Below are 41,380 nucleotides of genomic sequence, written 5' to 3' on the forward strand. Positions count from 1 at the left end.
TTCTTTCACTCTCGAGAAAAAATAAACACCCAAAGAGGCTATGGCTCTCGCCGCTCCCCCCTGTCCAAAGCGGTCATTCTCTTTTACTCCCGAGCAAGCGCAGGAGGAGAAAGGCCACTATGACCGTCAGCAAACAAGAGAATATGCTTTATATTGCTACCGCCCTCATCATGAATGACGAAGGGCATGTTCTTCTTGTGAGAAAAAGGGGAACCACAGCATTTATGCAGGCTGGCGGCAAAATTTCGGCAGGCGAAACGCCAATAGCCGCACTCTGCCGTGAACTGAACGAGGAGTTGGGGCTCAGCCTAGACGCAAGTGAGCCACAATTTCTGGAAAGCTTCATGGCACCGGCAGCGCATGAGCCCGGCTTTTTCCTGGAAGCACAGTGTTACCTTGTCCGCTTATCTCAGCACGTTACACCGCAAGCCGAGATAGAAGAAGTGATATGGCTTGACCCTCACTCCCCTTCACCGGTCATTCTGGCCCCCCTCACCCGGGATTCAGTTTTGCCGCTGGCTCGGCAACTACGGCCTTCTTTATCCAAGGCAGCAGATTAACCAAGCCCTAGCCAGTGCGGTTTACGGCGCTCCACCCACTCTAACATACGGTTGGTTTGTTTGCGTAGGTAAGGCACGTCTTGGGACAAGAGGATAAACCCCAGAGGAAGCATCCATAGTCCAAAGACAGGAAGAATGGCCAAGAGACCGCCGCACATTAACAAAACGCCAGCAGGAAGCCTGAGCCATTTTGCGTCCGGCTTTCTGAGCCAATGTACGGGCGGACGCATTTTCTGCGGTAATCTGAGGATTAGAAGCTCAATTCTCCGCTCGTAGTCATCTTCTATAAGCAGTATTTCTTCGATGCTGCGCTCAGCCATTCTTTCCCTCGCACTCTTTCAAAAAACCAACATCCCCCACCCGTGCCTGATTTCACATACTTTGCTTTCTTGTGATTACGCGACGAAGGAGAGACCATTCACATGCTTATACAAGAGTTATTGCAACAGCCTGTTTTCGGGCTGGTTGGGCGAAGTGGCTCAGGCAAGACCCATTTGGTAGCCCGGCTTCTGCCTGTGCTGAAAGACATGGGGCTAAGTGTCTCAACTATCAAGCATACTCATCATCACATTGATATTGATAAACCGGGGAAAGATTCCTTCATCCATCGTCAGGCTGGAGCACAGGAAGTTATGCTCGCAACACCGGATAGGTGGGTTTTGCAGCATAGTCAGGTGACCAGCCCGCCGACCCTGCCTGACTTATTACTCCGTATGGCACCCGCTGATGTTATTTTGGTTGAGGGATTTCATGCATCCGTCCCAACTACCCTCGAGGTTTATAGACCTGAGATAGGGAAAAACCCTCTTTTTTTGATCCAGAAGACCATTACGGCCATTGCATCGCCCGATTTTTCCTCTGCTCCGCCAACCTTAAAACACTTCGATCTGAACGACACCCGCGCTATAGCCGAATATATCCGCAGTTCAGCAAGCCCCCTGCCCGCTCTTAAAGCGGAGTAGCCCAGCAGATTTGCCCTTTGCGGATAGGGTGCTGGGGCGATACCTCCAGAAAGGCTACGGCCTGCGTGAGAACCCTGATATCCGAGGCCCCAACAGTCGGCAAAAGGGTGAAGCACCAGCCTTCACTCGTTTTGTGTCCTGAGACAGGGATAAAATGCGTTGTGTCCGCAAGAGGTTCAAATGAGAAATCAGCGATGCCCGAAATCAGATCCGGCTGATCAGCCCCCATGACTGCATGCAGATAAGGCATGAGGAAAATTTTTGCACATAAGGCGGAAGCGCCCGGATTACCGGGCAAGCAGAAAGCCAGTTTGTTCCCGTGCTTCAGGACAGAAATTGGTTTACCCGGCCTTATCTTCACCCCACGGAAAAGGGGCTCTGCGCCTAAAGCCTTGAACGCATCCAACACATTGTCTGTATCCCCAACGGAAATGCCACCCGTTGTCACAATACAATCAGTATCTTGCCATGCCTCCTCCAGAACACTCATCAAATGCGCTTGGTCGTCTGAGGCCGCGAGGTATGTTTTTGGTGTTACGCCGAAAGTTTTCAGCATAGCGGCAAGCATGGGCGTATTGGAATCAGCGCGCTTATCTTGCGCCTGCATGGAGAGTTCTCCGCCATTAGCGACAAGGGCTACACGCACAGGGCAGACAACTTTTACAGAGTCTATATTCTGAGATGCCAGAACTGCGATGTGGGACCACTCCAGTATCTGACCTTTACGGACCAAGAGAGTTCCGCGCGTAAACTCCTCCCCTACCCGGCGAATATTGCCCCCTTTTTTTGCCAACGCCTGTGCGGGCATGACGTAGCCTGTTTCCGGGTTATAGTGCATCCGCTCTCCGGCCATAACGCAATTGGCACCTTGGGGAATGCGCGCACCTGTCAGAATGGCTTGGGCTGTACCCTGTTGAAGTGGCAAGGGATATGCTCCCGCCACTGTTTTGCTCACAACAGGCAAACCATGTGCCGCCGTCTGCATGTCTGCATGGCAGAATGCATAACCATCCATTGCAGAAATATCAGCTTCTGGACGGTCACACGTGGCGTAAATGTCTTGTGCCACAGTACGGTGGCAAGCCTGCGCCAGCGCTTTTTTCTCAATTTTGAGTGGAAAGAGCTTTGCTTGCTCCATGATCATCTGAACCGCTGCGGGGAAAGCGAGCATTTTTGAAAAACTATTCCGCATGACAACCCGATGACTATGGTGAAACGGGAGAGGCTATATGTAGGCCCCTCCTTTCAGTTCACCGTGCGAAGGCACGACAAACTTATTAGAAAATTACGCCGGAAAGGAGAATGGATTAATGCCGCTTCTTACGAAACCCTGCTCTTCAAGAAGTTCATCGAGCCCCTGAGACATAAGATCATCTGCCAAGACGTCTAAATGAGGATCACGGTCCTGACGGAAAATCTTGAGATAGCTGTGACAGTCTCCACAGGTTTCTATCTGAATTGGGGAGTCAGTTTTTTCAAAGGTCCAGTAGTCAATGTTTTGTGTGCCATGGCAGGTGGTGCAGGTAGCGCGCACTTTATGCCACCGTGTTTCACACAGGCTACATTGCAGATAACGCAGGCCCTCTCTATCACCCGTCAAAACCAGTCCGCCTGCGGCAGGCGCACCGCAACAAGGGCAATTTGCGCCATGACTTTCGGCGCTTCCTGCTTTCAGGTCCTGACCAATAGCCAGTGCAACAGCCTGAGCCCAGCAAGATGAGAGGGCCGCCCACAGCACAACTGAGACACCAGCATCAACAGCACTATAATTGCGTGCCAGAAGCTGGCTGGCCTGTTCAGCCAAAACTGAGGGTTCTGCCTGCGCTAAGTCCCGCAGTTTTTCCGAACTATTCTCAGGCAGCAGAGGGCTGAGGGTCTGCACGAAGAACTTAAAGGCTTCCTGCCAGTAAGCTATGGTCTGCAAAACGGCCATGCTAGGCCGTTCCGGCTTGGTAGCACCATCACCCAACAGGGCGCTGACAGGAATGGCCTGCTGGGCCGTAAGCGGGTTATTAGCCAGCAACGCTGCTTGCGCATCGACCAGATGAGCAAGAAACTCAAGGTAACCAACTTCCCCATGAGCCTGAGCATTCAACCCGCGTAACCGCTCGGCCCGCTTGGCATACAGTATGGACAACCGAGGCAAGATAAGAGCCTCGATTGCCTGAACACCCGGAACACTCTTGTCCAGAGGTGTTATGTCAGAGAAAGGCAGCTTCATGAATGTGGCTTGGACGGGGTTTCAGAAGATGATGCGATTTTTTCTTCATACCAGCGGTCATGGTGTTGCTTGGCCCAAGCGCGGGACACGTACCCCGTTAGCATGCCCGTGATAGACCCCTTAACCCATAGGCCCATATAAATGTGCCCTATGACCAAAAGAATAAGCGCAAGACCAGCCAGGGAGTGGGCCAGCAACGCCACGCGAATGACCGGGATGGGGAAATAGGCAGCAAAATAAGCACGCCACGCCACAATACCTGTCATGAACAGAACTGAGATTAAGGACATGATGCCCCAGAACAGAATTTTCTGGCCTGCGTTGTATTTACCAATACGCAGGTTATCCCCGTGCCGGTTCATGAGCACGCCAATAACATTCCGAAACCAGATGATATCCGTGCGTACAGGCAAGTTGTGGTGCACGAAACGGAAAAACATGATGACCAGGAGCCCAAACACGACCGTGCCCAAAAATGGGTGTAGTACGCGCGCCGTTTGCGGAGTGCCGAGCACACTGCCCAGCCAGTTCAGGCTGGGAAAGAACCAGGACAAGCCAGACATGGCCACAAGGAAGAAGCACGCCACCATGGTCCAATGACACATACGGTCAAAAAACTTGGTCCGCAGAAAAGCTTTTTTGGTATCCATGCTCATACCCTCTCTTCTGAGGTGGTTTCATCAGATGGCGGAAGCACGGGTTCTTCGTGCTCAATTTCTTCCGTTGTATTCGGGCCGACACCAACGTAGTGGGCAAATGCCCCGGCCAGCGTTGCAACAAACCCAAGCGCACCTACAGGCTTCAGCCATTCTTTCCAGCCGCGAACAATCGGGCTGATATAAGGGTCTGCTGGCAGGCGATGATACATCTGCGGTTTATCCGCATGTGTCAGCACATACATGACATGGGTGCCACCAACGCCAGCGGGGTCGTAAAGCCCTGCCCCCTCGTGGCCCCGCCCCTTGAGCTCTTCCACACGGTTAGCGGCAAGCTGTTTCATGTCCGCTTTGGAACCGAAAGAGATAGCCCCCGTTGGGCAGGTTTTCACGCAGGCTGGCTCCTGCCCAACCGCAACACGGTCGGCACAGAGCGTGCATTTATAGGCACGATTATCTTTTTTGCTGATACGAGGCACATCAAACGGGCACCCCGCAACGCAATAGCCACACCCAATGCATTGGTCAGACTGAAAATCGACAATACCATTGGCAAACTGCACAATAGCGCCAGGGCTTGGGCAAGCCTTCAGGCACCCAGGGTCTGCACAATGCATGCAGCCTTCCTTGCGCAGAAGCCATTCCAGCTTGCCGCTTTCATCTTCCACTTCGTCAAAGCGAATAACGGTCCATGTTTCAGGGGTGAGATCCGCCGGGTTGTCATATACGCCGACGTTTTCACCAACCTCATCTCTGAGGTCGTTCCATTCTGAACACGCGACCTGACACCCTTTGCACCCTGTGCAAAGGGTGACGTCAATCAGCTTGGCGACTTCTTCCGTATGGCTACGAGCCTGAGGTGACGGCGTAATACCGTTGGTTGCGGAGCGCCTGATGATATCCTGTGATTGCATGGTCATCCTGCACCTCAGACTTTTTCAACATTAACAAGAAACGCCTTGAACTCTGGCGTCTGGGAATTGGCATCCCCCACTGCCGGACTTAGCGTATTGGCAAGGAACCCTTTTTTGGTGGCCCCTCTGAAACCCCAATGACAAGGGATGCCGATCTGGTCGAGGTCATGCCCCATGACGTTCAGGGTTTTGATACGCTTGGTCACAACAGCTTTCGCTTCGATATGCCCACGCGCAGAAGACACCTTCACGCGGTCACCGGCCGCAATATTCAGCTTGCCTGCCAGTTTTTCACCAATTTCCACAAACTGTTCCGGCTGGATAATAGCATTCAGGCGGGAATGCTTGGTCCAGTGGCGGAAAAGTTCCGTAATGGAATAGGTGGTGGCAACATACGGGAAGTTTTTTACATGCCCCATACGCGCCCTGTCATCCGTCAGCACACGTGCCACCGGGTTGTAGGTCACTGCTGGATGCAAAGGATTGCTTTGCAGCGGTGATTCCGTTGGCTCGTAATGTTCTGGGAACGGCCCATCAGTCATACCACCACACCCGAACAGACGCCCAACGCCATCAGGCTGCATGATAAAGGGGCTGATGCCGCTGCCTGGAGCCGCTGTCACCGGGTAATCTGGTACATCGGCGCCACTCCAGCGCCGGCCATCCCATTCCAATATTTGGCGTTTTGGGTCCCACGGACGGCCAGACGGATCCAGAGACGCACGATTGTAGAGAATACGGCGGTTGGCGGGCCAAGCCCATGCCCAACCGGGCGTACAGCCCAAGCCGGTATCCGTATTGTCGCGCCGTGCCATCTGGTTGCCAGCCTCGGTCCACGATCCGGCAAAAATCCATGCAAAGCTGGACGTGGTGCCGTCGTCTCGCATGACCGAGAAGTCCGGCAGCAACTGACCTTTTTTAACGACCACACGCCCCTGATCGTCCTTCAGGTCAGCCAGAGCGAACCCGTTACATTCCCGCGCAACTTCTTCAGGCAGCGGCTCTTCCGCATCACGGTAGTTCCACTGCATGTTCAGCACCTGCTCCGGACAGGCCCCGCCCTCTTTACGGTAGAGATCCCGAATTTTGGTGAAAATGGTGCCCAAAATGCGAGAGTCCTGCCATGCTTCACCCGGAGGCGCTGCACCTGCAAAATGCCACTGCAACCAACGACCAGAGTTAACGATGGACCCGTTTTCTTCCGCAAAACAAGAGGAAGGCAGACGGAATACTTCTGTCTGAATGTCTTCGGTCTTGACGTCGTTATATTTACCTTCGTCCTGCCAGAAAGACCCTGTTTCAGTTGCCAACGGGTCAATAACCACCAGAAACTTGAGCTTAGCCAAAGCCTGAGCCGTTTTATTTTTATCCGGCATGGCCGCAAGAGGGTTAAAGCCCTGCGCAATGTAGCCATTCACCTTACCTTGATACATCATATCAAAGTAAGCCAGCATATCGTAGCTACGGTCCCACTTGGGCAGCCAGTCATAACCCCAGTTGTTAGCGGCCGTAGCATGTTCACCCCAAAGGGTTTTCATCAGGCTGACAAAGAACTTAGGCGTATGGTGCCAGTAGTTGACCTGATTAGCAACTTCCGTCGCAGGTGTGGTTTCCTTCAGGTAGGTTCCAATATCCTGCTGCTTGTCTGACGGCAGATTCATATAACCGGGCAAACGCAGGGATAGCAGACCAAGGTCCGTATATCCCTGAATATTGGAATGACCACGCAGGGCATTCATGCCGCCACCTGGCATACCAATGTTGCCCAGCAACATCTGCACCATTGCGCCAGCACGGATAATCTGCGCCCCACTGGTATGATGCGTCCACCCAAGAGCAAACAGGAAGGTAGCAGTCTGGTCAGGGGCGCTGGTACGCGCCAGTTCCGCGCACACATGCTCGAAGTCTTTAGCTGGTGTGCCGGTAAGCTGGGTTACCATTTCCGGCGTATACCGCTCAACATGCTTGCGTAGCAGGTTGAGAACGCAACGGGGATGCTGCAACGTGGGGTCTGACTTGGCAAACCCCTGCTCATCGCGCTCGTACGTCCAGCTTGTTTTATCGTAAATGCGCTTATCAGCATCGTAACCGCTGAAAAGGCCATCTTCAAACTGATAGTCTTCCCGCACAATCAGTGCTGCGTTGGTGTAGGCTTTGACATATTCGTGCTGGATTTTGTCATGAGTGAGTAGATAGTTCACCACACCCAGCATGAAGGCTGCGTCAGCACCAGCACGAATGGGGGTATAAAAATCTGCCACAGCAGCCGTACGGTTAAAGCGGGGGTCAACCACCATAACCTTGGCACCGTTACGGATTTTGGCTTCCATAACCCATTTGAACCCAACTGGATGTGCTTCAGCCGGGTTGCCACCCATAACCAGCACAACGTTGGCGTTTTTGATGTCTACCCAGTTGTTGGTCATTGCTCCACGCCCAAAGGACGGAGCCAATGCAGAAACAGTAGGAGCGTGACAGACGCGTGCCTGACAATCCAGCCCTAACATACCCAGCGCGCGAGCAAACTTGAAGTCAAGCAAGCCCGTCTCGTTACTGGCAGCAGAAGATGCCAGCATACCAGAACTCAACCAACGGTTGACGGTCTGACCCTTCTCGTTTTTCTCAATGAAATTTTTGTCACGATCTTCTTTAAGAAGTCGGGCAATACGGTCTGTGGCTTCTTCCCACGTAATGCGCTTCCATTCCTTGGAGCCGGGCGCACGATGCTCAGGATAAAGCAGACGCCCTTCACTATGTATGAAGTCAACTAGCCCGGCCCCTTTCGGGCAGAGCGAGCCACGGCTTACGGGATGGTCCGGGTCACCTTCAATATGGAAAATGCTCGGTTTTGCATTCTTGGCACCATCACCAAGACTGTACATTAAAATACCGCAGCCAACCGAGCAGTATGTACAGTTATTCCGAGTTTCCTTGGCACGGAGCAGCTTGTATTGCCGAGAGTCCCCCGCATACGCCTTGGGGGGCGTAAAACCCAAAGCTAACGCGCTGGCCCCTGCAACGCAGGTCCCACCGGCCTTCAAAAACTGCCGTCTTCCCAGAGTCATGTTACCCGTACCTTTTACCCAACTTACCGCATAGCCGTTATATAGAATGTTTAACTGGTTTTGAAATTGATGCAGATCACGTTCTAGTATTCGCGGCTCTAAGCACCTTTTTTTGAAGAGTTTTGTCTATTCCTTTTCAAATATAGATGTCTATAATATTAAACAACCTTTGGTTGTAAAGCAAACCCAAAACAGCTCGCTTTCATTTTTTTTGTTGCAATTGATAATTGTTCTCATTATTAAGAAAAGCGAAGCATCGGCCAGCGTTATCCCGCTCGTTTATCCCCAGTCCCTGGTTTGGTGCTTCACCCAGACCCGCTTTTTAGTCCCGCAGACACATCTTTTTCCCGACTTGTATGGGTTGATCCATGACGATGACAGAAACCAGCCATTGGCATCTTACACATTCACAACCCACTCTATTTCTTGACTATTTTAACCCTACAAACGGTTTTATCACTCAAATCAATATTTTACTGAGCCGGTTTCGTGCAGTGCAGACCCTCTGCTCTGAAGGAGAAACCGATGAAATTTTTACCCAACTCCGCAATGAACTTGCATTCCATCTGGTTAAAATGTCCCGTTGGTGGGGGTTTGATTTTTGCCCACAAGGACTAACGGGGGTACGCAACCCACTGTTTCTAACGTATGTAAAAGCCCATACAGCCCGCAATTATATAGACGATTGTTTTTTTGATCTTTTTACCATGCAACGCCATATGCACGGCGGAGATGCCGGGCATATTATGGTTTTGGGCAGCGACCCTTTCAGCACTGCTGACCACGGCCTGTTTTACGGCGTTGATGGCAAAAAATCTTTCCGCTTTGCCACGCGCACGAAAGGCCAGTCAGCGCTTGAATGGCACCGCTATAGCTACCCGGATTTTGCCAGTGCATGGCTTGCCGCATGGTCAACACAGACGGCTGGCGGAGATGTTCGTAAAAATTTAAGTGATTATATGGCCGCTGAACGAGAGCACGCTTGCGCCCGCACGTGGCACCAACGCTATTTCCACAGGCATGACCAGCAGATGACCACCCGGCTCTATGTGGATGCCACACAGCAACTCGCTATTTGCAAGTCTCCTTTTGGCAAAGCCGAATTTGAAAGCATTGTGAACAGCCTGGCGTTTAACATCGTCCATATTGCCCACGACCGCAGCATGACGATCTCTGACTTGATTACAGAAAACCAAATTCTGGATGGCAGTTTACGGACAGCAAATACTCTAAAGCACCGTGCCAGAGCCCATGTGGCCGTCACCGTAGACCCCTGCCTGAAGCCCAAACTAAACGCATTGCTGGACAGCACACTGTCTTACGTTCCCAGACGCTGTTCCGGTGCCTAAGGCCGTAAGATTTTACGAAAAAGGGCAGGTTCCCCTGCCCTAATGTAAGTTTTACTGCTTTTTACCGACAGCCGCTTTCATAATATCGGCGCTTACATCTGCTTCAAAACTCTGAGCGTTTTTAGCAAAAAGCTGAACCAGCTTGTCGGCCTGTTCCGCATAGGCGTTTTTGTCTGCCCACGCATTGACCGGGTTAAGAAGGTTTGCCGGAACGCCGTCCACTGCTTTGGGTACAGACAGGCCAAAGAAGGGCTCTTGCTCAAATTCAGCGTCATTCAACTTATCGCCCAACACTGCTGAAAGAATGGCACGGGTATGCTTGAGGGACATCCGTTGACCTTGGCCGTAAACACCCCCTGTCCAGCCTGTATTAACCAGCCAGCATGAGACATTGCCGCGTGCCAGACGCTCGCGCAGGAGACTACCATACAATGCAGGCGGCCGCGGCAGGAACGGCGCACCAAAGCAGGCTGAGAATGTTGCCTCCGGCGCGTTACCAAGTCCTTTTTCCGTTCCGGCAATACGGGCGGTATAGCCAGAAAGAAAATGATACATAGCCTGCTCAGGTGTTAGCTTGGCAACGGGTGGAAGCACCCCAAATGCATCTGCCGTCAGCATAAGCACATGCAGTGGCTTGCCACCACGACCGTTCTCCACGGCATTTGGGATAAAATGTGTGGGGTAGCAGGATCGGGTATTTTCCGTGCGGGAAGCGTCATCAAGATCCAGCTTGCCGCCGCTCTTTACGGTCACGTTTTCCAACACAACCCCAAAGCGATGGGATGCATTCCAGATGTCTGGTTCTGCGTCTTTATTCAGGCGAATAACCTTAGCGTAGCACCCGCCTTCAAAATTGAAGACCCCTTCATCTGACCACCCATGCTCATCATCGCCGATAAGAGGACGGTGACGGTCTGAAGAAAGCGTAGTTTTGCCCGTCCCTGACAACCCAAAGAACAGCGCACTATTCCCTTTGCCGTCAACATTGGCTGAACAATGCATAGGCAATACGCCTTTGGCTGGCAGAAGCCAGTTCATGACCGTGAAAATAGACTTCTTGATTTCGCCAGCGTACTGCGTTCCGGCAATGACAATAAGCTTCTGGCCGAATGAAAGCGTTACAGCCGTGGCTGACCGAATGGCAAACGTGGCGGCGTCCAGCTCCAGATCAGGAGCATGTAACACAACGTAATCTGGCTTGAAATCAGCTAGTTCTTCTACTGGCGGTCTGATGAACATATTGCGTGCAAAAAGGGCATGCCATGCGTTTGTCGTCACGACACGCACCTTAATACGGTGCGCTGGGTCAGCCCCCGCATAGAGGTCCTGTGTGAACAACTCCTGCCCTGAGAGATACCCTCGCACGGTATCTGTCAGCCGCTGAAAGTTCTGGGTGGCCATTTTCTGGTTGGTGTCAGTCCACCAGACATCCTCACGCACTTCAGGTTCATCTACAATGAACTTGTCTTTCGCTGAACGCCCCGTATGCACCCCGGTATAAACAGCCAGAGCGCCATCTTCAGAGAGAACACCCTCCTGGCGTTCAAGCGCTATCGCGGCCAACTCAGAGGCAGCAAGATTAGCATGCACGGCAAAAAACGGTGAGATGCCTGTGCCATCCAGCACGGTGGCAGGATCCTGTCCCGGCGCCTGTGCCAGAATGTTTACTTTTAAGTGCTCTTGCATGAGTGTTTATCTTCCTTTTTTTATCATGCGCGCACGGCTTCCTCTTTTTCCACCATACCTCTGGCCTTACGGCCAAATCCATGCTGGAAACCAGGCACCGCGCCAAATTCTTGCTGCCACACGTGCAGTTAATTTTCCTCAAAGTTATCAGTTTTCAACGACTGAGTCTTACAAATACAGCACGTTGAGTTTCTGACGCCTCTTCTACAGGTGTTGTTACGCTTTTTAACAACCAATGCAAGATGGGCAAAATTAAGCGAAATCAAACGGAGAAATGGTATAACGTCAACAAATACCGTAAAGCATTGCGGCCCTCGGTCCTAACCGTGCAGCAGCGCTATAGGGCCGAAGATCTCCTATGCTTTTCTTCCCCCTCGACTGAGCATACCCGTTCTCGATAGAGTGCTATTTTTCTGCTGTCTTGGGTTGCCTCTTCTATGTCCGCTTTAACGAACACCTCTTCCATTATTTCTCAGTTGCTGGAGCTTTTGGGGGCAGACAAGGTCTCAACGAACACATCCGTCTGTGATGCGCATAGCCACGGCGAAGCCTATCATGGCGCCAACATGCCGGAAGCTGTCATTTTTGCTGAGTCCACTCAAGATGTGTCTGCGGTTTTAAAACTCTGCCACGCCCACCGGGTACCTGTTGTCGCATTTGGCGCGGGCACCTCCGTTGAAGGGCATGTAACGCCTCCGGCGCACAGCATCAGCCTGGATCTGTCCCGGATGGTGGACATTCTTGAGGTCAACAGCCCTGACCTGGATTGCAGAGTACAAGCCGGCATAACACGCCAAGCCTTAAATACTTTCCTGCGGGACACCGGGCTATTTTTCCCTGTGGACCCCGGCGGCGAGGCAACGTTGGGCGGTATGTGCGCCACACGGGCATCTGGCACTGCGGCTGTACGTTATGGCACCATGAAAGAGAACGTGCTTGGCCTTACGGTTGTGATGGCTAATGGTGAGGTGATTCAGACGGGCGGGCGCGTAAGAAAATCGTCCACCGGGTATGATCTAACATCCCTGTTTATTGGGTCTGAAGGCACGCTCGGCATTATAACTGAAGTGCAACTCAGACTGCATGGTGTGCCTGAACAGATTTCGGCCGCGGTCTGCCAATTTGACAGGCTTGATGACGCTGTGACGACGGCTACAGAAATCATACAGATGGGTATTCCCATTGCACGGGTGGAGCTGCTGGATGATGTACAGATGGAAGCCTGTATTGCGTTTTCCAGCCTGACAGAGTTTCAACCACTGACAACGCTGTTTTTTGAGTTTGCAGGGGCACCTGCCGCTGTCAGCGAACAAATTGCCCTGACAGAGTCTATTGCACTCGACAATAATGGCCGCAGTTTCAGTTGGGCCGACACTCAGGATGAAAGAAACCGGCTCTGGAAGGCACGCCATAACGCTTACTGGGCAATAAAAGCCAAGAGCACCGGCAAGCAAGTTATTTCTACAGATTGTATTGTACCAATCTCGCTTTTAACGGATCTGATTACCGGAGTAAGGCAGGACATTGAACAGTCTGGCCTCTATGCGGCCATTCTTGGTCATGTCGGTGACGGCAATTTTCACACCCTGATTGTGACGGAAGACACGCAGGAAGGTTACCAGCAGGCCTTGGATCTGGACCGGAAGATTGTTGCCCGTGCCTTGGCTTTAGGTGGCTCTTGCAGTGGCGAGCACGGCGTAGGCTTGGGCAAGCTTGAGTTTCTGGAAACAGAGCACGGGTCCGGGGCGTTGAGTGTCATGCGTGCTGTAAAGGCTGCCTTTGACCCCCATAATATCCTGAACCCCGGAAAACTCCTGCCTGCTGGCCCCGTATTTGAGGGCTAAGCAGCGTTAGACAGCCAAGTCATCCAGCAACGGAATACCGGCTTTGGCAGACATGGCTTTGCGATAGGCCTCTACCTCATCAGGGTAGACCAACCCGCGGATAAGGGAGAGGCTATGCAGATGCGCAAACAAATGGATGTCGTCAGTTGACAGTGTGCCATTGACCGCTGACGTGTCTTGAATAAGCGGAGCAAGTTCAGACAACAACGTATTCAGACCAGACAAGGCCTGCGGGCCTTCATTCAATATGTCTGAAAACAGCCCGGTGGATTTCTCCTTGTTCCGCACAAAGTAAGCCCGGCCAGATGTAGTGGAAAACTCTGGAAAAGGCGCACAGGCTGCTCTTGGCAAAAACTGCCGGTAGAGCGGCCCACTGGTGCGCTGTATCCAGTCTGTCAGTTCAGGACGTGTTGGCCCTGTCAGAACCGGTGTGCCCGCTTGCTCTATATGAGCAATAATATCCATGCTTTCACCCATATAGTGCCCGTTATACTCAAGAATGGGCAGCATTTTACGGCCGATCATGGCTTTAGGCGTCGCTTCATCGTCATTTGGCAGCATGATCAGGTCAAAAGGTAGATCATGCAGGCCAAAAATCATGCGTGCCTTGATGCAGAATGGGCAATGGTCATAGACGTAAAGCTTATACATTTTTTTTCTCCGCGGTCAGGGTCTCTGCCTATCATACTCAGGCAGCAAAAAAACGGGAGAGCCTGTTCACTCTCACAAAACAACGCTCTATAAGCACTGTGTTTCCCACCTGTGAGAATGCCATTTGGCGCCCTCTCCCTGCTTTGTCTCTTGATGGTGTACTCATGGCCGATAATTCGCCCCTCATTCTTTCATTTGGCAGCGTGAACATAGACCTGACAGTCGGTGTGGAAACCCTGCCCAAAGCGGGCGAGACCCAGCATGCTGGCAGCTACACTGTAGGGCTGGGCGGAAAAGGCGCTAATCAGGCAGCCGCAGCGGCTAGGCTATGCCGTAACCACCCAATACGGGTTGCGCTGGCCGGGCGTACCGGAACGGATAGCTTTGCCACTCTAGCGCGTGACACACTAACCACCTTTGGCGTGGAGTGCTCTCCCCTGCTGGAAGACCGGGAACATGCAACCGGAATTGCGCTTATTCATGTCGATAAACGGGGGGAAAACTGCATTACTGTTGTGGGGGGTGCCAACCAGGCGGTTTCTGAAACAGATATTCGTGTAGCCAGCCCCCTCCTTAAAACTACCCACGTCCTGCTTCTACAACTGGAATGCCCTCTGCCTGCCGTATTGGCAGCCGCACAGGTGGCGCATGCTCACGGAGGGCTGGTTATCCTGGACCCTGCCCCGGCACCAGAGGGAGATCTGCCTGAGGAACTTTGGCAGAATACTGACATTGTAACCCCCAACGAGACAGAAACAGAACGCTTAACCGGCATCCGACCTGAGACACCAGAGGCTGCTGCGAGAGCTGCACATAGTCTGCGCAACAAAGGTGCAAAAGCCGCGCTCATCAAAATGGGTGGGCGTGGCACTTACTGGCAGGACGCCAAAGGAGAAGGATTTATCCCACCCTTTCCGGTAAACCCCATTGATACTGTGGCCGCAGGCGACTGTTTTAATGCTGGGTTGGCTGTTGCGTTAACGTTAAACTACTCATTAGCCCAGGCCGTCAGATTTGCCTCAGCATGTGGAGCACTCGCAACAACACGCAAAGGGGCTGCAGACGCCGCACCGACATGGGAAGAGGTGCAAAATATCCTTGCTTAAATTTTAGTGGCAATCTGAACTATAAAAACCAAAAGATAAATAATCATAGAACAGAAGTAAGATTTTTTTCAAAACTTATCTTTAATGCGATTCGGTCTTATTTAATTTAAAAATTAAAACTCAATTAGTATTTTCTTTACACAGCAGCAGCCAATGATGGCTGCTGTTTTTATTTCAAAAACATTTTAACGATTTTAAATTTCACTTATTGACTTTTTTTCACATTAAAAATTATTCATTTAAGTGCAATCTTCAATGGAGGCGCAAATGACATGCTTACTTTTGTGGTGGTGGCTTAACAGCCTTAAACGTCCAGCTACAAAGCCAGCATCACCCAAGCCCAACCCTTGCTACCTTGCAGGCACACAAATTTCCACGCCTTCCGGTCTGAAAAATGTGGAAAATTTGGCTTTCAATGATGATGTCATTATTTATGAAAATGGCAGCTATACTCACCGCCGTTTAAGTTGGGTTGGCCGCTTCCACATAAATGTAGATACGTCTTTACCGGATGATCTTGCTGGTTATCCGGTACGCGTTGTGAAAAATGCTCTTGCAGACGGCATTCCTTCAAACGACCTGCTTATTACAGCCGAACATTGCTTGTTTTTTGATGGCAAGTTTATACCGGTTCGTATGTTGGTAAATGGTCGCTCGATTTTTTACGACAAGACATTTACGTCGTATGACTATTATCACCTGGAAACGACACAACACTCAGTCTTGGTTGCAAACAATACATTATCTGAAAGTTACCTGAACACAGGTGGCCACACAGATTTTCTTCAAGATAAAAACGTTTTTTACATTAATAGAAGACTCAAAACGTGGGAAGGAGACGCCGCTGCGCCTCTTGCTACCAGCCTGGATATCGTAGAGCCTCTCTATCGCAGTCTGGAGCACCGAGCGGAAGAGTTGCAAATTGGTGTAAAACCAGAGCCTCTTGATCTGATACATGACGCAAATATTCAGCTTACAACGGGTGACGGAAAAACAATAAAACCCATCCGACATACTGGTAACAGGGTTATGTTTATGGTTCCCGGTTCTCTTGAAACTGTTCTGATTTCATCACACACAAGTCGCCCCTGTGACACAGTAGGACCTTTTGTGGACGATCGGCGCGAACTGGGCGTTCTGGTTGGCGAGATTACTCTTCTAGAGAACAAAGAGAATATTCTGTTGGCGGAACATTTTCAGGCAGAAGAACTCCAAGGGTGGAGTGTTCTTGAGCACTCAGAGATGCGCTGGACAACGGGTGCTGCTGTTTTGCACTTGGGCAAGCGCGCGCGTCATCACCTCGGTCTGCTTGTCATCACCGTGCGCGCAGGCGGCCCTTATCTACGCCGCAATCAACACGCTGAAACCTTGAGCGCTCAGTATAAAAGCTAAGCCTTTAACTGCCATCATGGCCGTTGGTTATGGGTCAAGACATAACCTGCGGCCATGACTGATGCTTTACAGAATAAGGATTTGATCATGATTTCCTGGCTTATTGCCATTTACGAAAATGCCGCCGATGAACGCCCCCACCATATGGCACTTGCCGCAGCTGAAACTGGAGAGGCCGCGCTTGTTAATGTTGCCAATGCCTACCCGGATGCTCAACTGGTTTTAGAATTTGGCAAGAGCTACGCTAGAAATATCGATTTGGGTGAGGTTAAACAGCTTTGGTAAGGGCCCTGTAGCGCCAACACATATTAGGGTTTTAGGTAACAATGCCGCTTATGGTTACTTACAGCGTAACATTACACGTCTTATAGCAGTATCATACCCAATCGACTGTTTAATTTTCATAGAAAATTGAAGTTTAGCCGCAGGTGTGAGAGTGTAAGTTTTGTTTAACCATAATAGCACTCGAGTGACATATGCGGCTTCCATTGTCTGCGCTTTCCTTACCTAATTCTGCACGCAGTGCCCTACAGCGCATGCGCTCACTTTTTGCCCTAACAAGTGTCAGCATGCTCGCATTAGGCGGAGCGCAAACTCAGGCCGCACCGGCAACCAATACGCCGGAACCAGATCTTTCAGCCATTCAGACCGTTGTGGTTATTTTTGCTGAAAACCGTTCGTTTGATAACCTGTATCGCGGCTTTCCGGGGGCTGAAACCTCAGCGTCACTTTCTCCAGAAGCCGCTTTGCAGAAAGACCGAGACGGCTCCGTTCTCCCTATGCTTCCGCCTGTCTGGGGTGGTTTGACCGGGCGTGGCGCAAGCAGCCCAATCACGCAGGCCATGAGCGAACATTTGCCCAACGCCCCTTTTGAGGTAGATGATGCGAAGGGCTTCCATGTCCCTCTCAACACGCTAACACATGATCTGTGGCATCGTTTTTATCAAAACCAGATGCAAATTAATGGCGGCAAAAACGATATGTTTGTTGCGTGGGCAGATTCCGGGGCCATGCCAATGGGCTATTGGGATGGCAGCCACATGCAGATGTGGAAAATTGCAGAACAATACACTTTGGCAGATCATTTTTTTATGGGTGGTTTTGGTGGCTCGTTCTTCAACCACCAATGGCTGGCCTGTGCCTGCGCCCCTTATTACCCTGATGCAGACAAAAGCCCCGCCAAGCCATCTATTGCCGTCACTACCGCTGATGGAACAGCTCTTGCCGTTGCCCCCAATTCTCCCAAATCTGCCTTAAACGGTGTCCCTAAGTTTGTGCGGGATGGTAATCTGACACCAGATTTTTATGCCGTGAATACCATGCAGCCCCCGTACCAGCCCAGCGGAAATACCCCTGCTGTTGGCCAGGACGCACGGTATGCTGACCCCGCACGTGCCACCACGCTCCCACCACAGACCAGCCCGACAATTGGTGACCGCTTGAGCGAAAAAGAGGTGAGCTGGGCGTGGTTCTCCAGCGCATGGCAGCATGTGCTGGATCACGGCAATAGTGACCCAGTGCCGGATTTTCAGTATCACCATCAACCTTATAATTATTACATGAATTATGCGCCCGGCACGGCGGCACGCGCGCAACATTTGCAAGATGGTGGCTTAAACGGGGCACGGTTTCTCAAAATTATTGATGAGGGCAAATTGCCTCAGGTGTCGTTCTACAAGCCACAAGGCAACCTGAACGAGCATTCTGGTTATGCCGATATTGAAAGTGGCGATGCGCACATAGCCACACTCATCCACCACCTGGAAAAAAGCCCGCAATGGCCGCATATGCTGGTTATTGTGACCTATGATGAAAATGGTGGCCTGTGGGACCACGTGGCCCCTCCCAAAGGCGACCGTTGGGGACCCGGCACACGTATTCCCGCAATTATTATCTCACCTTACGCGCGGCGGCACTATGTGGACAAAACCGTGCAGGACACTTCATCCATCCTTAAATTTTTGACTGAACGTTTCATGTTGCGCCCGTTGGAAGGTGTGCAAACACGAGACAAGGGTATTATGGCCAGCACAGGCCAACCCTTGGGTGACCTGACATCCGCTCTCCAGTTACCGGCTGCCAGCGCCAACCGAGAGAAGCCGTGAGGGGTAGATATACCCCTCACCTTCTGAGTTATGGGCCAGATTGTGTATAGCCGTCCGTCAAGGTCTGTAAAAAAGCAACTATTGCATCTATTTCCTTTTCTGAAAGCGCTGGGTTATTATCCACGCGCTCTCCAAAAGGCGGATCTTTATTAATATTATCTTGGTACTGCGTTGGTAGATCATTGTAACGCATCACGGTGCCGTGCGTATCCTTAGGGTAAACACGGTCAGGGTGGGTATCACGTAGTACATAAAACGCCACAGCATCATGTAGGGTTTTGTAAAAGCCATTATGGAAAAATACTTTACGTGTAGCAACATTCCGCAAAGTGGGCGTGCGGAATAAGCCACAATACTCAGGTCGATCATGAAGGTCCTGACGGTCAGGGCCACATAACCCAAGATCATAAGAACTGACGGAGCGTGTCTCCTCAAGTTCCATATTACGTGGCACGGCCAGAGCAATCATGCCGTAATCAGTAAACTGAGGGGGTGTGCCATCATGACCAGGTTGGCTGATATGGCACGATGCGCAATTGCCTTTAGCGGGGTCCTCAAACAGTTTTAGACCAAGTTGCTCCTCCGGGCTCAGGGCAACCTTACCTGCCAGATAGGCATCATACTTACTGGTATAGGGATAAAAAATTTTCCAGCTTTGCTGATACGTTTCAAGCGCTTTTGTCAGCACGACAAACAGGGAAGTTGTTTTTAAAAAGGGCTCAAACGCCCGTAATTTCTGTTCGTAGCCAGCCTTAATGGCTTTTGCCACCACCTCTGCCTGCGTTTTATTCCCCATCTCGAAGGGAGCCAGTAGCGGTATCGCCGCTTGCTCAGCCAATGTATTGGCGCGGCCGTCCCAGGTTAATCCGCCGGTTGGACCATTATCAATGCTTTCGTCGGCTTCATCTTCAGAGTCAAAAAAATGCTCTGTAAACTGGGGCACCGCCTGCAAATATTTTAGAGACGGCGTAGCCCTATGCCCAGTAGCCTGTAATGTTGCTCCGCCTTTTTGCACAGCAAGACCGTTGGCAGGCGCAAAAGCATGGGCTTCATCGTGACAACTGGCACAAGACAGCTTTCCAGAGGCAGACAATGAAGGGTCATGAAACAAGCTATCACCAAGAGCTGAGAGCGCCTCAACCTGCCTGAATACCTCTGCCCGGGTCAGCCCTTCCTCCGCCCTTACGGAGAAAGGGAACATAAGCATGAGGCCGCCCACAAGAAGTGCTTTGCGCATATATGACTGCCGTATCATGATCCTGTTTTTCTTGTGCTGCCCTTTTTACCTTCTAGCCAACACATCACGAATGAAGTGAAAGATCAGGGCTGTGCAATCAGCTCTTTAATAAGGGCCTTCATGCGTGGCACATCAACCGTCAGCACGACCTTTTCTTTCTGCTCATCCAAGCCTGGCTGATACCCCTCCATCCAGGAAAGGATGTCACCATACTGAGCACTAAAGGCGGTATTCACATCCACATAGAGCTCTGCGCTGGTCCGAATAAGGCTGGGGTCCAACCAGACGGCGGCAGCAATTTCATCCCACAACGGAAAATTATTAGCCGATTTGCGCATAATACGCGCAATTGGCGTATCGGACTGGGTAATGTCTTTCACAAACTCAGCCGACATTTCCGTCTCTGTAGACGGGTCTACCGGCACCATGAGAATATGCTTCCACGGCGCATGCATCACAATGGAAGCTGCTTCCGGGTCGAACCGGATATTAAATTCGCGGCGGGGTGAATTGACAAATTCCCGCGCAAACTGGGCCGCCGCCGGGCTGTTGAGTTTCTGTTGGGGGTTCAGGCTTCCGCCCATATAAACCAATTCTTTGGCAAGACTTGCAAACTGCGGGTCCATTTTCTGGGCGAGAGCCAGATTGGTCATGGGACCGCTTTCAATAATGGTAATCTGCCCCGGATACTGGTGCACCATACGCAGCATAAAGGAGGCTGCATTTTCCGCTGAGGGCTTTAATTTAGGATTACCCCACGGCAGGTCTGGCACGATATCGGCAGGATGATATGGCGGAAGGGGCTGGTTGGTTTTTTCAACCCACTTTTTCATCCATGCTCCTTTCCATATCAGTTTACCGTAAAGAGCTTCCCACCGCTCTGTCAGTTTTTCTGAATTCATGAGCGGATAAGTTGCACCGGGTACAACGGGCACATCTGTCTTGTTGGCTATTTCCAGCCCGCGCAATGCATACGCAGTTGCCTCTTTCTGCCAGAAATCACCACTGACAGTTGCAAACCCCAACACTTTCACATGCGGAGATTTCAGCACCATCCATTGTGCCAAGGCAAAGCCATCATCATCGAAAATAACCAGACGGTCAGCCTGCTCAGCGTGAGCCAATGCAGGCACACAGGCACCAGCCAGCCCCAACCCGAGAAGGCAGTGTCGTGTAATACGTGAGAAAAAACCGGGTTTCATTTGGCAGTACCTTTATGCGTCTTGATCAAGATTTTCTGGGCCGAAGGAGGCTGGCAGCAAAGCGTGGAGTGTCTCTTCAAAAAGAAGCTGCCCCTCCTCATTCACCACCTGCACGCGCGTAGCAGGTGTAGCGAATTCCCGAATTTTTTGGCGGCAGCCCCCGCAAGGCAGGCAGGGCGCCGGGCCTTTACCTGCAACCATAATGGTCTGAATTTTACGACTACCACCAGCCGCGACCATAGCCGCAATAGCGCCAGCTTCTGCGCAAGTGCCCTCAGGATAAGCGGCGTTTTCAACGTTACATCCGGCAAAAATCTGCCCATCCTCAGTAACCAGTGCGGCACCCACCTGAAAGCGGGAATACGGAGCATAGGCTTTCAAACGCACAGCCGTGGCATGCGCCTCCAAAGTGGCAAAAAGATCGGTCATTCCGTCTCTCCTGCACCCTTATGCATAAGAGCGGAGAGAGTTTGCGCCGCTACTCTGAAGGCTTCTACAATGTCCTCCGCCACAGCAATGTCACCGCCGCTCTGACGGATAAATCCTTCCACCATGGCGTTTTGCAAAAGCCCCTCCGAGTGCACAATCATGCTGTCAGCATCCAGCCAGCGGGTTTTGCCGGAAGCCTGATGTACGGCGCTTAAAGACTCTTTCCAGCCGCGTTCAAAATAGGCCTGAACCTTATCATGATAACTGCGTCCATCGACTGTATAGCCCGCCATTGGTTTGTTCTGGGCGGCCATGTAGCCAATTTCCACCGCAGTCCCTGGGTCCATATCCGCCGCACGACGGAAAGGATCTATACAGAACAAGGCACCATCGCACTCATCCATAAGCCCCCGATCAAGGCGGGCAATAAGAAGGCTTGTGTCTTTACCGGCTGGGAGCGCTTCTACTTCATCCTGCCCGTCAAATGGTGAAACACCATGCAAGCGTACGGTCAGGCAGATTTCCTTGAAGGTATGAAACAGCGCCTGAGCATTCTTCCGGAACACGAGGTCTCCGCCAAGATAAATCTTGGGATATGCCTTAGTCTCAGTCATGCAATCTTCCACTGTGTTGCCGCTTCAAGGTTTGAAGGGGGTGCTGTTACCAGCTTTCGGTAAAAGCACACGTTAAATTTTCATCTGGAAGGCCATAGACAGTCCTGCTGATAAGGGCAACAAACGGGAAAAGATATCCTAACATCCCAACAGTGCGTTCCGCCCCAACCAGTTGAGAGAGCCTTATGCGGTTAATGTCCAAGCGTTTTTCCGGGGCCGTTCTGGCTCTGGCCCTCCTGTCTGGCTGCGCCCACCATGCACCTAACTCGCCTCCGGCCAATCAGGACCAGAGCAGCCTATCCCTGGCAGCGCCTCAACATGGGGATTTTGGGCATTACACGCTTGCGCTGACATGGCAGCCGGGCTTCTGCTCAGGTCCTAAAGGAAATAGCTGCAATGCTGACCAACCGCGCGAACCGCTGGTCGGGCTACATGGCTTATGGGCCTCCCGCCCATCCGACCTGATCAAGACCAACGTACCCGTCACAACATGGTGGCAAAAAGGATGTGCGCTTTATACGCCAGGCGCCACCCTACCCGCCCCACATCTTTCTGCTCCCCTTACCCAGAGGCTGGCAGAATTGGTCGCCCATACGCACAGCAATTTGGTGGATCACGAATATAAAAAGCATGTGCAGTGCTTTGGTATGGATGGCGAGCAATTTTTCACTGCTGCGGCAACGTTACGTGACCGTTTTGCCTCCCTGCCCGCAGCGCGTTATCTTGAATCTTCTGCCGGTCAGGTCATCACCAAGACCGACCTGTCCCAGCGGATTCAGGCTGACACAGGCGCATTGCCTGACCGTGGCGTGCAGTTTCAGTGTAACAAGGACGCACAGAACAGAACTATCCTCTCCCAGATTTGGTTTACGCTTAAACCTGATCACCTTTCCAGCTTTTCACGAGCAGAGGCTTTCCTGAGCAGCCCGCAACTTCAGGATAACTGCCCGGCCCGCTTCCTTGTGCCTGAATGGCAAAAACCGGCCACCCCTTAAAATCCGGCTCCCTTCCTTAAGCCCAACTGTTGCGTTTCAAGAACAGTTGGGTCAGGAGTGGGTCTCTCTTTTATTTTGCGCCAGTTAAGGACAACGAATGCATAGCCGTGGGTGCCTTGGTATTCTTCTTCTCATAGGCATTGCTGTCTGTTTTTCCTCGGACCGCAAACATATTCATATCCGCACGGTTGCCGCCTGTCTTGCTGCACAGTTCGCCATTGGGTTTCTGGTGCTTCGGGTCCCTGCCGGGCAACAGGCTCTCTGGGCTCTCTCCAAATTTGTAACGGGTATTCTGGCATGTGGGGATGAGGGCGCACGGTTCCTCTTTGGTGCCCTCGCCAGTGATAAAATGGGCACCGTTTTCCCTAACGAGGGCTTTGTCTTTGCCTTCCGGGTTTTGCCATCCCTCGTCTATGTCAGTGCGCTGATTGCCATTCTGTTCCATGTAGGGCTTATGCAGTTTTTTGCGCGCGTTGCGGGCAAACTGCTGCAAAAAGCGTTTGGCACGTCGCCTGTTGAATCTTTTGGCGCAATTATCACCATTTTTATTGGTCAGAGCGAACTGCCAGTCGCTCTCGGCCCCTATTTACGCACTATGGCCGCAACGGAATTATTTAGCGTTTTGTGCAGTGGGGCGGCCTCCGTTTCAGGCGCCACACTGGTAGGCTATGTAGGCTTGGGCGTGCCTGCACACTATCTTGTTGCGGCATCCTTCATGGCCATTCCAGGCGGCCTGCTTTTTGCAAAACTACTGGCACCCCGTCCGCCCGGCAGCCCGATTGATACAATGGCATCTGGCCGTTTATCTTATCATCAGGCTTTTTTTGAAACGGTGACAGAAGGCGCATTGAAAGGTACCCGCACAGCAGTTGCTGTGGCGGCAACGCTTGTTGCTTTTGTTGGGCTGATTGCACTGGTGAATACCGGCCTACAGTCTCTTGGTCCCGCACTGCATGTTCCGGGCCTGTCACTTGAATATCTGTTCGGGCTCTTGTTCGCCCCTATTGCCTGGTTGCTGGGCGTCCCTGCGGCAGAGTGCGGCATTGTTGGCTCTGTGCTTGGGTTGAAGCTGGTTATTAATGAATTTGTAGGTTACCTGCACCTCAGCCCCTTTTTGCAGAATGGAGCCCTTTCAGCCCGCAGCGGGGCTATTGCGGCTTTTGCTCTTTGTGGTTTTGCCAATTTAAGTTCCATAGGTATTCTTGTCGCCGCATTTGGCAGCCAGTGCCCGGAGCGCCGGGAAGAACTCGCCAGAATAAGCGCCCGGGCGGTCCTTGCTGGCATGTTGTCCAATCTCATGAGTGCCGCTATTGCGGGCATCATTCTTGTTTAAGCCCCATCTGCCATCTGTTTTGCGGGAGCGCTCCATGACACCACAGAAAATCATTATTGATACAGACCCTGGCCAAGACGATGCCATTGCCATCATGCTGGCCTTGGCATCGCCGGAGTTTGAGGTGCTGGGCTTGGTTGCGGCCGCAGGCAATGTACCTGTTGAACAGACAGCGGAGAACGCCTGTAAAATTCTGGAATTAGCCGGGCGTTTAGATGTGCCTGTCTATAAAGGTTGCCCACGACCAATACGCCGCCCCCCCATTAATGCACAGCATGTGCATGGGGATACGGGAATGGACGGCCCCGACTTACCCGCTCCTACCCTAACGCCTATGCCCCAACATGGTGTGGCATTTTTGCTGGACACTCTTGCTAGCAACCCGGCCCAAACCATTACCATTGTGACTCTGGGGCCGATGACCAATCTGTCAACAGCTATTATTCAGGCTCCGGATATTGTGGCACGCGCCAAACGCATTGTGTCCATGTGTGGCGCATGGGCGGAAAGCGGAAACATTACACCAAGCGCCGAGTTCAATGCCTTTGCAGACCCTGATGCCGCCGCAATAGTCCTGGTGAGCGGTCTTCCTCTCACACTGCTCCCACTGGATGTTACTCATAAGTTTCTGATTACACCGGAGCGACTGGAAAAACTTGCGGCACTTCCTGGCCGTTGTGCACGCGCCGCCTACGACATGCTTAACTTTTCAGCGCGCTTTGACTTAAAAAAGTACGGCTGGAGCGGCGCCCCCTTGCATGACCCGTGCACTATTGGCTGGCTTCTTGCGCCCGAATTTTTCTCCGGTCGGCGTGTGAATGTGGAAGTAGAGGTCTCCAGCCCACTTACCCTTGGGGCCACGGCTGTAGACTGGTGGAACGTAACGCAGCGCCCACCCAACGCAGAATTCCTGAATACTGTTGATGCCGCCGGTTTATGGACGCTCATGTTGGAGCGTCTGTCCAAGCTGCCCTAAAGCCGTTTGGGACTAAGAAGCCATACCACCTCCTGTGCCGGGCAAATGCCTTTAAGGCCACCTGGCACAGCTTCTGCCTCCAGTTCCGTGAGGGTATAATGCCCTGCATAGAGGGCACGGAGTTCCCGCTCATCCACTGAGAACGGTGGCCCTGCCCGTCTCGTCTGGTCGTAATCAAGGCAAACCAACAGTTGTCGTGCTGCATGCGTAATCTGGACTACGTGCGCGGCATAAAGCTGGCGCATATGGCGTGGCAGTGCGATGAGCGCCGCACGATCATAGATAGCATCAACCGTCCCGACAGATGTGGCATCAAGACGGAAAATATCGCCTACAAAAACGCGGAGAGGACCCGCGCTATAACACGGACCATAATCGGTTAACGTGATTTCAGGTTTGTACCCAAGGTCTTGAAATAAGCTTTCTACTGCAATCTGGCTTAGCTCGCTTCCCGTTACACGAAAACCCTGAGCAAGCAGCCAATGTATGTCCACAGTTTTGCCGCACAACGGGACAAACACATGCGCACCGGCAACAAGATTCACTGCTGGAAAATGGCGAAGCAGGAACGCATGCGGTTCTGCCGCATGAAAACCTGTTTCGTTCCGTTGCCATTTATCAAGCCAGAAAGAGGCGTCCATCAGGGGCTACACCTTAGTCGGAAACCGGCAGCCGCGTTCACTCCGGTTTTTTCAACCGGTCAGGCCGGAAGCCTGTTGCCACAACGTAAAGCTCGCTTGAATCCTTGCGGCTTGCTGGTGGTTTGGCATGACGGACAAGTGAGAATGCCTGCTTGAGTGTGTCCAGCATGGCGCGCTCTGCGCCGCCTTGGAACACTTTGGCTACAAACCCACCACCTTCGGCCAGAATATCAAAGGCAAAATGCAGGGCCTCCTCAGCCAGACCGATGATACGGATATGGTCTGTCGCGGAGTGGCCTGTGGTGTTAGGGGCCATGTCTGACAACACAAGGTCAGCCTTGCCGTCCAACATGCCAATCAGCCGCCCAGCCATTTCCGGGTCTGTAAAGTCCCCTTCAATGACATCTGCCCCGGCAACCGGGTCAACCGGTAGCAGATCCACACCCACAACGCGGCTGGCTCCGCGTTTGACGATAACCTGAGTCCATCCGCCCGGAGCTGCCCCCAGATCAACCACGCGCATACCGGGTTTAATCAGGTGGAAACGATCATCCAGTTCAATCAGCTTGAACGCTGCCCGGGAGCGCCACCCCTGCTTGTGGGCTGCCTGCACATACGGGTCATTCAACTGCCGAGAGAGCCAACGCTGCTGGGCTGTTGTACGCCCACGCGCCGTGCGGAGTGAGACTGCTTTAGAGCGCAGCGTATGGGGCGCATCTGAGTCATCCTTGCTCAGACCCGCTCCGGGTGCACTACTGCTTTTGCGCGCACGCCCTGCCACACGCAAAGGTTGTTTCGTCCGGCCTGAGCCGGTTTTCTGGTCACTCATGATCCCGTTGCCTGAATGGACTGCTGAAAAGGTATGGGGCCAAGCACGGGCGGCCTCTGATAACGCCGCGGAGCAGGAGTTGCCTTGCGGATCATACGTAGCACCATGCCGTCTCTTAACCCACGATCAGCAACAATAATATCCTCAATCGGCCACATATCGTGAATGGCTTCAAAAATAGCGCATCCGGGCAATACAAAAGTGGACCGATCCGGACCAATGCAGGGATGAGCTTCCACCCCCTCCGGCCCGAGTTCATGCAGCATGCGTACTGCACGCCGCGCACTGACTGAAGGCAATTGTGAGCCATCAACAGCGGCCCGTACATAACGCGGCAACCCAAGAACAAGGCTTGCAAGCGTTGTCACCGTCCCGCTGGTGCCGATAAACCGTGTCTGCTTGCGCCGAATTTCCGGGCCTATCCGGTGTACGTTTTCAAAGTCGTGAAGCGCCTGCTTGGTATGGGCAACCATTTCAGCGTAACAGCCAAGGTCGTAAGAGCTTTTTGGCCCAAACTGCTCAGACAGGGTAATGACCCCTATAGGCAAGCTAAGGTACCCAATAAGCTCCTGCGTCTGGCGGAACGGATCTACCCGAACCCATGCGATTTCTGTCGAGCCACCGCCGATATCAAACAGCAGCGCACGGTTGCGTGGCACCCCAAAGCGGGGGTTATGGATAAGGTTGGCGCAGCTTTCTACCGCCAGGCAAGCCTCTTCCCGTCCTGATATAATGTTGATGTTAAAGCCTGTCTCGGCTCTCACACGTTCAAGAAACTTTGAGCCATTGCCCGCGCGGCGGCATGCTTCAGTAGCCACAGCCCGAATATCGCGCAGTTGACGGCGGCCTACACGGTCTGCACAGGCGCGCAGGGCATCCAGTGTGCGTTCCATAGCGGGTTCACCGAGCATACCTGTGTGGTGCAGCCCTTCACCCAGCTTCACCATCCGGCTGTAGCTGTCCACTACACGAAACCCTCCGGCTGTCTGGGCAGCCACCATCAGGCGGCAGTTATTTGTGCCCAGATCCAGAGCGGCAAAAAGTTCATCATCATAAGAGCGGTTGTAAGAAGATAAATGGGTCCTGCCCGGGCGGCCGGCCCAGGGGGGAGTGTGATCCATCTGTCCGGTCCTTCTTGGTTAAGAGGTTGATACATCGTTAAATCCTATTTTTGGGGAGTGTGGCCAAAGGAGCAAGACAATTATGTGAAAAAAGAAGAATTCTTTTCATTTTTCCCCTTGCGCGCCAAATTCGAGGGTGTTAGATCACCGTCACCGACACGGAAGACACTTTTTGACTTCCTGAAAATCTCCTTGCTGGGAGATAGTTTAGCGGTAGAACTACCGGCTCTGACCCGGTCAGCCCTGGTTCGAATCCAGGTCTCCCAGCCAATTTCCCAAAAAATAAAATATAAGCCTGCTCTAAGCTAGTGCTGCTTAAAAGTCGTCACGCTTTTATCAGCGTGCCCTCTCCCGCAGTAGTCACACTTGTTGGTGTAACTTCATAAAAAAGAGCCTGTCACGGCGACCGCAACAGACCCTCCTCGGCGTATTTCAGTGAGAGTAGTGACTTAGAGCTTATCAATGCCTTTTTTTACGGCATCTTTCGCGTCACCCGCCTTTTCCTGAACCTTGCCTTTGATGTTCTGGGCAACGCCTTCAGCTCTCAGACGATCATTGTCGGTCAGTTTGCCAGCTTCTTCCTTGATTTTACCAGCAACCTGATTGGCAGCGCCCTGTACTTTGTCTGTAAACGAACTCATGATGTGTTGCTCCTTTACTGTATACACCTACAACGCAGCGCCCCTCAAAAAGGTTGCAATTTTTCCAGATAACTTGCTTTGAGTAGTTTGATCCTCGGACTTAGTACCTTGCGTACTCCGTTACGCACTGGCGGAACGTTTACGATAACGCAATAATTTCTTTCCTTACACTTGAGCGATACTATCAGGGTTTTGAGAGCATATGACTGACTTGCCTATTCTCTACAGTTTTCGGCGCTGCCCCTATGCTATGCGGGCACGCTTGGCCCTGCTAGCAAGCCAGACAGACTGCGAAATAAGGGAAGTGAAACTAGCTCAAAAGCCACCTGAAATGTTGGCGCTCTCACCCAAAGGCACTGTACCTGTTCTGGTTCAACCCGATGGCATGGTTATGGAAGAAAGCCTGGATATCATGCTGGCTGCCTTGCGCCATAATGATCCGCTGGGTTGGCTGTCCCACTACAATTCCGACCTCGTATTAAAAAATGATACGCATTTTAAATTTCATCTTGATCGGTACAAATATTCTACCCGCTACAACACGGATGCCTTGGAACATCGGGCCAAAGCCTTGGGGATCTTAAACGAGCTGGAACGTCTATTTGACCCGGCTTTCCCCTTTCTGGACGGACAGGCGATGAGCTTGATGGATGCAGCACTTGCTCCCTTTGTACGACAATTTGCCGCAACGGATACAGCATGGTTTGACGCACAGAGGCTGCCTGCCATTCAACGCTGGTTAATGGCCTTTACAGGTTCCCGCCTATTCGAACGTGCCATGATACGCCTGCCTGTGTGGCAGGCGGGGGACTGTCCAGTTTTTCTGACTTAAGGCACAACCAGACTCTTTAATACGCCAGCATCTGGGCAGGTCGCGAAAGTTAAGTAACAGCACACCACCCTGCGGAAACTTGTACTGCCCCCCTACAGGGAAGTGTATTTTCGTACAGAATGCCTGTGCTACTATGGCCAGACTTGATCATACGCGAACCAGGTCCGGTTTCAGCGGCGTTTTCATAGGACGGAGCAAGACATTGGCCGGTTTGTCCAGACAGTTCCCAACACTCAGCCTTATGTTGCTTGGCATTGCAGGCTCCGCACCAGCACTTGCCCAAACACCCAACTCGTCTGCCCCGCCGCACTTCCAGTTCAATCGCACCGTGCTGGATGCTACAGGTGAGCGCCCCCAACTCTGCTTAGAGTTTAATGCGCCACTTGCCACTCAGGATGCAAAAACACTTGCCCGCAGTGTAACGCTTGTTCCCTCAACATCTTCGCAACCCTCTGTTGCAGGCAATCGTTTCTGCGTTGGAAACCTGACGTTTAATACGCGCTACAGCATTTCTCTCTCCACGGCGTTTACAGCGGCAGATGGTCAACACCTCCCGCAACCCCTGACCCTTCATGCACAGTTTGGCGCACGGCAACCTCGGGTCAGCATGGTAGGCAGCGGGTATATCCTGCCGGAGCACACGTCTCATGGCGTGGCTATTGAGAGCATAAATGTTGATAGCCTCAGAATTCATGTGTTTCAGGTCCGGCCATACACACAGTTTCCGGGAGTCACCTCCTTAAATGCTGCCGATCTGGATTTAGGACAAAGCGCTCTGTCGGCCTGGAAATTCCGGTCGCTTTTAGAATCGAGTATGCAGGAAGTCTGGCACGGCACAATGCGCGTGCGGAACATGCAGGACCAATCGGTAACAACGGCTTTTCCTCTGCCGGATGTCATTGGAAAGGCACCGCAGGGTCTATATCTTGTGACTGTCGAAAACGCGGCACTCCCGGCAAACAGTAGCCCGGTAGAAAGTGCGTTAACTGAATCCAGAACCCGTGACAGCAATGAGGGCTACTCGCCCGCCCTGTACCAGGACATTGCTGCGCGCTGGGTGAATGTGAGCGACATTGGCCTGACCATGCTGCGCGGAGAAGACGGTCTGGGCGTCAGTGTCCGATCGCTGCAAACGGGCACGCCGAAGTCTGATGTAACCTTATCCCTGCAAGCCCGGAACGGCACTGTGCTGGAAAGCATAAAAACCGGGAGTGACGGTGTAGGCCATTTTTCCGCGCCACTCTTACAAGGTGCCAATGCGGAAAAAGCCACCGCGCTGATAGCCGAGACAGGCCGTGATTTCAGCTTTTTACACTTGGACCGACAATGGTTCGATTTTTCAAACTGGCATGATCTGGAACACCTGCAAACCACGCCTGTTGCAAGCATCTCTGGCCTGCAAGCTCTTATTCAGTCTGACCGTGGCATTTACCGCCCTGGTGAAACAGTCCATTTGCTGAGCCTGATACGCGACCGCGCTGGCAAGGCTGTTGATACGGCACACGCAACCTTGGTGCTGCGCCGTCCAGACCGGATGGATGCTCAACATATCCCGCTGAAACAGGGCAAAAGCGGTGGCTACACAACAGAGCTGCCCTTGAGCACCACGGTTCCTACCGGCCTGTGGCATGCTGAAATTGTAACTGACCCAACACTCCCCCCAATTGGCACGACCCAGTTTGAGGTAAACGACTTCGTGCCTCAGATTATCTCCGTGGCATTTAAAGCGCCTGACTTTGCGACGCCCGACACTCCAATTACCCTCGCGGGTAGCGCACGTTTCCTGTACGGCGCGGCAGGCTCCGGGCTGTTAAGCGACAGTTCGTATAAAGTAGCGCCCGATCCAGCCCCTGTTCCGGGCTATAACGAATGGGCCTTTGGGCTGGAAAATGAGGAGTTTCCTCCCCTAAGCGGCCCCGTTGCCGCCCCCCCGACAGATAGCAAGGGGCTGACAACACTAACCCTTTCACCGGAAATCCCGTCCGGTCTAACCAAGCCGTTGGTAGTGGATGTGACCGCAGGTTTGCTGGATCCGACAGGGCGGCGCGTGAGCGAACATGTCCGCATTCCGGTTCGTCGCACAACCCCGCTTATTGGCGTTCAGGTTGCTCATAATGATGCCTCGGGATCTGAAGCCTCTCCCGTTCCAGCAAACATTATCTGCTTTGCGCCCGATAATACGCCATTAGGGCAGAAAACCCTGCACTGGTCCCTCGCACGGGTAAACCGTATTTATAACTGGTCTCACACAGATGAGGACGGCTGGACCTTCTCCAGCCACAGTGTGGATGTGCCCATGCAATCTGGCACAACTACAACAGATGCCAAAGGCCGCAGTCTTATCACCCCCATACTGGACTGGGGTGAATACCGCCTGACCGTAACCGACCCTGACAGCACTGCAGCGACATCGTCGCGCTTTTTCTCAGGATGGGGCGGGCTGTCCAGCAATACCAACACGCCCGATCAGCTACCGGTTTCCACGCGTGATGCACAGGTCATGCCCAATGGAAAAACCATTCTACATATTGGCAGCGGGTTTACAGGGCAGGCTCAAATTACACTGGCAACAGACCACGTACTCTCAACCCAGACCGTAGATGTACCAACTATAGGACTGGATGTCCCCCTGACAGCCACCCCCGAGTGGCACTCTGGCGCTTATATTCTTGTAACACTCTACCGGCCCCTTGCCGCCAAAAGTGCAACACCACTTCGCCCCCATGACCCTGTCCGGGCCGTTGGGCTTGCGTGGGTGGGGGTTAATCAGTCCGCGCACCATCTGGCAGTCTCTCTAAAAGCACCCAAAGAAATCCAGCCACGCACAACCTTGAGCGTGCCCGTTGATGTGCAGTTACCGACCGGCCCCTCAGATAAACCAGTTTACGTGGCCATATCCGCAGTTGACCAAGGCATACTCAGCCTGACGCATTTTACTCCCCAAGATATGTTTGCCGCTCTTTACGGCAAACCACGCCTTGGGGTTGATATGCTGGATAATTATGGCGCACTGCTCCTCAGCACCGCTCAGGCAGGGCAGATCCGGTCAGGCGGTGACAGTGCAGCCGCCAACGATGCCGCTGGCCCGCAGGTGCATAGTACACAAAGTGTTGCCCTATTTTCCGGCCCTGTAACACTGGATGCCGCTGGGCACGGGACCGTCACATTCCCTGTGCAGGATTTTGATGGTCAACTTCATCTCATGGCAACAGCATGGACGGAGGATGCTGTTGGCAACGCACAGGCTGACACTCTCTCCCGTGACGCAGTATTTCCCGAACTCGGCCTCCCCCGGTTTCTGGCGCCTGGTGACACTGCGAATATTCTTGTATCAACCATTAACAACACGGCACCCGCTGGAACCTATACCGTTGAAATTACCACTGACGGACCGGTGCACCTAACCGGCGCCGCTCAGACGGAGGCCACACTTTCGCCGGGAGCGCGGAGTGATATCCGGGTGCCCCTTGCGGTTGATCCATCTGCCACGGGCCTGGAAAGTACGGGCGTGGCGCATATTCATCTGACTTTACTACGCAAAGGCAACCATACGCCCATACTCAAGCGTTCTTGGCCTATTGGTATTCGTCAGGCACACCAACCCATCATGCTTTCCTCCGTGATGATACTGGACGCGGGCAAAAGCCAGACGGTTGATAAGAGTATGCTGGCAGGACTGATACCAGCCAGTACCACCATTGCCCTCAGCACGTCCGCTGTTGCCGGGGTGGATAGCGTTGCTCTGCTTCAGTCTCTTAATGCCAGCCTGTGGGGCACATCGGCAGACCTCGCAGCTCAAGCCCGCGCCCTCCTTCTGGTATCCAACCCTGCACTGATCAGCACGCATGAAACGCAGGAGACACTCCACCGTAAAGTTCAGTCTGTTGTGGATACGCTACTAAACAGACAGAGCCCTTCAGGTGAAATAGGGCAATGGCAGGCTAATGACGGCCGCAGCCTGCCAGATGACCTGATCTACATGGCAGACTTTCTGATACGCGCAAAAAATGCCGGGTATGTCGTGCCTGATGACAAGCTTTCCATGCTTCTGGATCGCATAGAAAGCACTCAACTGGCAGGGGACCTCACATCGTCCTCTTCTGTGAGAGACCTGAATGAGCGCGCTTACGCAGGCTATGTTCTGGCTCGCGCAGGCCGCTTACACCCGGAAGCAATGAGGAGCCTTGCCGCCTCTCTTATCAGCAAAACGGTGGACAAACGCACCACGCTGCTCTGGGCGGATGTTGCAACGGAACACGCACAGGCCACCCCACAAGCCATCGGCCATCTTGCAACTGCCCTTGCCTTGGGTGGAGAAGCTGATGATGGCAGCCTGACCGATCCGGGGGCTCTTTTTTCATCCGCCATGGCAGCGCTTGGTCCAGCGCGGACTGAGCGCCCGCCGCTTGAACTCAGTGGTTTATATTGGGCCTACGTGCGTGACCTAGCATGTCTGGCCGCCCTTGCAGCAGAAGCGCACAATACCGAAAATGCCTACGCATTGCTTACGCGGTTTAGCCGCCTGCCGCTTGCCCCAGATGACCTGAAAGGATCCGTCAAAACAGCCTTGCTTGAAACCGCTGCCGCCCTGAACAACGATGCGGCTGACCGCAGCTTGCGCATTGGCTCCCTGAATTTTCCTGCTCCACTCAAACTACCCTTCATTCAGACACTCAGTGCGGATCAGGTGCAGCACGGGGTAGCTGTTGAAAATACCGGAAAAAAGACCCTGTTTGTCTCCACCACGGTACGGGGTGCCCCTGCAGGTCCGGTCTCGTCACTGGATAATGGATTGTCCGTCCACATGCAGGGCTGGACACTTGCTGGACAGCCTTTCGATCTGACGCAAATGCACCAGAATGATCGGTTCATTGTCAGTATTGATGGAGATGCGCAGAAGCCCGGCAGTTATGCAGTGCTCATCTCAGACCTCCTGCCAGCAGGCTGGGAGATTGAGCATATTATCACACCGGAAGAGGCCGGAAGCGCCGACAACGAGAGCGATGAGGATGATACAAAGACCTCTAAACCCTATAATTTCCTGAAAGATCTGACCTACACCGAGAACACTACCGCCCGTGATGACCGGTTCACGGCCTTCCTGCATTTCAACACGGGAGATGTGCGCCCGACTAAACGAGGCTTTCGGGTTGCTTATATTGCGCGCGCCATTACCCCCGGCGTGTTTGCAAGACCGGAAACGCTTGTGACGGCCCATGAAAGACCTGCCATTGCGGGGCGTACGGCCTCCTCCACCGTTACCATTCTTGCGCAGTGACACTGGAAAATCGGGCCGCAACGCCTAAAAGGCAACCCGGCACGACCCAGCCACGGTGGCGCCGTCTATGCGGCGCTGCACTCTGCGCCGCGATGGTTTTGGTGGTGGCACTAGCAATAACAGATAGACTATTCCCGCCACGTCTCACGCGGGCAGCGCAGGCATCTCTTCTGGTTTATGGTCGGGATGGTGCCCTGCTGGACGGCCATACCAGCGCGGATGGTTTCTGGCGTGTGCCTACGCACGCATCAGATGTTGACCCTCTCTATCTGTCCACCTTGTTCAGGGTAGAAGATCATCGCTTCTACGCCCATCCCGGCATTGATCTTCTAGCGCTTGGCCGTGCCTTCCTGCAAATTCTGGTGCGGCACCGTATTGTCTCCGGCGGCTCCACGTTGGCCATGCAAACCGCGCGCCTGCTTACGCCACACCGTCACACTCTGGTGGGAAAAATACAAGATCTGGCGCGCGCCCTTCAACTGGAATGGCGTTACGGACGGGCTGGAGTGTTAGACCTCTACCTGACCCTCGCCCCGGAAGGGCGCAATATTGAAGGCATACGTGCGGCCAGCCTGCTCTATTTTAGCCATGAACCCTCTCATCTTTCCGCCCAGGAAGCCGCTTTCCTTGTGGCACTCCCCCGTCGTCCCGCTGCGTTGCGCCCAGACAAACACCCTCACGCTCTTATTCAGGCAGCACAGTCCATTGTACGGTCTGCCACGCCGCCATTTTCCACTGAGATGATATGGGTAGCCCCTGTTTTCAGCCATATTCAGCATAACGCCCCGGAACTCACAGAGTATCTTGCTACGCGCCACTCGCAGGGCGTTGTCCACACCACAATTGATACCAGGCTTCAGCATAGTGTCTGGCGCATCACGCAGACCCGACCCGCACCATTACGGGGCACATTTGCTGCGCTTATCGTCAATCGGGACCAAGAGATTGTGGCCTGGGTCGGCGGTGCCGAACACACCTGCCCCGGCTGCGCCATCAATATGGTCACGACCTCTCGCTCTCCTGGTTCGACCCTTAAGCCTTTTATTTACGGTATGGCGTTTGAGGCTGGATGGCTTACCCCCCAAACCCGAATTGATGACCGGCGCATGGCTTTGGGAGGATATGCTCCTTTCGATTTCGGCCATGCTTTTACGGGTGAAACGACGGTTGCAGAGGCACTGCAACTCTCGCTGAATGTTCCGGCAGTTCAGGCACTCCAAAAGATCGGACCACGGCGTTTTGTTGAAAGACTTGCTGCCAACGGGGTGACCCTCCACCTCCCTCATGGCGGAACACAGCCTGGGCTGGCCGTTGCCTTGGGCGGAGGCAATATTACCCTTGCTGACCTGACACGCCTCTACACAGCCTTCACACACTCCGGCATGATGTCAGATCTTGTAGTGACCCACCCTTTCCCCTCTACCGCTCCCACGCGCTTGCTCACCAGCCGTGCAAGTTCCGCAGTAAGAGATATTTTGCGCGGTACAGCACCACCACAAGGCCTTACTACGTGGCACAGCTTAGGCTTTAAAACCGGTACGTCTTATGGCAACCGGGATGCATGGGCCTTCGCAACCTTGCCTCAAGGATGGACCGTTGGCGTGTGGGCTGGCAGACCGGATGGCACCGCTGTGCCGGGCATGACAGGCAGAGACACTGCCGGACCCGTCCTTGCAGATATTGCCAGCCTTCTTATGCCCGCCACAGCAGGCTCTCCCTCAGCCACGCAGCAGACTGCCATAGCACCCTCTCTTTCTCCTGCCCTGATAAAGGCAACGCGACCCAAAGCGCCACAGATCATCTTTCCCAAAAATCATTCAGAAATTGAAAGCCGTGGGCCTGATGGCACCATGCTTCCTGTGGGTTTGGAGGCTTCCGGGCGATGCTTGCCGTTTCAATGGTTCGTCAATGGTGCCCCGCTCCCTGTTGCGCCGGGGACTGAACCCGTGTGGTACCCTTCGTCTCCCGGCTTTGCCCATCTGACAGTAGTGGATTCCTGCGGAAAACATGCGGATGTAAGTATTCGCGTGCGCTGAGCCGTTGAAAGAGAACGAACCAGTTATATATGATAAGGTCTGTGTCGCTGTAGATCATACATCTTAACCGCAGATTAATATGCCCACCGAGTATAATAACTGAGCACTCAGGGTTGGCTGAGCCACCAAAGCCAACTTTTAATTTTTTGCATTATTACCCAAACCACTAAAAAATATACTAATTTAAATCCTGAAAATCACCTTTTCGTTATAAAATGTTTCTCTTATTTCACGTTCAGCATAAATCCCCTGCCTTGGCATGGTCTAAAAAACTATGTAATATCAATCATTCTCGTGAGCAGGGAGCAGTGTTAAGCTCTCATCCTATTCCGGGCCGTACATTACGCTTTTCCCTCCTGAGAAATACAGGAACTAAAGCGCCCGCAGACTGTTGAAGACGCAAAGGGATCAGAACGAAACAGGGGTTAGGCTCATTATCGTCCGGTTCGCATCATGCCGCGCTTACTGGCCCAGTCAGAGCAAATCTGAATTTTGGGCACATCAGACGCGCAGGCCGGTCCGTACCCCTATGGGTAGTCAACGCCCTTTACGGTGGTCCCGTCTTCCAGACCCAACCTTTAACCGCGGATTATGAAGAATGGCATACGCAACTATCAATCCTTATACCGGTGAAACGGTCAAAACATTTCCTGACGCAACCGATCAGGAAATCCAGACAGCTCTGACCGACGCTTACGAGGCCTTCAAAAGCTGGCGTAACGTGTCTTTTGCAGAGCGTGCAAAAGTTATGACCGCAGCGGCAAACATTCTGCGCCGTGATATTGATAAATATGCCAAGCTGCTCACCCTTGAGATGGGCAAGCTTTACGAAGAAGCTAAGCTGGAAACCATCCTTTCCGCCGAGATCTTCGAATATTACGCAAAGAACGCTGAAGAACTGCTCAAGTCCGAAAAGCTGCCAGTTGCAGACCCTAAAGAAGGGGATGCCATTCTGGTGCATCAGCCTCAGGGCATCGTGTTTGCCATTGAGCCTTGGAACTTCCCCTACTATCAGATTGCCCGCATCATCGCACCTCAGCTCTCTGCTGGTAACACGGTTCTGCTCAAGCACGCCTCTAACGTGCCGCAGTCCGCTGCAATTTTCGATGCTCTGATGATCGAGGCAGGCCTGCCCAAAGGGGCTTTCCGCAACCTGTATGCAGCACGCCACCACACAGAAGTCATCCTGAATGACCCACGTGTTTGCGGCGTTGCTCTCACCGGGTCCGAGGGAGCTGGCGCGATTGTTGCTGCTGTTGCTGGCAAAGCGCTCAAGAAAGCGACCATGGAACTGGGCGGCGCTGATGCTTTCATCGTGCTGGAAGATGCCGATGTTGAGAAAGCTGCAAAGTGGGCTGCATTTGGCCGTCACTGGAATGCGGGTCAGGTATGCGTCTCTTCAAAACGCCTGATTGTGGCCGATGCAGTTTATGACCAGTTCCTGAGCGTCTACAAAGCCGAAGTTGCAAAACTGAAAGCTGGCGACCCGATGGACCCAAGCACGACCTTGGCCCCGCTTTCTTCACAAAAAGCTGCTGACGACCTGAAAGCTCAGGTAGAAGAAGCCAAGAAGCATGGCGCTGAAGTAGAAGTTATTGGTGCGCCTGTGCCTGAAAAAGGTGCTTTCTTCCAGCCACTTCTGATGACCAACCTGCATGAAAACAATGCTGCCCGTCATTGGGAGTTCTTTGGCCCGGTAACCCAGCTTTACCGTGTAAAGGACGAAGCTGAAGCTATCCGCGTTGCCAACGACACGCCCTACGGCTTGGGTGGCTCTGTGTTTACCAAAGACACCAAGCGTGGTGTTGAGGTTGCCAAGCAGATTCATACGGGCATGGTCTACATCAATCACCCAACCATGGTGAAAGCTGACCTTCCGTTTGGCGGCGTGGCACGCTCCGGTTATGGCCGTGAACTTATCGGCCTTGGCATCAAAGAATTCGTTAACCACAAACTCATCGACGTTGTGGATATTGATGCACCGTTCTAAGTAAAAAAGCCCCCAACCTTAATGGGTTGGGGGCTTTTTTTATGCTCATAGTCTCGTTTCATAAAAATGCAGGCCTTCCTCTTAGGAAGCCTGCATTTTTTATATTATCCCCATAGCCACGCGGCACCACGCACACCAGAACTGTCACCATGTTTATTCTTCAACAGTTCTGTATGGCATTCGGGTGTAATCGTATAACGCTTCATAACCTCAGGAACGCGTTTATAGATGGTATGCAGGTTTGAAACGCCCCCACCCAACACAATCGCATCGGGGTCCAGCATATTGACCACCAGTGCGCAGGCGCGCCCCAAACGCTCAATATAAAGATCAAGAGCTTTTATGGCTGCCTGATCGCCATTCGCTGCGGCTTCTTCAATACCCTGCGTGCTACGCTCTCCGGGGCCTTTCCATAATTCCGCCAAGGCCGAACCACAAAGAAAGCGCTCTATGCAGCCCTCGTTACCACAAAAACATTTAGGCATAGGGAATTCTTCTGCGCGAACCCATGGCAATGGAATATGGCCCCACTCGCCAGCAATATGGTGCAAGCCTGTTAGCGGCTCATTATTCACCACGATGCCTCCGCCAACGCCTGAACCGAGAATAACCCCGAACACCACCTTGCGGCCTGCTGCCGCTCCATCGATGGCTTCAGACAGAGCAAAGCAGTTGGCATCGTTTTCAACGCGTACGGCGCATCCAAGCGCACGCTCAAGGTCATCACCAAAAGGCTTGCCATTTAGCCACGTTGCATTCGCATTCTTCACGCAACGCGTTCTGGCATCAATAGCGCCAGGAATGCCAATACCAACAGTTGCCACAGGGCTCGTTTTTGCCCGCGCCTGATTGACCATCTCGGTCATTTTTACGAGCAGTTCCTCGTAAGTACCAGGGTTTGCCTCTCTGTGCCGAAGCAGAATTTTTCCTTCCGGATCAAGGGCGGCAATTTCAATCTTGGTGCCCCCAAGATCTATTCCAAGGCGATAATCTGACATTCAGAGACCTAACGAGAAGTGAGCAACAACGCGAATAGTATAGCGGCATGGGATAATTCTGAAAAATATGCAATCACATATCTTTCCTTCTCTAAACAAGGCACTGTGTCATGAATGAGACTCTCCTTGATGCTCGGGGGCTAAATTGTCCCATCCCGGTTCTTAAAGCCAACCGTCTCTTACGCTCCATGACGGCCGGAAAAAAATTGAGGGTCCTGACCACGGACCGTTCATCCATAACCGATTTTCAGGTTTTCTGCCGCGAGACAGGCCACGCGCTGATCGCCTTTACAGACGAAAACGGCACCCTTTGTTTTACCATCCGCAGACGGGAAGACATGCCTTCAGCGTAAGGGGGTTATGTTTTGTGATGCGTTTTTGTCGCACTAAGACTTGGCAGAACGGCCTTTATCGGAGTAATGCCTGCGCCTTATGACGGATAGGAAGACCTGCGCCATGACGGATACCATCAAGTCCCTGTCCTTTGAGGACGCACTCTCCGAACTGGAGAAGATTGTGCGTGGCCTTGAAGGCGGCCAGTTGAAACTGGAAGAGGCGATTGCGTCCTATGAGCGTGGGGCAGCCTTACGCCAGCATTGTGAAACCAAGCTGAGCGAGGCCGAGGCCCGCGTTCAGGCGATCGTCCAGAAAGCTGATGGCTCTCTGGACATGAAACCTATGGATTGAGATGTCGATGACAAACCCGGCAACCATCTCCCCAGCGCAGCCTTCTGCAAACGCTGCCGTTCTGCGTGACGATATGTCTGTGCGCGCCAAACTGGTTGAAGCGACACTAGATTCGCTCCTCCCTCCCACCACAGGGGGTGACGCACGCCTGATAGACGCCATGCGCTACGCCACCCTTGGGGGCGGCAAGCGCCTGCGCGGATATCTGGCAGTTGAAACAGCAAGCCTTTTTGGTGTGCCTGAGCAGCAGTCCGCGCGTGTGGGTGCGTCTGTTGAAATGCTGCACGCATACTCTCTTGTTCATGATGACCTTCCGGCCATGGATGATGATGATCTGCGCCGCGGCCAGCCTTCCACACATCGCAAGTTTGATGAGGCAACCGCCATTCTGGCGGGGGATGCCCTGCAAACAAAAGCTTTTGAAGTTCTGGCAGAAAGCGCCACCCACGCGGATGCTGGCGTCCGCATTGCCCTGATTGCCGCGTTTGCCGCTGCGTCTGGTGCTGCTGGCATGGTGGGTGGCCAGATGATTGATATGGAAGGCGAAGGCCGCGCTCTGCCTCTTGAGGAAGTGCGTCATCTACATGCCCTCAAAACAGGATGCCTGATCCGTTATTCCGCTGAATCCGGTGCAATCCTTGGCAAAGCAGATCCAGACCTGCAACGCCGCCTCCGCTCTTATGGTGCCAATATTGGTGCGGCCTTCCAGATTGCCGATGACGTGCTTGACGCTACGGCAACGGCTGAAGAACTGGGCAAAACAGCCGGCAAAGACGAAGCTTCAGGAAAGTCAACTTTCGTTGCCTTGCTTGGCATTGACGGTGCGCGCGCGGAAGCTGAACGCCTCACACACCTGGCCATTGAAGACCTCGCTCCGTTTGGAGCAAAAGCAGACCGCCTGAAGGCGCTCGCCTACTATGTGATTGAACGCAGGAACTAAAACCAATGGCAGAACAGACGCCCCCTCCTATCCCCACACTTGGCCGTTTTCCTGCTCTGGACCGGGTGACCTATCCGTCGGACATGCGGA

The 41,380-nt window shown here is 52.9% G+C and carries 35 protein-coding genes and 1 tRNA gene; 19 read left to right on the forward strand and 17 right to left on the reverse strand.

The features are described from left to right. Positions 1-119 precede the first annotated feature (119 nt). Positions 120-560, forward strand: coding sequence for an NUDIX hydrolase (locus Abci_RS13425; RefSeq protein ID WP_048839688.1), 441 nt, complete (start codon positions 120-122; stop codon positions 558-560). Here the strand turns inward: Abci_RS13425 and Abci_RS13430 are convergent. Next, positions 557-880 (reverse strand): hypothetical protein, encoded by a 324-nt coding sequence (locus Abci_RS13430; RefSeq protein ID WP_048839689.1) that lies wholly within the window; start codon positions 878-880, stop codon positions 557-559. The genes Abci_RS13425 and Abci_RS13430 overlap by 4 nt on opposite strands. A 102-nt stretch (positions 881-982) precedes the next feature. On the opposite strand from Abci_RS13430, the gene mobB reads away from it, so the two are divergent. Next, on the forward strand, positions 983-1,522 hold the full coding sequence (gene mobB, locus Abci_RS13435; protein WP_048839690.1) for a molybdopterin-guanine dinucleotide biosynthesis protein B: 540 nt from the start codon (positions 983-985) through the stop codon (positions 1,520-1,522). Here mobB and Abci_RS13440 read toward each other — a convergent pair. The 5 genes from Abci_RS13440 to fdnG all read right to left on the reverse strand — a co-directional run bounded on the left by Abci_RS13440 (position 1,509) and on the right by fdnG (position 8,378). After that, positions 1,509-2,693, reverse strand: coding sequence for a molybdopterin molybdotransferase MoeA (locus Abci_RS13440; protein ID WP_244877698.1), 1,185 nt, complete (start codon positions 2,691-2,693; stop codon positions 1,509-1,511). The genes mobB and Abci_RS13440 overlap by 14 nt on opposite strands. A gap of 114 nt (positions 2,694-2,807) precedes the next feature. Then, positions 2,808-3,743, reverse strand: coding sequence for a formate dehydrogenase accessory protein FdhE (fdhE, locus tag Abci_RS13445; RefSeq protein ID WP_048839692.1), 936 nt, complete (start codon positions 3,741-3,743; stop codon positions 2,808-2,810). Then, entirely contained in the window at positions 3,740-4,393 is a 654-nt protein-coding gene (locus tag Abci_RS13450) for a formate dehydrogenase subunit gamma (protein WP_048839714.1), read from the reverse strand. Before Abci_RS13450 ends, fdhE begins: the two co-directional genes overlap by 4 nt. A gap of 2 nt (positions 4,394-4,395) precedes the next feature. After that, complete coding sequence (fdxH, locus tag Abci_RS13455) at positions 4,396-5,319, reverse strand: formate dehydrogenase subunit beta (RefSeq protein ID WP_048839693.1); 924 nt, start codon at positions 5,317-5,319, stop codon at positions 4,396-4,398. A gap of 8 nt (positions 5,320-5,327) precedes the next feature. After that, positions 5,328-8,378 (reverse strand): formate dehydrogenase-N subunit alpha, encoded by a 3,051-nt coding sequence (gene fdnG, locus Abci_RS13460; protein WP_084597688.1) that lies wholly within the window; start codon positions 8,376-8,378, stop codon positions 5,328-5,330. A 368-nt stretch (positions 8,379-8,746) separates the two neighbouring features. Here fdnG and Abci_RS13465 point away from each other — a divergent pair, with 368 nt between their 5' ends. Continuing rightward, positions 8,747-9,727, forward strand: coding sequence for a hypothetical protein (locus tag Abci_RS13465; protein ID WP_306302107.1), 981 nt, complete (start codon positions 8,747-8,749; stop codon positions 9,725-9,727). A gap of 51 nt (positions 9,728-9,778) precedes the next feature. Here the strand turns inward: Abci_RS13465 and pckA are convergent, their stop codons facing one another. Then, the gene (gene pckA, locus Abci_RS13470) at positions 9,779-11,413 is read right to left on the reverse strand and encodes a phosphoenolpyruvate carboxykinase (ATP) (RefSeq protein WP_084597689.1); all 1,635 of its coding nucleotides are present in this window, start codon (positions 11,411-11,413) and stop codon (positions 9,779-9,781) included. Positions 11,414-11,850: 437 nt separating this feature from the next. On the opposite strand from pckA, the gene Abci_RS13475 reads away from it, so the two are divergent. Beyond that, entirely contained in the window at positions 11,851-13,257 is a 1,407-nt protein-coding gene (locus Abci_RS13475) for an FAD-binding oxidoreductase (protein WP_048839694.1), read from the forward strand. A 6-nt stretch (positions 13,258-13,263) separates the two neighbouring features. On the opposite strand, the gene grxB is transcribed toward Abci_RS13475, so the two are convergent. Beyond that, a complete protein-coding gene (gene grxB, locus Abci_RS13480; RefSeq protein WP_048839695.1) occupies positions 13,264-13,908 on the reverse strand; it encodes a glutaredoxin 2 in 645 nt (214 codons plus the stop codon). 164 nt (positions 13,909-14,072) lie between these two features. Between grxB and rbsK the strand changes: the two genes are divergently transcribed. The 4 genes from rbsK (at position 14,073) to acpA (ending at position 18,511) form a co-directional block, all read left to right on the forward strand. Further along, complete coding sequence (gene rbsK, locus Abci_RS13485) at positions 14,073-15,014, forward strand: ribokinase (RefSeq protein ID WP_048839718.1); 942 nt, start codon at positions 14,073-14,075, stop codon at positions 15,012-15,014. Positions 15,015-15,281: 267 nt separating this feature from the next. Next, positions 15,282-16,406 carry a Hint domain-containing protein gene (locus Abci_RS13490; RefSeq protein WP_158319800.1) on the forward strand — a complete coding sequence of 375 codons (1,125 nt, stop codon included), beginning with the start codon at positions 15,282-15,284 and terminating at the stop codon, positions 16,404-16,406. An 87-nt stretch (positions 16,407-16,493) separates the two neighbouring features. Continuing rightward, the gene (locus tag Abci_RS13495; protein ID WP_146806991.1) at positions 16,494-16,691 is read left to right on the forward strand and encodes a hypothetical protein; all 198 of its coding nucleotides are present in this window, start codon (positions 16,494-16,496) and stop codon (positions 16,689-16,691) included. A 284-nt stretch (positions 16,692-16,975) separates the two neighbouring features. Further along, a complete protein-coding gene (acpA, locus tag Abci_RS13500; RefSeq protein ID WP_244877699.1) occupies positions 16,976-18,511 on the forward strand; it encodes an acid phosphatase in 1,536 nt (511 codons plus the stop codon). Between the two features lie 28 nt (positions 18,512-18,539). Here acpA and Abci_RS13505 read toward each other — a convergent pair whose 3' ends face one another. The 4 genes from Abci_RS13505 to Abci_RS13520 form a co-directional block, all read right to left on the reverse strand. After that, positions 18,540-19,748 carry a cytochrome-c peroxidase gene (locus tag Abci_RS13505; protein WP_244877700.1) on the reverse strand — a complete coding sequence of 403 codons (1,209 nt, stop codon included), beginning with the start codon at positions 19,746-19,748 and terminating at the stop codon, positions 18,540-18,542. 83 nt (positions 19,749-19,831) lie between these two features. Beyond that, entirely contained in the window at positions 19,832-20,950 is a 1,119-nt protein-coding gene (locus tag Abci_RS13510) for a nucleoside hydrolase (RefSeq protein ID WP_052944842.1), read from the reverse strand. 12 nt (positions 20,951-20,962) lie between these two features. Further along, entirely contained in the window at positions 20,963-21,379 is a 417-nt protein-coding gene (cdd, locus tag Abci_RS13515; RefSeq protein WP_048839698.1) for a cytidine deaminase, read from the reverse strand. Further along, entirely contained in the window at positions 21,376-21,993 is a 618-nt protein-coding gene (locus tag Abci_RS13520) for a nucleoside 2-deoxyribosyltransferase (protein ID WP_048839699.1), read from the reverse strand. Before Abci_RS13520 ends, cdd begins: the two co-directional genes overlap by 4 nt. A gap of 185 nt (positions 21,994-22,178) precedes the next feature. On the opposite strand from Abci_RS13520, the gene Abci_RS13525 reads away from it, so the two are divergent. The 3 genes from Abci_RS13525 (at position 22,179) to Abci_RS13535 (ending at position 25,297) form a co-directional block, all read left to right on the forward strand. Beyond that, the gene (locus Abci_RS13525) at positions 22,179-22,988 is read left to right on the forward strand and encodes a ribonuclease T2 family protein (protein WP_146806986.1); all 810 of its coding nucleotides are present in this window, start codon (positions 22,179-22,181) and stop codon (positions 22,986-22,988) included. A gap of 97 nt (positions 22,989-23,085) precedes the next feature. Further along, positions 23,086-24,321 (forward strand): NupC/NupG family nucleoside CNT transporter, encoded by a 1,236-nt coding sequence (locus tag Abci_RS13530; protein ID WP_048839701.1) that lies wholly within the window; start codon positions 23,086-23,088, stop codon positions 24,319-24,321. A gap of 34 nt (positions 24,322-24,355) precedes the next feature. Then, positions 24,356-25,297, forward strand: a complete 942-nt coding sequence (locus Abci_RS13535; RefSeq protein WP_048839702.1) for a nucleoside hydrolase — start codon at positions 24,356-24,358, stop codon at positions 25,295-25,297. Here Abci_RS13535 and tmpT read toward each other — a convergent pair. The 3 genes from tmpT to Abci_RS13550 are packed head-to-tail and all read right to left on the reverse strand — an operon-like array spanning position 25,294 to position 27,888. Beyond that, positions 25,294-25,938 (reverse strand): thiopurine S-methyltransferase, encoded by a 645-nt coding sequence (tmpT, locus tag Abci_RS13540; RefSeq protein WP_048839703.1) that lies wholly within the window; start codon positions 25,936-25,938, stop codon positions 25,294-25,296. The two genes, Abci_RS13535 and tmpT, sit on opposite strands and share 4 nt — an antisense overlap. Positions 25,939-25,975: 37 nt before the next feature. Further along, a complete protein-coding gene (locus Abci_RS13545) occupies positions 25,976-26,767 on the reverse strand; it encodes an RlmE family RNA methyltransferase (protein WP_048839704.1) in 792 nt (263 codons plus the stop codon). Beyond that, positions 26,764-27,888, reverse strand: a complete 1,125-nt coding sequence (locus Abci_RS13550) for a Ppx/GppA phosphatase family protein (protein WP_084597690.1) — start codon at positions 27,886-27,888, stop codon at positions 26,764-26,766. The genes Abci_RS13545 and Abci_RS13550 overlap by 4 nt, the downstream gene beginning before the upstream one ends. 196 nt (positions 27,889-28,084) lie before the next feature. Here Abci_RS13550 and Abci_RS13555 point away from each other — a divergent pair. Beyond that, positions 28,085-28,158 (forward strand) — tRNA-Gln (locus Abci_RS13555). A 179-nt stretch (positions 28,159-28,337) separates the two neighbouring features. Here the strand turns inward: Abci_RS13555 and Abci_RS13560 are convergent. Continuing rightward, entirely contained in the window at positions 28,338-28,529 is a 192-nt protein-coding gene (locus tag Abci_RS13560; protein ID WP_048839705.1) for a CsbD family protein, read from the reverse strand. 202 nt (positions 28,530-28,731) lie between these two features. Here Abci_RS13560 and Abci_RS13565 point away from each other — a divergent pair, with 202 nt between their 5' ends. The 4 genes from Abci_RS13565 to Abci_RS13580 all read left to right on the forward strand — a co-directional run bounded on the left by Abci_RS13565 (position 28,732) and on the right by Abci_RS13580 (position 38,665). After that, on the forward strand, positions 28,732-29,361 hold the full coding sequence (locus Abci_RS13565; protein WP_048839706.1) for a glutathione S-transferase: 630 nt from the start codon (positions 28,732-28,734) through the stop codon (positions 29,359-29,361). A gap of 211 nt (positions 29,362-29,572) precedes the next feature. Then, positions 29,573-34,639, forward strand: coding sequence for an alpha-2-macroglobulin family protein (locus Abci_RS13570; RefSeq protein WP_158319801.1), 5,067 nt, complete (start codon positions 29,573-29,575; stop codon positions 34,637-34,639). Between the two features lie 104 nt (positions 34,640-34,743). Then, positions 34,744-36,675, forward strand: a complete 1,932-nt coding sequence (gene pbpC / locus Abci_RS13575; RefSeq protein WP_158319802.1) for a penicillin-binding protein 1C — start codon at positions 34,744-34,746, stop codon at positions 36,673-36,675. A 598-nt stretch (positions 36,676-37,273) separates the two neighbouring features. Then, complete coding sequence (locus tag Abci_RS13580; protein ID WP_048839709.1) at positions 37,274-38,665, forward strand: NAD-dependent succinate-semialdehyde dehydrogenase; 1,392 nt, start codon at positions 37,274-37,276, stop codon at positions 38,663-38,665. A gap of 104 nt (positions 38,666-38,769) precedes the next feature. Here Abci_RS13580 and Abci_RS13585 read toward each other — a convergent pair whose 3' ends face one another. After that, on the reverse strand, positions 38,770-39,663 hold the full coding sequence (locus tag Abci_RS13585; RefSeq protein ID WP_048839710.1) for an ROK family protein: 894 nt from the start codon (positions 39,661-39,663) through the stop codon (positions 38,770-38,772). Between the two features lie 110 nt (positions 39,664-39,773). Between Abci_RS13585 and Abci_RS13590 the strand changes: the two genes are divergently transcribed. From Abci_RS13590 to Abci_RS13600, 3 genes are all read left to right on the forward strand, one after another. Next, on the forward strand, positions 39,774-40,016 hold the full coding sequence (locus Abci_RS13590) for a sulfurtransferase TusA family protein (protein ID WP_048839711.1): 243 nt from the start codon (positions 39,774-39,776) through the stop codon (positions 40,014-40,016). A 79-nt stretch (positions 40,017-40,095) separates the two neighbouring features. Continuing rightward, positions 40,096-40,350 (forward strand): exodeoxyribonuclease VII small subunit, encoded by a 255-nt coding sequence (locus tag Abci_RS13595; protein ID WP_371861418.1) that lies wholly within the window; start codon positions 40,096-40,098, stop codon positions 40,348-40,350. A 1-nt stretch (position 40,351) separates the two neighbouring features. Continuing rightward, positions 40,352-41,290: a polyprenyl synthetase family protein gene (locus tag Abci_RS13600; protein ID WP_048839713.1), complete on the forward strand. Its 939-nt coding sequence runs from the start codon at positions 40,352-40,354 to the stop codon at positions 41,288-41,290. Positions 41,291-41,380 lie beyond the last annotated feature (90 nt).

The sequence above is a fragment of the Acetobacter cibinongensis genome, from assembly GCF_000963925.1.
GTDB lineage: Bacteria > Pseudomonadota > Alphaproteobacteria > Acetobacterales > Acetobacteraceae > Acetobacter > Acetobacter cibinongensis.

Excerpts from the sequence above, each read along its gene's own strand:
- Abci_RS13425 (WP_048839688.1), top strand. The coding sequence starts at position 120 with ATGACCGTCAGCAAACAAGAGAATATGCTTTATATTGCTACCGCCCTC.
- Abci_RS13430 (WP_048839689.1), bottom strand. The coding sequence starts at position 880 with ATGGCTGAGCGCAGCATCGAAGAAATACTGCTTATAGAAGATGACTAC.
- mobB (WP_048839690.1), top strand. The coding sequence starts at position 983 with ATGCTTATACAAGAGTTATTGCAACAGCCTGTTTTCGGGCTGGTTGGG.
- Abci_RS13440 (WP_244877698.1), bottom strand. The coding sequence starts at position 2,693 with ATGCTCGCTTTCCCCGCAGCGGTTCAGATGATCATGGAGCAAGCAAAG.
- fdhE (WP_048839692.1), bottom strand. The coding sequence starts at position 3,743 with ATGAAGCTGCCTTTCTCTGACATAACACCTCTGGACAAGAGTGTTCCG.
- Abci_RS13450 (WP_048839714.1), bottom strand. The coding sequence starts at position 4,393 with ATGGATACCAAAAAAGCTTTTCTGCGGACCAAGTTTTTTGACCGTATG.
- fdxH (WP_048839693.1), bottom strand. The coding sequence starts at position 5,319 with ATGACCATGCAATCACAGGATATCATCAGGCGCTCCGCAACCAACGGT.
- fdnG (WP_084597688.1), bottom strand. The coding sequence starts at position 8,378 with ATGACTCTGGGAAGACGGCAGTTTTTGAAGGCCGGTGGGACCTGCGTT.
- Abci_RS13465 (WP_306302107.1), top strand. The coding sequence starts at position 8,747 with ATGACGATGACAGAAACCAGCCATTGGCATCTTACACATTCACAACCC.
- pckA (WP_084597689.1), bottom strand. The coding sequence starts at position 11,413 with ATGCAAGAGCACTTAAAAGTAAACATTCTGGCACAGGCGCCGGGACAG.
- Abci_RS13475 (WP_048839694.1), top strand. The coding sequence starts at position 11,851 with ATGTCCGCTTTAACGAACACCTCTTCCATTATTTCTCAGTTGCTGGAG.
- grxB (WP_048839695.1), bottom strand. The coding sequence starts at position 13,908 with ATGTATAAGCTTTACGTCTATGACCATTGCCCATTCTGCATCAAGGCA.
- rbsK (WP_048839718.1), top strand. The coding sequence starts at position 14,073 with ATGGCCGATAATTCGCCCCTCATTCTTTCATTTGGCAGCGTGAACATA.
- Abci_RS13490 (WP_158319800.1), top strand. The coding sequence starts at position 15,282 with ATGACATGCTTACTTTTGTGGTGGTGGCTTAACAGCCTTAAACGTCCA.
- Abci_RS13495 (WP_146806991.1), top strand. The coding sequence starts at position 16,494 with ATGATTTCCTGGCTTATTGCCATTTACGAAAATGCCGCCGATGAACGC.
- acpA (WP_244877699.1), top strand. The coding sequence starts at position 16,976 with ATGCTCGCATTAGGCGGAGCGCAAACTCAGGCCGCACCGGCAACCAAT.
- Abci_RS13505 (WP_244877700.1), bottom strand. The coding sequence starts at position 19,748 with ATGCGCAAAGCACTTCTTGTGGGCGGCCTCATGCTTATGTTCCCTTTC.
- Abci_RS13510 (WP_052944842.1), bottom strand. The coding sequence starts at position 20,950 with ATGAAACCCGGTTTTTTCTCACGTATTACACGACACTGCCTTCTCGGG.
- cdd (WP_048839698.1), bottom strand. The coding sequence starts at position 21,379 with ATGACCGATCTTTTTGCCACTTTGGAGGCGCATGCCACGGCTGTGCGT.
- Abci_RS13520 (WP_048839699.1), bottom strand. The coding sequence starts at position 21,993 with ATGACTGAGACTAAGGCATATCCCAAGATTTATCTTGGCGGAGACCTC.
- Abci_RS13525 (WP_146806986.1), top strand. The coding sequence starts at position 22,179 with ATGCGGTTAATGTCCAAGCGTTTTTCCGGGGCCGTTCTGGCTCTGGCC.
- Abci_RS13530 (WP_048839701.1), top strand. The coding sequence starts at position 23,086 with ATGCATAGCCGTGGGTGCCTTGGTATTCTTCTTCTCATAGGCATTGCT.
- Abci_RS13535 (WP_048839702.1), top strand. The coding sequence starts at position 24,356 with ATGACACCACAGAAAATCATTATTGATACAGACCCTGGCCAAGACGAT.
- tmpT (WP_048839703.1), bottom strand. The coding sequence starts at position 25,938 with ATGGACGCCTCTTTCTGGCTTGATAAATGGCAACGGAACGAAACAGGT.
- Abci_RS13545 (WP_048839704.1), bottom strand. The coding sequence starts at position 26,767 with ATGAGTGACCAGAAAACCGGCTCAGGCCGGACGAAACAACCTTTGCGT.
- Abci_RS13550 (WP_084597690.1), bottom strand. The coding sequence starts at position 27,888 with ATGGATCACACTCCCCCCTGGGCCGGCCGCCCGGGCAGGACCCATTTA.
- Abci_RS13560 (WP_048839705.1), bottom strand. The coding sequence starts at position 28,529 with ATGAGTTCGTTTACAGACAAAGTACAGGGCGCTGCCAATCAGGTTGCT.
- Abci_RS13565 (WP_048839706.1), top strand. The coding sequence starts at position 28,732 with ATGACTGACTTGCCTATTCTCTACAGTTTTCGGCGCTGCCCCTATGCT.
- Abci_RS13580 (WP_048839709.1), top strand. The coding sequence starts at position 37,274 with ATGGCATACGCAACTATCAATCCTTATACCGGTGAAACGGTCAAAACA.
- Abci_RS13585 (WP_048839710.1), bottom strand. The coding sequence starts at position 39,663 with ATGTCAGATTATCGCCTTGGAATAGATCTTGGGGGCACCAAGATTGAA.
- Abci_RS13590 (WP_048839711.1), top strand. The coding sequence starts at position 39,774 with ATGAATGAGACTCTCCTTGATGCTCGGGGGCTAAATTGTCCCATCCCG.
- Abci_RS13595 (WP_371861418.1), top strand. The coding sequence starts at position 40,096 with ATGACGGATAGGAAGACCTGCGCCATGACGGATACCATCAAGTCCCTG.
- Abci_RS13600 (WP_048839713.1), top strand. The coding sequence starts at position 40,352 with ATGTCGATGACAAACCCGGCAACCATCTCCCCAGCGCAGCCTTCTGCA.